The following is a 57,671-nucleotide window of genomic DNA, read 5'->3' as shown; positions in this document are numbered from 1 at the left end:
TGCACTATCATATTTTTGGGCGAGTAAATCTAGATATTTTGCATTCAAAAAATATGTATCCCCTTTCATAATTGACTGCGTTTCACTTATTAACATCATTCATTAATGATATTATAAGGTATAAATAGAATATATTTGATAAAATAATACAAATTTTTATTGTCTTTATTTGCAAAAGAAGGAAACTTGATGGCTGCAATCGCAGAACTTCGCGAAACACATCACTCTTCACCTGCCGGAAGGTCAAGTACAAATCGCCCTGGAATCGCTCTTCCGGCAGGAAACGTTTCGGTTGATTGCCTATGCTTTGGTACCGACTTTTGGTTCTCATAATACCTGTTTTTTTGTAATTTTATAGATGCCCGTTGAGTCGTATGTGGGTTCGTAAGAAGATAGGGGTAAAAATATCTATCCTCCGGGGTCATCTCTTCTGAAACAACCGGATTCTTTCAAAAATCAGTACGTACCATTCTATATTTTGCCATCTTCAATCACTGCACTTCTTCTATCAAAATTCCTTCATACTTGATATATAAATTAATGAAGAAAATGGTCATATGTTTTTAAATAAAATATGAATAATTTATGACAACTCTCATCACCTTGTCCTTTGCGTGGGCTTTTTGTAAGATCCCTCGACTCGGTACTTCTACAATATCGAGAATGGCGGGGTAAAGCGAATCTCCATTTTTCATATTTGAGGGCATTATTAGAGCGAAAACAGCAAAAAACGCCTTCAAATTTGATTTTTGAAGGCGTTTTTTGACGTTTTGAGTGATTTTTATTTTGTGTGAAGCCTTATAAAACAGATGACGATGATCGATTATATTCGATACCTTGAATGCGTTCCTGATGGGTGTAAACATTAAATCCGTTAGCTCGGATAAAGCCAACCGCCGTAATTCCGAGTTCCTCTGCTAAATCTAGGGCAAGATTGGTAGGTGCAGATTTGGATAGAATAATTCCTACTCCAATCTTGGCTGCTTTTAGTAACACCTCGGATGAAATTCTGCCACTAAAGGCAATGATTTTATCCTTAAGTGGTATTCGGTTGATCATGCAATAGCCAAAAAGTTTATCCAAGGCATTATGTCGACCAATATCCGTTCGTAATGCCACAATTCCATCCTTCGTACAAAGGGCTGCATTATGAACCCCGCCGGTTTGTTGAAAATGTATAGAGTTTTCTTGCATTTGCTTCATTAACTCACGGCATTGTTCCGGTGTAACCGTCAATTTGGTCATAACCGTTTTCGCTGTCTTTACATCGTTATGAAAGTAAAATTGCCGCCCTTTTCCACAACAAGAACCAATAAATCTCTTCGAGTGGAAATCTTTTTGGAGCGAATGTTTACTCACAAGATCAACATAAGCAAATCCCGTTTCTTCATCAATATGGATCGATTGAATATCTTGGTAGACTCGAATCACACCTTCAGATGCTAGGAAGCCAACCACCAATTCTTTCAGTTCAGAAGGGGTGCATACCATGGTGGCAAACTCTGTTCCATCTAATATAATCGTTAGGGCAGATTCGACTGCGATGTCATCCTCTTCCTCTATGAAGTTATGTCCATTATACTTGACAATATTTTGAGAAGTAGTGATTTCCTTTAACAAATGCGGAGCCCCTTTCCATAGATATTCTTGCCCTTAACCAACTTCTGTTTCAAGCTCAGCAATCGGCTTTTCTAGATATTGGGTATCTTTACGCGCATGATATCGTTCTGCTTTTTCCAAAGTAACCGTGATGTTGTAATCCGGAATGCCGGCAAATTTCTCATAACGACCGCGCGGCAGCAAGTAGTTACCCTCCGGGAAGTGGACTTCTAAATTTCCTTGCGCAATATCAACAAATTTGGCCGTACCTTGGAAGACGCCAAATCCGTTATAAACAACAATTCCTTCGCCTTCAGCAATGCTTAATTTTTGCCCATCAACAGGACTCATTAATACATCATAACGACCAGCACCGTTTAACGGATCTACTTCTTTATACACCATTGAATTAAACTGCTTACCACGGCGAGATGTAATAATAAATTGTTCTGGCTTTTTATTTAAATCCGGTATTTCCACTGGAATTAAGGTACCTCTGCTATCCGGAGTTGAACAAATTCCATCTTCACATAACCAAGCGCCGCCCCACTGGAAAACGTCTCCTTGCTTTTTCAAATACTGGATGCCATCGTAATCAGGGTTTGCTTTGGCAATTTCCCCACGAATTGACTGCCCGTTAGCAAAATCGACCAAATGAAACGTTTCTGGTTTCACACGCTTCGCAAGGTCCAGATAAATCTTCCATTCTGCACGTGCTTCTTCAATCATGTTTTTGTTACCGGTAATTTCCGGAGAGAAGTAAACCATCCGTTCTGTTGATGTACTCGTGCCGCCTCCTTCTTGCTCATAACGCGTTTTCGCCGGTAACACAATGACTGCTTCTTTCGCATCGACTAAGGTCGATGTGTTTAAAATAATATCTTGATGAACGCGAATCTCCAGTTCGGATAAGGCTTGTTCAATAAAATCAGGGTCAGGCATCGTTTCTAAGAAATTACCACCAGATAGGTAATATAATTTCACTTTCCGCTCATGATCTTCTGGAAGAACAATGTTTTCTAGTGTGACGCCAACGATATCACCCTGCCACTTTGGCAGGTCAAATCCCCAAAGTTTTTCTATTCGCTCTACATTTTTCTCATCCCAGCCTCCGCCAGGTAAAACAAACGGGTCTGCCCCCATTTCTCCACTGCCTTGAACACTAGAGTGTCCACGGAACGGCATGAGACCAGCGTGCTTTCGTCCTAAGTGTCCACGAAGGAGTGCCAGGTTTGCTACTTGTGAGATATTGTCAGTTGCAAATGAGTGCATCGTCAGACCAAGCGCCCACGCATAGACCGCATTTTTGCTGTTTGCTAAAAGTTCAGCTAATTCAATAATTCGTTCTTTTGAAACACCAGAAGACTCGATGATATCTTCCCAAGATTGTTCTTGGACTTTTTTCTTTAATTCCTCGTAACCGTTTACATGTTCCTCTACGAACTCATGGTTAATTGCTGACCCATATGCTTTATCCTCCATATCAAACCAATGCTTCATGATTCCATGCATAAAGGCAATATCCCCGCCAATGTTGACTTGATAGAAGTCATCGGCAATTTTTGTACCGAATAATGCAGACTCAGGGTTTGAAGGAATCCAATACTTATCCATCGCTGGTTCACGGTATGGGTTAACAACAATGATTTTGGTTCCTTTTTTCTTTGCTTCAAGCATATATTTCGAAGATACAGGTGATGAGTTCGAAGCGACACTTCCCCAAAACAATAAGACATCTGTTCCGATCCAATCTAAATAATTGGATGTAGAAGCTCCCACACCAATGGAACGTTTTAAAGCTGTTTTACTTGGAGCATGGCAAATACGGGAAGCGTTATCAATGTGATTGGTCCCAAGAAAACGTGCTACCTTCGCTGCAACATAATAGCTTTCGTTTGTAATCCCTCGAGCGGTTAAATAAAATGAATATTGTTTCGGATCCAACTTTTTCATTTTATCTGCAATTAAATCCATTGCGTCATCCCATGTAATCCGTGAAAATTTACGTTCCCCTTTTCGACGAATCATTGGATATGGAATCCGACCTAGCTTACGAAGTTCACTGCTATCATACTTCCTTAGTTCATCGATATCGGCATGAAGAATTTCAGGCGGAATCGCAGGCATTGTATTTAGCCGAAGCACATTCAAACGTGTGGTGCAAACGTGTGGTCCCTCCAATGTTTGGTCATACAACCCTGATACACCGAGTGCACAACCGTCACAAACCCCTTTTGTAATAATACGTGTGGCATAGCCGATATTGTCTTTATTATCCCAAGCAATTTTCATCGTATCACGGATATGCTGCGGCTTAATCTTTCCTAATCCAAAAGGAATTGGACTAACCCAGTATTTAGGAGCAGGTAACATTGCCTTTTTTTGTGGTCCTGGATGTTGCGTTTTCCCCATTTTCATTTCCTCCTCAATCATGTCAATTGCAATTTTTCCAATAAAAAACCACCTAAGATTATATTCATCCGATAAAACAGACAAATAGCTCTAGGTGGTTAGTCTTTAACAGGGTCGCTGTCAAGTGCCAACAATATGTAGTTGAATGATATTTTCATTGGGGTTAACTTTTTAAGTTAAACTTTTCCTCAATATCTTGATCAAACACGAAGATTGACATCCCCATGTCGTCTTCAATATCAATATCCACAAAGACACGAATGAATCTTGCACCAAGTAGTTCTTCCATTTCCTGTGGATAGTTTTTTTTATAAATCTCCTTGACCATTTCAGTACGAGCAGATCGTAACATTTGTCTCCCATCTTCCGCTGAAGCAATAAATTTTTCAATAGGAGATAAATTACCTTCTAATTCACAAATTGCCCAGTTCTTACAAAACGTTGTTCGAACTTGACTAGGGCCTTTACCCATATGACGTTTTCGATACGCGCGAACAATGTTACTAAATTCTGCTTCATATTTATTCACATGACTCAACTCACTTGTTTTTACTCAATGTTATCACTATGTTAATGGTGTTTATTCTATAAGTATACTATATAACGGAATAAAAATAAAAACCATTGTAATAGATTCTTTGTAGATTCCTTAAAAAAGGCGGAATCCCCATTTGAATCATTACAACGGTTCGCCTCAAACAGGTTCGCTGTTACGCACCAACTGTTATAATATTTTACCCTTGTCATATGAGTTAAAAAACCTCTTAACCGATCAACAGGTTCGCTGTTTCGTATTAAAAGAGACTCATATTTTATAATAAAATCGTAAATTTCACAAATTGTTCACATTTGACAACTTAATCATAACATGACAGTTAAATCAACACAATAGATAAAATTTTAAATACCATTTGTTCTCGTTCCGACGCCTTATCATGGAGCGTAAATATGAAATCGCGACTGTGTAGATAAAATTATTCATCACGGATTTTGTTCGATCAGGAGAATCATGAATCGTTTATCACTTCCTTCTTTGTGATCATTCGCACTGCATGCTAATTATTATCTAGCAATTAATTATTCCACGCCACTTTCTAAAATCGTGAAAGTATTCTTATCACAATTAATTTCCGCCATTGCTCCATAGGGCAATATAAATTTCGGTTCGGTATGACCAAAATTCAAGTTATATAGGATTGGCAAATCCTCCAAATTAAATTCCTTCATGACTTTTTGAATTTCCACTTTATATTCATGGTAATATTTCTCGTCTTGCGGTTTACCAAAAATGATTCCATTGGCTTTTTGTAGAATTCCTTGTATGGCATAATTTCGCAACCAATACTTAATATTATTTGGTTCCGGCTTTTCTTCAGATGTTTCAAAGAAAAGAATACTTTCTTTCCAATATTTCTTTTCGGGCCAAAGCACTGTTCCTTTGGCAAACTCCAGTACTTCAATACAGCCTCCAATCAGATGTCCTTGTGCTACACCTGAGCCTTGAAGTATCTCATAACCTACATTTTGTCGCATTGCCCGTCGCCGGTTCTTATTCTCTTCTATCCATTCTAAACGTTCACTCGTCCATTCTTTGGCTGGTTGAATTTCGCCAATCATCTCATTTGAAAAGAGCGTTCGATTCACCATGTCAATCGTATATGGATCCATTTCAACGTTTTCAGCAAAATCGGTTAGAATTGCAGGACCATAAAAAGAAGAAATTCCTGCCTTATGACAAAATAAATGTGAAACAGTCACATCCGAGTAACCCATAAAAATTTTCGGGTTTTCACGTATAACATCAAAATCAATATAAGGAAGTAAGCGAATACTATCTTCTCCGCCAATATTTGCAAAGATTCCTTTAATGCTTTCATCTTTAAATGCTGTCATCAAATCTTCAGCACGAGCTTGTGGATTTTTATAAAGATAGTCGCTCCCTTTTAAACTATTCGGCATGGGGATAACTTTTAGTCCAAAAACTTCTTCTAATCTCTTTACACCTTGTTCATACCGCCATCTAAGTTCTGGATCACCTGCTCCTCCCCAAGAAGGACTTACTGTAGCAACACGATCTCCCGGTAGCAATTTCTTTGGCTTTATTAACATATTTACTCCCACCCTTGTAGCATTTGATTAGCTAAGAATATACCATCCTCGTAGGTGAAGAACATTTCACCTAGCTTTAATTTCTACAAGATTAGAAAATTTACCTGCTGTTATTTGATAATGGGCCTATACTATAATATTTTTAGAAATCTAACATTTACGATGTTTAAAGAACAAAAAAAAAGTGTCAGGCACCATTCAATAATTGCATTTGTCACTTACGGAAAAGGGGCATACCGTTTACATAGATGATGAAATTGCTAGTGAAATATTTATTAAGTGGACGGATAAACTTCTGTCATGTTGTAGTTAACTTGATGGCTAGGGTGAGATTTCCTCCTGTGAGTAAAACGCTTTTAAAAATAGTTGGTTCAAAGAAAAAGACGTACAGGTCACTTAAGCCATACGCCTTTTCCTCTCATACTTCATTTTCAAAAACTACTTCAATGCAATACAAATATTTTTCGCTTCAGTAAAGAATTCTAGGCTGTGATGGCCGCCTTCACGACCAATTCCGCTCTTCTTAAATCCGCCAAAAGGAGCACGTAAATCACGAACAAACCAGCAGTTCACCCAAATCGTACCTGCCCGAACCGCATGAGAAATTCTATGAGCACGTTGCAGATTTTCCGTCCAGACCACACCATTCAAGCCATAATCGGTATCGTTTGCAATTCGTAGTGCTTCTTCTTCGGTATCAAATGGGATAATCGTGACGATTGGTCCGAAAATTTCTTCTTGGCAAATCCGTGCTTTTGGATTTTCCTGGACATAAACAGTCGGTTCTAAATAATACCCATTTCGTAAATATTCAGGCAGATCAGGTCTCTTTCCTCCACAGATCAAGGTCGCATTTTCTTCCTTTGCAATTTCAAGGTAGCTCGTTACCTTTTTATAATGCTCTTCACTAACGACTGGACCCATTTTTGTCTCTACATCCTGAGGATCGCCCACTTTTAGTTCCAGTGATGCTTGCTTAAATCGTTCAAGAAACTCATCAAAGATGGAGCGCTGAACTAAAATTCTTGAACCTGCAAGACATATTTGCCCGGAATTCATAAAGGCAGCTTGAATTGAAACGGGGATAGCTTTATCAAGATTTGCATCTTCAAACACGATATTGGCTGCTTTTCCACCTAGTTCAAAGGATACTTTTTTCAGGGAATCTGCGCCGCTCTTCATAATTCTTTTTCCTGTAGCAGTAGAGCCCGTGAAGGAAACTAAATCTACCTCAGGGTGAGTAGTAAGTGCATTTCCTACCACTCCCCCAAGACCATGAACGACGTTGACGACACCGTCTGGGATGCCTGCTTCTTTTGCAATTTCACCAAGTAAGGACACTGATAGCGGGGTCATTTCCGCCGGCTTAATCACTGCTGTATTCCCGGCAGCAAGACATGGGCCCAGCTTCCAAGTTGTCAGCATGAACGGAACATTCCATGGTGTAATGAGAGCAGCAACCCCAACTGGTTCGTACCGAGTATAGTTCAAATATGCTTCTTCCATCGGATACGTTTCCCCGCCCTGTTTTTCCATGAAATCTGCAAAGAACTTGATATTGTTCGCAGCACGCGGAACCTCGTGTTGGACGGCAGAGTGAAATGGTTTCCCTACATCTGTAGCGTCTAGTCGAGCGATTTCTTCTTTTCTCTCGAGGATAATTTCAGACATGCGGCGAAGTTTTGCACAACGCTCCGCTACAGTCATTGTCCGCCATGGACCATTTTCAAAAGCATCCCTTGCAGCACGACAGGCTTTATCGACATCTTCTTCTGTCGCTTCACTTACTTTCGCAATGATTTCTTGCGTAGCAGGGTTTTTCACATCAAAAGTTACCCCATTGCCTGCTTGCACATACTCACCGTTTATATATAAACCAACCGCTCTAACCCCGGTGTGTACTTTTGTCATTTTATAGCCTCATTTCTTTTTTTTATAGATTCACCCGCTATTCCCCAATGTTCAGGTTCACATTCATTGATCAGTACACGCACATTTTGAATGGGAGCTTCTAACACATCAGAAACTAAGTCGGAAACTTCTCTAATCAATCGTTCTTTCTTTTCAGGCGATCTGCCTTTAACCATCGTAATCTGAATAAATGGCATCCTAAACTCTCCCTTCTCGTTGTTGTTTATTCAGTAAATACAGCCTCTACGGAACCAATCCCATCAAAGCTTGCGGAAAAATGGTCACCCGCTTCAATCTTCATTGCTGCTGATAGGGAACCACTTAACACGACTTCACCTGGTTGAATGCTCTGTCCAACTTTATACAATCTATTTGCTAGCCAAGCAATCGCCCTCGCTGGGTGCCCCATCACAGCTGCACCAGCACCCGTAGCTACTACTTCCCCATTTTGCTTGAAGACCATTCCCATCAATTTCAAATCGAATTTTTCTGGTGAATAGAATCTTTCTCCGATAATAAAACGTGACGAAGAGGAATTATCAGCAACAGCATCTGCCAGTGTAAAACTAAAACCTTGGAACCTGCTGTCGATGATTTCAAGTGCAGGAGCTACATATGCTGTTGCAGCCAGTATATCTGCTACAGTTACATGCGGGCCTTTTACTTCCTTTTTGAATATAAAAGCAATTTCCGGTTCCACTTTTGCATGGATAAATGGTGAAAGCGAAATGCGTTCCCCTTCAAACAGTTGCATGCTTTCTAGCAATACCCCATAAGATGGTTCATGAACACCCATCATTACTTGTTTTGCCTTACTCGTTAATCCAAGCTTTCGTCCGACTCGTTTTGTGTTTTCTTCCTTGGATTTCATTTCAATTAAGCGTTCTTGTACCTGGTAAGCTAATGCTTCATCCAATTCAGGATAGGCTTCAACAAATTTATTAACCGGCTTTTGCTGTTTTTCCGCCTCGTATAGTTCAAAAGCGATTTGATCAATCACATCAGTCTTAATCATGTATATCACCTAGTTTCTATTTTTATCGTTTAAAGGAGGCAGTGACTGAACCAATATGAGCAAACTCAGCAGTAAACGTGTCATTTTCATTCACTTCGATTGCACTGGTCAAGGCCCCCGAGAGAACGATTTCCCCGGATTTTAAGGCCACATCATATTTTCCTAAAGAATTCGCAAGCCAGGCAATTGAACGCAACGGATTTCCAAGTACGGCTGCACCCGCGCCTGAATCAATCATTTCTCCGTTTCGATAAGCAACCATTCCAATATGGGTAAGATCCAGTCCTTCAAGCTTCGTTGGTTTCCCGCCAATAATCGCACTGGCGGAAGATCCATTATCAGCGACCGTGTCTTCAAATTTGATCTGCCAATCATGAATGCGGCTATCAATCACTTCAATCGCCGGAACGATATAATCCGTTGCTTCAATGACATCAAGTATGGAAACATTGGGACCTTTTAAATCCTTTTTCAATATAAAGGCAATCTCAAATTCTACTTTTGGTTGAATATATTGTTCAAGGGAAATGGTTTCCCCTTCGACATACATCATATCAGCCAATAAATGACCATAATCAGGCTGGTTGACGCCAAACATAGTTTGAATGGCTTTGCTTGTTGCCCCAATTTTTTTCCCAACAATGATTCCGCCATTATTGACTTTTCTACGGATAATCTCTAATTGCGTATGGTAGGCTTCATCCACTGTAATCCCCGGATAGGAAACCGTTAACGGTTCAATGACCTTCTTGGTTTCCTCAGCTTCCAATAAGCGACTTGCAGCTTCATGAATGATCGTCACAACTGACTCCTCCTCTTTCTACCACTAAACCTTTAACGCTTTTTTCTCTGCTAGTTCAACCGCCACATCTAAAATCCAGTCTTCCTGACCAGCAACAGCATGTCTCTTACCCAATTCCTCCATAATTTCTGAGACCTTTACATCGAACTTTTCCGCAGCATGCCTTACATGTAATAAAAAGCTGTTATACACACCTGCATATCCACTAGATAAGTTGTCACGATCGATGACAATCGGAGACTGAATTAACGGAGCAACTACTTCCTCTGCAGCATCCATTAAAATGGATAGATTAATTCCTGTATTTATGTTCATTTTATTTAGTACAGCCACTAATACTTCAGTCGGTGCATTCCCTGCTCCAGCTCCTAGTCCCCTTAGGGTGCCGTCAATTTGGTCTGCTCCGGCTTCAAGCGCTGTCATTGTATTGCCAATCGCTAATCCTAGATTATTATGAGCGTGAAAACCGACTTCGATGGACAATGCTTCTTTTAAAGCAGAAACCCTTTCCCTCACACCACTTTGAACAAGTGCCCCTGCAGAATCGACCACATAGACGCAATCAGCACCGTATGATTCCATCAGCTTAGCCTGCTCAACCAGCACATTAGCCGGTTGAGTATGAGACATCATCAAAAAGCCAACTGCCTCGAGCCCAAGTTCTTTCGCTAGTCGGAAATACTGCTCCGTAACATCTGCTTCGGTACAATGAACAGCGATCCGGATGATAGAAATGCCTATTTCTGCAGCCTGTCTTAACTCATTGCTGGTTCCAATTCCAGGAACGAATAAGGAGGCAATTTTTGCTTGTTTCACTGTTTCTACTGCCACTTTAATCAAATCAAATTCAGAATGTATCGAAAAACCCTGCTGAATCGTCGACCCATTCAAGCCAGAACCATGGCTAACTTCGATTACGGGTACACCTGCTTTATCTAAATTTCGAACAATCGTCCTGACCATTTCTGGAGTATAACTATGGCTAACAGCGTGGTCGCCATCTCTTAGTGTCGTATCTGTAAGTCTAGGAATCTTCATCGGCTTACCTCCTTCGCCGCAAGAAAATGTGCGGCATATAAATCTCCCACTTTATGTGCTGATGCTGTCATGATATCCAAATTCCCCGCATAGGTAGGAAAAAAATCTCCAGCTCCCACAACCTCATTCATGATCACTACTGTTGGTAACCGTCCCCAAGGTGTTTCACGATAATCAATAAATGGAGTGCCTTTTAATCTGTACCCTGGAACATAACTTGAAATCTCAGCTACAATCGATTGAATCGATGAAATAACTGCCTCTTCATCAAACTCTTCTTTAATTACTGCATAGACAGAATTGGTCATATTAATAGGTGGTTCTGCCGGATTAAACACAGGAATTGCCCTTGCTATTTTCGCTCCGCCAACTTGTTGAACGGCATTCGCAGTCGTTCGAACAAATTCATCTACATTTTGTCTTGTTCCTGGGCCAATTGATACACTAGCTACCGTTGCAATGACTTCAGCATAGTGAACAGATACTACGCGATTAACTGCGTGAACAAGGGGTGTAGTTGCCTGGCCTCCACATGAAATCAAGTTGACGTTCATGGAGTCAATATGTTCATTCAAATTTACGGATGGCACGACAAACGGTCCGATTGCCGCAGGAGTCATGTCAATGGCTAATTTCCCCTTCTCACGTAGTGATTGGGCATTCAACTTATGTGCTTTTGCGCTTGTCGCATCAAAGACAATCTTAATCTCTGGGTCTTCCAAGATCGCATCAATTCCGTGATGGCTTGTACGAATTCCCTTGGACTGTGCTCTTGCCAGACCTTCTGAATCTGGGTCAATACCTGTTACCAAAGTTAACTCCATATTCCCTTCATTTTTTAAAATTTTGTACATTAGGTCTGTTCCAATATTACCCGATCCTAAAATCGCCGCTTTTACTTTAGACAAGACCTCTCACCCCGCTCTCTATTAATCTATGAATTAAGGTTTTACCACTTCAGCAAGCTTGGTAGATGTAAGCGGTGTACCTTGCGTCCACCAGGACTCAGGGAATTCGGTACCGATCCAGGTATCCCAGAGGAACCGATCAGTTCCTGACTTACATCTTCTTGGTTAGAAATTTCTTTGGGTAAGCGTTTGTTCCAATAAAGTCTAATTGTTTCATTTTCTTTAAAAGGGAACCTTTGCTCATAGAGAGATAATAATTTAAGCATTCCATTGAAAACTAAAGCTGTTAGCTTCGAAGCAATCAATTTATTTGTAACTGTTACTTCGTAAATACCAGAGGCAGGAAGTAAATAATATGGATTGACTAAAATATCTGCATTATGTTTATTTAAGCCAACTCTTCCTTTTATTTGATAATAATCACCTAAATACCTTGGAATTTTCTCTAATTCTCCTGAAAAGATCAGGTTTCGAATGAGTGTGGAACTTATCTTTTCACCTTCGAATTCGATTTTATTTACCTTTATCCCATCAATTCTCCCATCAGAGTCGCTTTTGATTCTAGTCATGTTTCCTTCTCCCCGGCACCCATATGTAAAGTCAAAACCGGCCACAACCTGTTTTACTCCAAAGTCGAGAAGATAACGTTGTACAAATTGTTTTGGAGATAAGGAGGCAAATTCCGTATTAAACTGAACGATGTAAAAAACATCCGCCCCCAGCTTTTTAAATATTTTTTGTTTATCTGTCATTGGCATAAGATAGGGAACGATTTTTTTTCCATTTGAAAGTACTTCTTTTGGATGTGGAAAAAAACTCATAATCACTAAAGGTAGCTTTTTCTCCTCCGCCTGTTTTTTTGCCTCTTTTATTACCTGCTGATGACCCAAATGAACCCCATCAAAAAATCCTAGAGCCATCACACAAGGCTTTGCTTTTAAAAGAGTATTTTGGCGGTTGGTGTTCGTCACATGAATGATTTCCAAGAAAGCTCCCTCCTCAATAACAGATAACTTTTTCTCTGTAAGCCCTTTCATTTAAGCCGGTTCGACAGCAACATCTCCAATCCAAGCATCGTACTCAGTGCCTGCTATCGATTCCAACTTACTAGTATCTATTACTATTATTTTATTTAAGGCTTCACTACTTCAACAGACTCAACTTTCGTAAGTGGTGTACCTTGCGTCCACCAAGATTCAGGGAATTCTGTACCAATCCAAGTATCCCCATAGCCAGGTACATCCTTCATATCCCACACAACCGGTTTCCAGGCTGGGTCGGTAATAATGTAGCCTGCGTCTCCGAACAATTCGATTCTGTTTCCGCCTGGTTCAATCACGTACATACAGAAAGCTTGGCTGATTCCATGTTTATTGGGAGGGACTTCAACGAAAACTCCATGATCTTTAAGTAAATCGGCAATATCATAAAGATTTTGTGGGATTCCATACCAATAGCACAGATGATGCAGCTTCCCTTTTACCCCATTAGGCTCTTGCATATAGGCTATTTCATGAACAAGATTGGAAACACTAATCCAGCTTCCAAGGACATGGCCGTTATCTTGAATTTGCTCTCTTAACCGGAAGCCTAGTGTATCTAACATAAAGTCCGTATCAGCTCCAGGATTCGAAGTCATTAGATTAATATGATCGAGACGACGTACGGGTACACCACGATCTGGCCGCTTTGATGGACGATTTAATAGTTTTGATCTTTGGTCATGTTCAACATTGTAATACTCCACATCCCATAAGATTTCCATTAAATGACCATCAGGTGTTGTAAACTGATAGGCCTCTCCATGACCAATATCTCCATCTATCCACCCGCGGCCTAATCCAGTTTTTTCAATTTCTTCTACTCGACGATGAAGTGCTTGTGGTGATGAGGCACGCCACGCGACATGTCCAACTCCTGCTTCTTTTGCTTCAGTAATTTTCAAAGTATTATGATAAAAATCTTCATATGCCCTTAGATAAACGGATCCTTCGGAACGAGCAGTTACTTCCATTCCTAAAAATCTTGTAAAGAATTCTACTGATTGTTCAAGTTTTGGAGAAAGAATCTCCACGTGAGCAAGCTGCGCAACATCATAAATTGGTTCTTGGTAAGAAGTCATTTTTATTTCCTCCTAATTTTATTTTCATTTAACGAGTAGATTACTTACTTGCTAGAACCTCTTCAGATGATAAAGTGCGATATTTGCCGTTAAAGAACATAAGCGGTTCTTTTTCATTAAGCTGGATATCAATGACCTTGCCGATCAATAAGGTGTGATCCCCTTCGACATGGACATTCACCACCTCGCAGGCTACCTGGGCGATGGCCCCTGATAACACAGGGAGGCTCTCTAGTTGATCAAAACTTACTTCTCTTTTTTCCTTGATTTGACCAGCAAATATCATCGATAATTCCTGTTGTTCAGACGATAAAAAATTTACTGCAAATTTTTTGCTGTTCTTAATTTTGTCCAGCATTTGAGCTTTTTCTCCAATTGAAATCACCACTAGTTTTGGATCAAGAGACACGGACATAAAGGCATTTGCCGTCATACCGTGCACCTCTCCAGCGATTTCGGTAGTAATCACGGTTACACCAGTAGCAAATTTCCCCATCGCAGTTCGAAATTTACGATCATCCATCCTGCCAACTCCTCTCCGCTTTATAATTTAACTTTTTCTTTTTCTACTGCGTCATGCCACGTTTTGTTTGTCCAACCGTTTAGGTCATAATCGTTTAACGCTGTGTCAACAAATTCTTTGTAACGATCCGCTGCTCCGACTGCCTCTGCTTGGAATAGGGCTTCCATTCTAATATTTTCATGATTGCCTGCATAATTGACCTCATACAGTTCATGTCTACCTCCAAATTCAGATCCAATCGAATCCCAAACCATTTTTAATAACTTCACTTTCTCCACTGCATTGATGCCTGTTCCTCGGTAATATTGATCAAGAAAAGGTCTTAATTCAGGATTAAGAAAATCACTTGAACTAGACGGCAACTGAATTAAACCACCGGCAACCACTTGTTCAAAAATACCTTTCACTTTCACCCAGCTCATTGGAGCTAATGCTCGATAAGCAGCACTGGAAGCACCATTTGGAATAACAAGACCATTCGGTCCTTTATCCGGATCAGTTGCCATCGCTGTAGACAATCCCCAGAACATATTTCGTATCGCCACAACTTCACCAATTTGAGCTTGCACACCTCTAAAGTTCTTTGTTCCAGCTGCTTCCGTTGCTTTTAATAATAGTCCTGTCATGAAATCTAACTTAACAGCAAGACGAGTACAACCGTGGAATGTAAAGCGGTTAACAAAGCCACTTTCTGGGACGAAATTATTTGATATTTTGATATTTTTGTAGCAAAGTACATCTTCCCATGGAATAAATACGTTATCTAAAACAATGACGGCATCATTTTCATCAAAACGACTTGAAAGTGGGTAATCGAATGGTGTTCCAGTTGTAGCAGCTTGCAGTTCGTACGATGGTCGGCTGATCATTTTTACCCCCGGTGCATTCATCGGCACAAAGAAGATAAGTGCGTGACTATGGTCACCATCTCCTAGATCAATGGTTCCATAGTTCGCAACGAAGTTATAATGAGTTAATGCTGCCGCTGTTCCTACCATTTTGGCACCGCTTACAATTATTCCGTCATCTTTTTCAGCAACAGCACGTACAAATACATCTTTATTTTCATGAAGTGGTTTGGATCGATCAACTTGTGGGTTAATAACAGTATGGTTAATAAAAGGAAGCTCTTTTGCAGCTTTCTTGTACCATGCTTTCGCATTATCCTCAAAACCTTGGTAATAATTTGAGAGGGCATCTAAATGACCAACAAACGAAGCCTTATAATCTGGAGTGCGGCCCATAAATCCATAATTAAGCTTGGACCATTCAGCAATGGCATCTCTTGCTTCTAATAGATCTTGTGTACTTTTAGGAGTTATGAAGAATTTGTGTGTTCGATCACCGTATTCATTTTCGGCAGTTAAAATATCACGTGTAGCTGAATCGTGAAGAGCATCATACATTCTTGCATACGAACGTGCAGAATTTCGATAAGCAGGATGTGTCGTTACATCTTTAATTCTTTCACCGTTTAAATAAACAACTCTTCCATCATTCAAACTTTCCAAATATTCTTTACCTGTGTACATTCCTTCAACTCCATTCTTATCATTATTTTAAATTCTTATGTGACCGAGTGTTTCGATCCCTAAATTTATGTTAATTTATCTGAAAATTCTTTACAATGACACCGAGTGTCAGAGAAATCAGAAAAAACTGCTACTTTATGTCAGTCTTAAGGTAAAAAAAATGTCAGACAACACCAATGGACAATTTCCAACGGGCGTTATCTGACACCTTTATATGTCTTCGAAGGTTTTTTACAATCAATCGAGGCTTCTTCCATCTCTTTACCTTTTCTCATTCATTCCAGATTTAAACCTTGAAACAGTTCTAATGTCTACAAAAGACCATCACTTTATTTGGATTTTTTTAGCCTTTCATGGTCGACAATTTTCAATGCTTTTAGAGCCATAAGCAATTGAAACTGTCTTTGTGGATCACGCAGGTCGCAGCCAAGAAGATCAGTGATTTTCGTGAGTCGATAACGGAGACCGCTTTTAGATAATGCTAGATTTTCAGCCGTTTGTTCCAGGTTTCCACCATTCACAAGAAAATGATATAAGGTTTCAATTAATTCAATTTTATTACTATCTAAATTCTCACACAGATCCCCAAGAGTATCCCTAATCATTTTCCGTATAGCATTTTCATTTTGGTCATTAATTAATACACCAATAATGCCCAGTTCACTAAAAGATGTGACGGGTTTATCCCTTGAAGATAATCGTACAGCTGAACGGGCTTCTTCAACAGCCACACCTGCATCGACTATTTTGCTGTTTTGAGAACTAATCCCCGCTAAAAACAGGGCATTTTTTATTTCCTTTTTTAAATTGGATACTAGAGACAATAAGGTACTTTCAATCTTTTGCTGGTTTAATTGTTTCTCCGTAAAAAGGAGAACTATGCTATCTGGCTGCTGGCCAATTAAGACATTGATGCTTTTATCTCTAAAAAAAGTAGAAACAGCTTCAAAAGTGTTTTTATGGAGAGTAAATTCCTTTTCTTCACATTTTTTCATAAACCTGTAGTTAAGGAAGATCATATGATAGTGATCAGATAAATCCAATTGAATAAAATCAGCTTTCCTAATGATTTCCTGTTGAGAGTACTTCCCACTAATAATTTCTTCTAGGAAATGTCCTTTTACTAGTTCCAATGATTCGATTTCCGCTTTTTCCTTTAAAAACAGCAGCGCACAAATCGACGCTAATCGATCGACAATCATTGAGTCAATTTCATAGTTAGGTGTCCTTCCCCTATCATATAGAAACGAACAATATCCTACGATTTTGCCTAAAAGGTATATTGGGGTAATAAGTCGTGTCCCATTTTCAAACGAGAGAACTCTAACTTTTGTAATATTCAGACTATTATTTTCTGAAGCGTTAAATGTTTTTCTTATCGTTTCATAGCCATCCACTGTTATTCCTTTCAATGTAATGACCTGATGACGAATATCCTCAATAACAATGGGCAAGTTTATTTGTTTATTTAAAATTTTTAAAATGGAATCGATGTTATTGCCTTTTATAAGCTCATTTGTCATCTCGTTATACGTTTTAGACACCAGTGCTATATTGTTCTTTTCAAGCATAAGCATTTCGTTTGTCTGTTCAAGTTCTTTAAGAATTGGCAGTTCTTTACTATAAGAAAAAAATTCTTCTGCCTCTTCCTTCCATTCAGAGACAAGACGCCCCTCCCAAATACAACAAGGTGCCCCTTCCCCCTCACACTCCAGTTCTTTAAAAAATACTTTCTGCCCAAGTAACGAGGTAACATATCCAGTTGCATAACCGGTTAAGGTATAACAGAAGGTCCCTTTATTTATACCAAAATTTTGAATATGTTGTTCTGCTTCAAATGAATTTTCCCACGTTCCCTTAAATCGAAAGGATGTAATTTCGTTATTTTCCATTTCAAAGTCTTTTTCCGTGATTCGGGATTTTGCATGTCCTTTTAAGGCATGAATAATGGGCCCATATTCTATTTTTTCAAGCATACTTAATAATTTGTTTTTCGCAACATCTTTAGCGTCTTCTTCTCCCAAGTGATACCCATACTTGAAGAAAAAGGTTTTCATACGATTAATCCCAATATTTTTAATTAAATCACGCTGCATCGCCCCAAATGCCTTTGTAGAAACTACAACAGACCTTTCATCATTTGCAAACAGTAGTTCATTCACTTGTTTAATATGTAGTAAGTCATGTAACTTTAGCGTTTGCATTCCATTGCTCCCTTTTTAAATGTATTTGCAGCAACAGTATTCCTAACTTTCTCCTTTTACCAGAGCTCCACCTGGCAAACCCCATTCTTTTGTCCTGATTAAAAGGTTGTTAGTTTAATTCTACTTATTGTGGAAAAATACCTTCTTCTACTTCATCAGTCTATAACTCTATAAACACATTCTTAAAATCAGACTAAAATATTAAAAATGTAGAGAAATATAAGGCTCTCACGTCGTATATATGTACACACCGTAAGAGCCTTTCTTCAAATTTTATGATGAAGCTGATTTCGGAGGACTTTTGCTAGAATATCGGCTTTCCAAACATATTCGCCCAAGTCTGTCGTTTCTAATATATTTTTATCTATATCGTTTCGTCCTATTGCCTGAGAAAGTTTTTTCTTATCGTTCGTTTCACTTAATTCATTAGGTTCTCATTAATTCTTTTCTTTAAGGCACGCAACCACTGAACCCCCAATTAGTCACAAAGCCTGTCCTGCTCCAGATGTACACTCTTTTACTTTTCGCCAAACTCTCATCGGTTCTATATTGTGTTAAGTATTTATATGGAGGATTCATGATGTAACCGACCCGCGCGAACCCTTCTCTAAGCAGCGTTTCTTGAACAGATTTCCCATCAACATAAACATAGGCTAGCAGTCGTCCATACGAATCTCTTGTATTCCCCTGTTCCAATTCCATTGCTAAGCTGCCATCACTCACCAGTTCGTTATTCCTTTGGAAAGCCTCCTTGGCATATGGTTGGACACACATTCTAGGATTCTTCGACTCTGGTGTATCCAACAATAAATACCGAATGGTCTCAATTTTCCCTTTTACTTTCGCTTTAATTGTGTCTCCATCAATGGTTTCTATTAACGTGATTGGGATTTGATTAGTTGGCATTCCGGACGCCTCTTCCACTGGGGAACCACTGTTTTGATCCCCATCTTGCTGGATACCGATGTTCGTTTGATTTTCCTCATCCAATTGTTCCATCGGATGAATCGCAAATACCGTTGCAGCTGCCAGTAAACTAACTCCCACTATTCTTTTTTGCATCCATGCTCCCTCTTTTCTTTCATTCTATCACTCTTCCAAATTTACAAACTGTCCGTATTGCCAGCTCTCTCGTTTCAGGATTGTAACGGATCAACTTGTGATGATTGATGAATCGTTCCATTAACGAATGAACACTCTCAATCGAATATCCCAAATCAAATGCCATTTGTTTTTTGGTAATTTTATAGATTCCAATTTGTGTCGTATGTGGATTCGTAAGAAGATAAAGATAGAAAAATTTATCTTCTGGAGTCATCTCCTCTGAAACAATTGGATTCTTCCAAAAATCAGTACGGACCATTCTAAACTTTGCCATCTGCAACCACTGCCTTCCTTTTTATAAAACCCTACATAGAAGATATAGGGTTTAATGAAGAAAACGGACATGTGCTTTTTCATAAGCATGTGAATATTTAATGAACAAACTAATACCGTGGTCAAATAAAAATGGTATGGAATCTATCTATCAATTAAATGATCCGTTCTTAATCCCGATTGTTGCTACTTCGTAACAGTTCTACTTAACAATATCGAATAAACGTATAAGAGCTTCATAATAGAATAGAAATAAGCTTTCAATTATACTGATGATTAAGATGTAAAGGATTCTGCCAGAAAGAAGGACTATATATGCTATTTTACGTAATTGCAATCCTCGTAATTGTGATGGACCAGCTTTCTAAATATCTAATTCGGGCCTACATTGACATCAATGAAACATTTACATGGTGGGGAATACAACTCACACATATCGAAAATAGCGGGATGGCAGGAGGTTTATTTCAAGGCTATGCGCGGCTCTTCGGTGTTGTGGCTGTGTTGTTCGTGATAGGTGTTTTATATTTTCGCAAAACCGGAGATATGAAAGGTGCTCTCATCGATAGTAGTTTTGGATTCCTAGTCGGCGGAGCAATTGGAAATGGCATTGATCGACTTTTGTTTGGGCAGGTGACAGATTTTATTATTCGCTCTGGTGGAATTCTTAACTTGGCCGATCATGCTATCGAGATCGGGGGGTTACTGCTTATTATTTATGGAGTCGTTAGCTGGTTGAAAAATAAGCACTAGATTCTCTAGAATTGCATATGTGAAAATGCTCTTTAACTGTCTTTGCTAAAGTCAAAGGTGGATTATTTTTTTTGGTTAAATGACAGTAAGGCTACGATCAAGCTTGCGAATGCAAACGTAATCATGAAGGTTTCAGAGTGTTTGAGATCAAGCTTTCATTATAAATAGCACTGGCGAACAGTAACTGTTACTGTTCGCCAGAAATGTTTGTTAAGTTCGTCACCCAAAAATGACATTATGTTTTTACAGCCCAAAATGTTGTTTTGCCAGCTCTTTGAATTTTACCTTATCAATATTCTCTTTCGTGAGAATCCCGTCAGCCCATTGGGTAAATGTGGTATCCGTTAAGGTGATATTGCCGTTATTTGTAAGTCGGGTTATTAATGGATGTTTGTTAAATGAAGATTTCGGGTGTTCGGTAATAATTGTTTGGATTTCATTTAACTTCGATAGATCTTCGATAGGTTTCTTGGTATCAAATGCATAGCCAATTTTCCAATCTGAATCTTTATACTTTAATTTCATTTCTAAACAATAATCCCCATATTGTTGATTTACTTTTTTAATTCGAAACTCTCCATTATACGAAGAAATGGTCTCACCGGATATTGGAATGGGTTTTAACGGTAAATTCCCACCAAAACCCGTGTCAACTAAATAGGTTTGTCCCTCGTGGTTTATAAGAACCGTGACATGCGTCCTTCCAAGTTGATGATACTCTTCGGCAGCATGATTATAAACAACACCGTCTGTTAAGACTGCATTAAACCCATTTTCTAATAGGTAGAAATAGAAAAGTGGATTTAATTCGAAACAAAGGCGCCTTCATTTCTTTCCACTATTTTGTTCATTAAGTTTCCCTTTGTAATCTTACGAGATTTGTTTTCAATGATAGTTAAATTTTCAAACGGAATGTTTTGTGCTGTTTTTTCAAGAACCTCGGCTAAATTTTCAAAGGTAATTGTTTCGTTATTCTTAATGCCTATTCTTTTATGAAATAAAGACGTCAGTTTTTGCATTTCTACCCTCCAAGCCCTTTTATTGCTTTATTTTCTGAAATTCCATTTAAGCGAATATAATATTAACGTCGAAACCTATGATAAATTCCTAGAAATTTATGGTAGCAAATGAATAAAAGCCAGATAATAAATTTTATCATTATTACATGATTCAGGACGGAGTAAAGATTGCACAAATAAAAAAGGTAAAAAAAAAATAACTACAAATTATTTTACAATTTGAGTCATTTTTTTATTTTTTTAGGCCATTATCTTTCCTTTTTATAAAAACGCTCCCCTGTTAGGGGATTATAGTACACTCTTATTTTCTCATTGGTCACTGGGTCAATGTTTATTTCATCTGTTTTTTCAAATCCGGCGGGCACTTTTTCACCCTGCCGACCCTTGAAACGTTTGTCATAAATAAGCACACCTAATAAAATAAAAACAACAACAGCGATGATTTGCAAACCGTAATAGGTGATAATTATCCAAAGTCCGTTCATTACATTTTCTCGACTACGACTGCCGTTCCATATGCAAAGATTTCACTCATATTTTTTCCAGCTTCCCCTGAGTCGAAACGAGTCATAACTACTGCATTGGCACCCATCGCATTGGCATTCTTGATCATCCGGTCCATGGCTTCTTTTCTCGAATCCTCCAGCATCACGGTATATTGTTTAATTTCTCCGCCTACCAAACCTTTTAAGCTCGCCATAATATCCGCACCCAAGCCGCGGCTTCTAACAATTAAACCAAAAACAGGTCCTTTAACTTCGACCACCTTGTAGCCTTGGATATTTTCTGTTGTAACAACTAGCATACAAACACCCCCATCAAACATTCGTAAAATATATGAATAGCCTTTACTTCGTAAATACGCACCCATTATTCCTTATTATACCATTTAAAAAGTGTCAGGCACCATTCAATTATATTTTCCGATTACATGATCCGGATCGACTAACTTGGAAAACGTCCAACCTGTCAAGAACCGTTCCCATGAGCTTCCATGCCCTCATGGCCAACTATTTAGTAACGCTCACTTGTTCAAAAGGCCATGAAGGCAATTGTTTACGAAGAATCTTATCTTCCCTGTAACCTAAAGCGTACTCACCTTGCATAATCGTATGGATTTCCCTAGTGCCTTCATAGATCACTGGAGCTTTGGAATTCCGCAAAAAGCGCTCTACTGGATATTCATCGGAATAACCATAAGCCCCATGGATTTGAACGGCATCATTTGCAGCTTCAAAAGCAGCATTACATGAAATCCACTTAGCAAGAGACGTCTCCTTTGTATTTCGTTTTCCCTCATTCTTTAACCACCCTGCTTTAAAAACCAGCAATCTGGAAATCTCAAGATTTGCGCTCATCTTTGCAATCATTTGCTGTACAAGCTGGTGCTTTCCAATCTCTTTCCCAAATGCTTTCCGTTCATGGCAATACTTAAGGCTAGCTTCAAGACTTGCTTCTATTAAACCTACTGCTCCTGCAGCCACTGTAAATCGGCCGTTATCTAGTGCAGACATGGCAATTTTAAACCCTTCCCCTTCATCCCCTAATCTATTCACAACAGGAACTTTTACATCTGTTAAAAATACTTCTCCAGTATTTCCAGCACGAATACCCAACTTACCCTTGATCGCCTTCGTTTCTACCCCTTCAAAACTACGTTCTACAATAAATGCAGTCATTCCTTTATGCCCTAAATCATGATCTGTCTTGGCAAAAATCAAGAAATGATCGGCAACATCACAAAGAGAAATCCATGTTTTAGACCCATTCAAAATATAGTAATCTCCAAACCTAGTAGCTGTTGTATTCATCGCTGCAACGTCAGATCCCGCATTCGGTTCTGTCAATCCGAAAGCACCAATTTTACGACCTTGTGCTTGGGGGACTAAATACTTTTGTTTTTGTTCCTCTGTTCCCCATTGCATGATCGTCATGCAATTTAGTCCCGTATGAACAGAAACGGCTGTACGATAGGCAGTATCTCCTCGTTCCAATTCCTCACATACAATCGCCAGTGTATTATAATCCATGCCAGCTCCGCCATACTCTTCAGGGATACAGACACCCATTACTTGCAAATCCGCCAATTTTTTCAAAATAGATGGTTCAAAATGACCTTGGCGATCCCACTCCTGAATATTTGGAATGATTTCCTTATCAACAAATTTTCTAACCAATTCCTTTACACTTTGCTGCTCATTTGTTAATTCAAAGTTCATCATATATATTTCCTCCCTAAATAATTTTATTTTGTTTTAATCTCGATATTTCTTCTGAATTATATCCAATGCTCTCTAATAGTGATTCAGTGTGTTCTCCAAAAAGTGGAGGATGGCGCCTCATGGTTACTGGTGTTGCCGATAACTTCAACGGTGAGCCAGTTAATTGAAGATGATCAATTAATGGATGTTCCATTTCGACAATCATCTCTCTAGCCTTTATCTGTGGATCTTCAAACATTTCAGCAATGGTGTTGATTGGGCCATTCGGAACCCCAGCAGCATCTAATTGTTCTTTCCACTCTTTTTTCGGCTTTTTTGAAAGCAGTTCTTCACAAATAGCCACTAGTTTATCGTTATTCTTTAAACGCTGTTCATTATGAATAAATTCTTCCCTTTCCGCTAATTCAGGTCTACCCAGGACAGCAGCAAATCGCTTAAACTGCTCATCATTTCCCACGGCAATGACAAGTTTACCGTCCATGGTATTAAACACCTGATACGGGGAAATATTTGGGTGCCGATTGCCCAGTCGTTTTGGAATCTCTCCGCTGCATAAATAATTACTTGCCACATTAATTAATGAAGAAATCTGGCAATCCATCAGTGAAATATCAATTTCCTGCCCTTCCCCGGTCTGGTTCCGATGCTGTAAAGCCCCTAATATCCCTATACAGGTATATAGTCCTGTTAACACATCAGCGATCGCCACACCAACTTTTACCGGACTCCCTTCAGGTTCGCCAGTGATACTCATCAGCCCACTCATTGCTTGAATGATATAATCATAGCCTGGCAAATCCTTATAGGGACCCGTTGATCCAAAACCTGTGATGGAAGCCAAAATCAGTCCAGAGTTTATTGTTTTTAACTGCGAATAGCCTAATCCCATTTTTTCAAGTGTTCCATATTTAAAGTTTTGAATCACGACATCGCTAGTAAAAGCCAGTTTGGAAAAGATCTTTTTCCCTTCTTCTGATTTAAGATTAAGTGTCATACTTTGTTTATTCCGATTGGCACATAAATAGTACGCACTTTCTCCATTGACAAAAGGCGGCCCCCAGCCCCTCGTTTCGTCGCCTGATGCATAGTGTTCAATTTTGATCACTTCTGCTCCCAGGTCACCGAGAATCATAGAACAAAATGGTCCTGCCAGTACCCGAGAAACATCCAAAATTCTGATTCCATCAAGTGCCACTTTCACAAAATCACCTCTTTCCGACTACTTATAAAACAAAAAGGAGCCAGCAAAACAAACAATGAAAAATTCCATTGATTGCTTTACTGACTCCTACTCATAGCTCGTCTTCCTGCGAAGGAAGATCAAGTGAATATAGTCAATTTAATATCATCATTTTTATTACGATCCATCTGGTCATGCAGCAAGGTTTTTGCTGTCACCCAGTTGTTATTCTAACTATATACCAATAATTTGAATTTTTCAACAATTACTTTTCTGTTGATTTTATTTGCTGATAATGGAGATCTAGATCTTTTAACGCCGCCATCAATGCATTGGCAGCCTTACCTCGATAATACATTTGAAGTGCAGCTATTGCGTCATCAATTCCGTCGTTTAAACTCATCCCCCTTAACACCTGGCCAACAAATCCACGGGCATGTTCAGTAGCCAATGTACAGGAGGCCTCGAGTATGACTCCATATTTTCTATCGATTTCTGCTGTAATCGTCAATGTTTCAAATACACTTTTCGCTGCCATCCCTTGGGGTAACTTTGCATGCCCGGCAATAAACAGAGTTTTTCCATTCATCATCTGAATCCACCTCGCTTTTAAAAAAATGATTTACATTTATTACATGATCTACATTGATTCTATTAATTTGGTTTCTGAAGGAATACGCCTGACTACCAATTTTCCAAAGATGATTTATGGTGGAAAACTTTAAGTCTTGTTAATGAATTCTCCAATTAATTGAATAATCCTGTTGTGTTATTTCAAGAAAGATAAAAGAGTCAGAACGATTTGTATCTTTTTTCATGTAGAACCGTGTCAAGAAATAAATCCACCTATAAAAATAAAGTGCCAGGCACCTCTTCAAATGGTGTCTGCCACTTTATTCTATCATGTCGTATCAAAATGGACGGATGCTGCTCTATTTAATAATAATTCCGATGGCGCACTCGCATATAAATACAACCTATGCATCGGCCTGGTCATGGCTACATACAATAATTTGATGTCTAACTCTTCTTCTCTGTACGATTCTTCCATGGTAAGAATCAATACGGCATCAAATTCCAATCCTTTGGAAAGGTAGGAAGGTAGGATCACAACGCATCCCTTTTTCATATCTTCTTTTTCTTCTAATAGCTGTATTGGAAGATTGCTATTCTCCAGCATTTTATGTATTCGTAAGCACTCTTTGTCTGTTCTTCCAATAATCGCAATCGAGTTAAGTTCTTCCTCCTTGAGTAAATCAATATCATGTTCAAGTATCATTTTTACCTTTTCCAAATTGCCAGGGTCAATTTTCGTAAAACATGGTTTGTCCCCATGTCGAATGACTGGTTCAACTTTTGGTAAGTCTTTATCCATAATAGAAAGAATGTCATTGGCTAAATGCATAATTTCGACTGTCGTTCGATAACTCTTTTGTAAAGCTTGATAATTAGCATTTGGGAAAATGTCGTTTACTAATGGTTCCCAGCTGCTTAACCCTCGATAGGAATGAATCCCTTGGGCTAAATCTCCCACAATCGTAAACAATTCTGTTTCAAAACCTTCTTTTAGTGCGGCAAATTGGAAATAGCTATAGTCCTGTGCCTCATCAATGAAAACACTTTTCATTTTATATGGTTCTTCAATACCTTCTAATTTTGACTTCATGTAAAATATTGGAGCTAAATCCTCAAGCTCTAGCGCCTTTTTAGCAAAAATCCTTTGACAATAGTTACTTAACCTCTTGCATTCTAACTCGGAAAGCGTTCGAGAATATTTTTGTAACAGTTCAGGGGACGTCATCAATTCCTTATATAAGGTAAAAATATCTTTTTTAACAAAAGGTGCCATATAATTTTTTATCGCTACCTTCGATTCTTGTTCCACCCTACTTATTCTTTTTTCTTTCGAATCCATGAAGCTGACTACTTTTTCCGTTCTTTTTTCTGAATCCAGCCTGCTGCTAAAAAGGGCCTTTTCTAATGCATCGTCGTATTTAGAATTAATTTTTGAAAGAATCATCGATTTTTTTATTCTTAAATCATTTGCTAATAGATTTTTAATTTTATCCAATCTCTTATAGATAGGTAAGTATTGAAATTCATTGATAAATAGTTTTTTGAGTTTCCCCCCTCGCATAAGGCGTGATTTTTCTATCATAAAATCCTCGGAAGGTGCCAAATTAAACTCAATTTCTTTTAAATAGTGGTCGATTAACTCCTTAAAATCCAGCGATCCTTTATAACTAGACACCCATTGGATCCTTTTTGATTTTTCGTTTCCGTTAATGAGCGCCATTAATTTTGAATTAGGAGATATTAATGTTAATTTCTTCCCTAAACAATTTCTCATAAATTCGATATAGGTGGTTTGTTTAATTTTGTTTACTCCTAGATCAGGCAGAACGGCGGAAATATAATCGATAAACAATCTATTTGGTGCAAGAATCATTAGTTTTTCTGGAGGAAATCGATATCCAGAAGAGTAGAGAAAGTAGGAAATTCGATGGAGAGCTATGGTTGTTTTTCCACTTCCAGCCGCTCCTTGAACGATAATGGGGTGTTTAAGTGAAGCTCGAATGACTTCATTTTGCTCATTTTGGATGGTCGCCACAATTTCTGTTAATCGATTATCCGCTTTTCCTGATAAGGATTTCTGCAATAGTTCATCGTGTGTGGTTAAATCGATATCCCTAATCTCTTTTAATAGTCCATTTTCGATTTCATACTGCCGCTTTAACGATAAATAGCCACTTTGCGTTTCTCCATAGGCGTCATACGTAACATTTCCTAACCGGCCATCATAGTAAACATTTGCAATCGGTGATCGCCAATCGACAATAATCGGAATCTGATTCACACGGTCAAACAGTGAGGCTTTCCCAATATATAAAATCTCTTCTTTGGTGTCACCACTGCTTGTAAAATTGATTCTCGAGAAATACGGTTTCCCAATGACGCTTGCTAACCGTTCCAATTCACTTTCGGCCAATTCTAAATATTGAGCATTCGTTAAAAGGTTCATGTAGCTTAAACTACTGTCTGACGTATCCAGTTCAGCAAAGGCTTCTTTCAAATTCTCGACAAACTGTTCTTTATTTCCCTTCGATATTTCCAGAACGCTTTTAATATATTCCTTAGTAAACTCTAGGCGCTCCACTTCTGTTTGATAATCTTTATGATTAAGAACTGATACTTGTTTTTTCGAGCTCATTCTCTTATCCGTCACCTCTCAATATGAGTTTTACAACGGGAACTGGCACAAAAAGAAACATCTACAATTTTTTTGTAGATGCTTTTCTTTACAATGGAGCTATATTTTACCATTTAACAAGTGTTAAATCAACATACTTTAAGTTAATTGTTTTACCCTTTGTAATAGAGTAAAGCTATTAGGAAAATAATCAATCCTATTAAGAAAATAGGACCAAGACCTGTACTGTATACAAAGTAAATTCTAATATGAAGAATCGCATGAATAATAAGAATGACCAGTAAGCAAAAAAGCAATATAATTGTTAACTGTACATTTTTATTCCGATTTCGATTCAAAGAATTGGCTCCCTTCTAGAAGCTCTACAGGGACACTTAATGGACTAACCTACTCTTGTTTTTTTATATAAATATTTTACGGTTGCTTGAATTATTCCTTCCTCTAAAAAAACCGACCTCTGATTTATTCAAAAAGGTCGGGTTTTTAAGGAATTTATTTTATTTTGTTTGAGAAATTTGGTTAACTATTTGGGTTAATGCCTCGTTGATTGGCGTAATTAGACGACCGAGAACCTTTTCAAAATCATTACTTTCAACTGCTAATGAACCATTTCGAATACTCTCTTGAATTCCAACAACAATCGGAATGACAAAATCCGGTAAACCTAGACCTTTCATGATTTCAGCATAAGTCTCATCAGTGACTTGTTGTACAGGTATTTCTTTACCCAATACAACTCCAAGAGCAGATGCTAATTCTTCTTGAGATAATAGAGGAGCAGAAAGTTCATAAACCTTATTTTCGTGACCGTTTCCGACAAGCACGGCTGCTGCTGCATCTGCATAATCTTGTTGTAGTGCCCAGCCTACTTTGCCTGTTCCAGCTGAAGTTACCCATGGAGCACCTGCCATCGCCCCTTGAATGCTGCCAATTTCGTTTTCTAAATACCAATTGTTACGCAAGAAAGTATATGGAATTCCTGTTTTAATAATTGCTGCTTCTGTCGCAACATGAGGCGGTGCCATTAAATTTGTGCTTTCTGTTGCATTAGCCAAACTTGTATAAGCGATATATTTCACTCCAGCACGTTCAGCTGCAGCGACTGCATCTGTATGCTGACGAATTCTTGTTTCATTGTCACCATCCGCAGAAATAATTAATAAACGATCAATCCCTGCAAAAGCAGTATCTAATGTTTCCGGAAGGTCAAAATCTCCTTGGCGAACTTCTACTCCACGAGCTCGTAATCCTTCTGCTTTTTCAGGATTGCGTACACTGACAGCCAATTGATTCGCTGGTACAGTTTTTAATAAGGTATCCACTACTTTTGATCCTAATTTTCCTGTTGCACCTGTTACTAATATTTTCATTTGATATTCCTCCAATTGTTTTATTGTTAAAATTATTTTTATTATTTCCACTAACCTGTAATTAATTCGATTACCTGTAATCATTTTAATAACATGTTGGTCATTTGTCAACGTAAAAAACCATTTATATATTTTGTTCGTAATTTTGGTATAATACACTTGTAATCAAATTGATTACATTCTAAAAATATGGAGATATTAAAGTGTAGAGACAATAGAGAAGGTGAGCAAAGATGTCGGTTAGCAGCCGTTTTGCAGTTGGAATTCATATATTAACACTTCTTGAGGTTAATAAAGACGGGGTAAACTCATCAGAGTTTATTGCGGGAAGTGTCAATACAAATCCAGCCGTGATAAGAAAAATAATGGGCATGTTAAAAAAAGCAGGATTAGTAAATGTACGACCTGGTATTGCTGGGGCTGAACTAGCAAAGGACCTGTCTACTATTACCTTGTTGGATGTTTATAAAGCAGTTAATGTTGTTCAGGAGAAAGAATTGTTTAGCATACATGAAAATCCCAATCCTAATTGTCCCGTTGGAAGAAATATTCAAAATACAATTGGTCCACTGTTTTCAATTGCCGAGACGGCATTGGAGAAAGCTCTCGGAAATGTAACGATTGAGGATGTAGTCAAGGATATTACCAAAAAAGAGAAATTTAATAGAATGTAAAAATACAATAGAGAAAGCCGAGGATACCGTACTCCTCGGCTCTCAACTTGCATAAAACTGATTTTTAACTAAAGGTAATAGTTTTCTGATATAACCTAGATGAAAACCCTTAGTAGTAAGGTAGTCTGACCGGCTAGATGCTCTTACTTTTTATAGCTGAGACCAAAGCCGAAGGTGTAGTCGTCACCCGCTCCATTTGTGTAAGTATAGTCAAACTTTTCGGCGTAGCCTGGGACATCAGAGGCGTTCATTTCTACAGCCTCTTGATTGGCTGGGATGGTGATAGGCAGCTTACCTGTTGGGTTGAAGCGTCCGCGAAGGACATCAAGTAGTGCTTCGGCCTTGACGCTGTAAGTAGCCACGACTGACGCAGCCGCAGGCTCTACCTCATCGATAACCCATGGATTGGTCATGTTGATTACAAGGGTCGTTGGGACGGCTGCTTCGATTTCTTTAACTTTTTCAACGTTAATTCCCGTGTTTGTACCTAATTTAATGTCTACAGTAGAGTTGTCAGGCAACTCGAATGGACTTGGACGCAGCCAAACTACAGCGGCAGTTGCTTCATCAAGCGTGTCAACGATCGTTATTGTTGGGTCTTCCTTCGCAATCATCTTCTTCATTGCCTCTGTGCGACTGGCACTGTTGGAACCGCTAAACACTTCTACGTATACCTTTGTATGTGCAATTTTTTCATCAGTCAGCGGCAGCATTCCTTGATTGTTGCGTAGAAGCGTTACGGACTTAAGATGCGCTTCGTCTGCTCTGGCCTGGGATTTTTCTGAGCTGGCAATGGCCTGAGCTTCTGTCGGATCCGTATATGGGTCCTCGAAAAGTCCGAGGTTGAATATTTCAGTAAGCAGCTGGGACACGGAAGAATCAAGGTCGTTCTCTTTAATTAAGCCTTTATTTACAGCAGAGATAAGGCCGCTTGGGTCGTTGTTGTCAGAGAAAATGTTAGTTCCAGCATCGATTGCCTTGGCAAACTTCTGCTCGATTGTTAGGTCATGCACACCCCAGTCGCGGTTGGTCAGCACGCCGCTGTCGCTGTTGACGTATCCCTTAAAGCCCATCCGGTCACGGAGCAGGTCAGTGATGAGGGTCTTGTTGTAAGCACCGGCTACCTCTTCGAACTGCTGTGTCTCAGATTGCCAAAGCTCACGTGGAAGCTGTGCAGCGCTGCCCTCATTTTTAGGGACATTGTAGTAGGACATGACCGAGCTTACTCCAGCATCAATGGCAGCTTGGAACGGCGGCAGTTGGTATTTGTAAAGGCTGCCAGGCGTTGGATAGGTCGCAAACTGACCGGCCTCATTGTGCGGGTCGAGGCCTCGGACGACAGCTCCGTCACCAGGGAAATGCTTAACGGTCTGGGCGACAGACTTGCTGTTAAGCTCCTCACCTTGGAAACCAAGGACGAGTTCTTTGGCAATTTTTGCATTCAACGTTGGGTCTTCCCCGAACGTGCCGGAAATGCGGCGCCAGCGCGGTTCAGTCGCAGTTTCAATCTGGTAGCCGTAGTCCTTCTGGATGCCGGCTTCGCGCCATTCGTCGCGGGCAATCTCGGCAAAGTCGCGAATAAGGCTGAGGTCACGCGTTGCCGCTAGACCTAGGGTTCCAGGCCAGGTGGAGAATTGACCGGAAGCCTCGCTGATGCCGAACTCGTTCTGTTCATTTATGTTATTCCTCGGGTTGGAGGTGAAAACGATCGGGATACCCAGCGGTGAGGCCTCTGCAATCTCCTGAAATTGGTTTGCTCGCTCCGCTAGAGCTTTAGCTGAAGGATTGTCTCGGATGATAAGGTAGCGAATATGGCGATTATTGATGTAATCGTTGATGGCGGTAGTGCTAAGCGATGTGATTTGCATGATGCCTGCTTTCTCCTCCATGCTCATTCGCGGCAGGAGATCGGCTACACGCTTTTCGGTGGACAAGCGCCAGTCCTCGTAAGGATCAAGCTTGCCGTTGGCATTGAGATCTTTGAATAGTCGTTGACCAATCTTAATAGTGGGCTTAACATGAGCTTCAACCGATGGCGCCTTTTTCCCACCAGCATTTCAGTGGTCCGGTGGTGAGACAAATGCCCCGCCGGCAAGTGTGGCAGCAGCCACACTTGTGATAAGAGAAGACCTGAACGGTTTATAACGACCTTTTCCTCATCCGATAAGGAATAAAAAGGACCTGGTCAGGAACAAGAAATTATTACTATTTCGAAAACATCAAAAAAAGTACCAGGCACCATCCAATAATCTGGAAGGTGCCTGGCGCTAAATAATAATATTAAAACGGTTATATGCTAATTGTTTTTTTCACCATTCATTTGGACCGTCATGGAAGTTCAAGGTTATCCTGCTCTCCATTTTCTGTACAAAATTACTTACCCTTATCTATCAGTACTTAATCACATTTTAGGAGGCAAGGGACTTAAAATGCGCAAAATAATCATTTAGATAGTTTTTATCCATTCTAATGCAGATTCACAAACTTGCATGTCCTGTGAATAATGCCCACCACTAACCCCAATACCTCCAACGACCTGGTTATTTATTTTTATTGGGTAGCCACCACCGAATATTATTAATCTAGGTGTATGTACAATTCCATGCAGTAAAGGTGGATCGTCCTTAATTCTGTCATACCATTCATGAGTTGCTCTTCTATAAGTAGCAGCTGAGAATGCTTTATTTTGAGCTATTTCTAAACTTAATACGGGAGCTCCGTCCATTGCAGCGAAGGCTTTCAAGTAACCAGTACTATCCATAATAGAAATACTAAAAGGTAATCCCAGCTCTTCCGCTTTTTTTATTGCTTTTTCAAGCATTTTATTTGCCAATGCAAGACTAATATTACTTGATTCCACTGTTTTATTTACTTTCTCCAAGTTTATAACCACCTTCAGTTTTTTTCTTATTCATATTTAGATGCCCATATATGCTTGACGTAAGCGATCATCATTCATTAATTCATCACCCTTGCCTTGTAACACTATCCGTCCATTTTCAATGACGTACACACGATCGGCAGTTTTTAATGCTAACTGAACGTTTTGTTCAACTAGCAATATTGGCGTCCCTTGTTGTTGATTAATTTCCTGAACTGCCTGATAACAGTCCTTTATTATTAAGGGTGCTAATCCTAATGACGGCTCATCTAGCAACAACAATTTAGGAAGTCCCATTAAACCGCGTGCAATCGCACACATTTGCTGTTCTCCTCCACTAAGCGTTCCAGCTAATTGGTCCTTCCGTTCTTTTAGGCGTGGTAATATTTCAAATACCTTTTGTAATGTCTGTTGCATTTCTGATCTAGCCTTTTTAGGGTATGCTCCAAGTTCTAAATTTTCTAACACGCTCATAAAGGGAAACATCCCTCTTCCTTCTGGAACGTGAATAATTCCTTTTTCTACAACTTTATTTGCCTTTATCCCAACCAAGGTATCTTGATCAAAAAGTATTTCTCCATCATATTTTACCAAACCCGAAATTGCCTTTAAAAGAGTTGACTTTCCAGCTGCATTGGCCCCTACTAATGCGACGATTTCTCCAGGGTATACCTCGAGTGAAATATCAAATAATACTTGAATTTCATTATAGTAAGCATTTAAATTTGAGATTTTTAAAATTGGTTTATTCATCATTCCACCCCTAGCTAACCAATTCATCACCTAAGTAAGCTGCAATTACTTTAGGATCACGAGATATCTCCTCAGGAGAACCATTGGCTATGATATGACCTTGATTAAGTACTATTACTCTATCAGATAGTTCCATGAGCGCTTTCATGACATGCTCTACTAAAACGATTGTTACGCCTTCTTCTTTTATTTTTTTTATTAATAGAATCATATCTTCTACTTCTGCTGAATTTAAGCCTCCCATTGGTTCATCAAGGAGGAAGAGCTCAGGTTCAGTAGCCAAAGCTTTTGCTATTTCCAATTTTTTTCTCAATCCTATCGGTAGAGAATGTGCCAATTTATAATCGTGCTCTTGTAAATTGAGCATATCTGAAATTTCTTTTGCGCGTAATTTCGCTTTACTAACACTCTTATGTTTTAATAGACAACCAACCATTATATTCTCTAAAACGGTTAAATCATCAAGTGGTTTAACAACCTGAAAAGTCCTTGCCATCCCATTTTTACATGCTCTTTCAGGGGTAATCTTTTTATGAATTTTTTCCTTAAAATATATTTCCCCAGCAGTAGGTTGTAAAAAACCAGTTAATATATTAAATAAGCTCGTTTTCCCAGCTCCATTCGGACCAATCAGACCTAATATTTCGCCCTGTTTGACATCGAAGGAGATATCTTGAAGAACCTTTAATCCACCGAAGCTCTTCTGCAATTTTTTCACTTCTAAAATTTTCACTTCAATCCCCCTTATTAAGACTTACAGTTTCTTTAGGAGTTGTTCTGCGAAACCATTTCAAAGGACTAAAACTTATTGGCTTTTTAAATAATGAAACAAGACCTTTTGGTAGATATAGCAGGATTAATACTAAACATAGACCGTAAATAACTAAATGAAGACCTGGAGCAATTCCACCGAAAAATGCACGTAAAAGTTGTCCTAGGGGAATCATAATATAGCCTCCAATAATTGGCCCAATGGTTGTTCCCACTCCACCAACCAAACTGAGCAAGACCATTTGCAGTGAATTATCGACAATAAATAAGCTTTCCGGATCAATGTATAAAACATATTGAGCAAAAAAGCTTCCAAGCAAGGCTGTTAAAAAGGCACTTACTGCCACTGCCTTTAAACGAACCACTAGTGTGTTTATGCCAAGTGCTCTTGCCGCATCTTCATTTTCTCTGTATGCCATTAAATAATAACCAAGTTTAGAATTACTAAAATATATAGATACTAGATACATTCCAATCATCGCAAGCCAAATGATTATACTTACCGTTTGTTGATTCTCGAATATCATATTAGAGAAACTTGTTTTATATGGGATGACTATTCCGGCTGAACCTTTTGTTAAATCAGACCAGCCAATTGCAAGAATTCTTATTATTTCCGCGAAAGCGATGGTAGACAGTGAGAAAAATGGTCCCTTTAATGGAAAGGTTAAACTACCTAAGATTACCCCGATAATGGATGCAACTAATCCGCCAACTAGCATTCCAATCCACGGCGAGATGGAAAAATGAATAAAGATTAAGGTAGAGGTATATGCTCCAATTCCAAAAAATGCAGCATGACCTATTGAGAGTTGACCTGCATACCCACCTAATAGATTCCAAGCAGAGGCAGCAGCTGACCATAACATCACTAATATTAAAATGTCTCGATAAAAAGAATTGGTGATTACAAAAGACAAGATCAATGGTAATAGTAACAATACAATTCTAATGGAGCTGAATTCTTTCTTTAAGTTATTCCCAATCATTTAACACCCAACTCCTCCGTTCCACGCTGGCCAAATAGCCCAGCAGGCTTAAAGGCTAAAACCAGAATGAAAATTCCAAAATAGATTAGTTGTTTCATGGATGTTGAAATAAAATATCCACTAAACGCTTCCGTTAAACCAATCACCAATCCACCAATGAGTGTTCCTGGAATACTCCCTAAACCTCCAAGCACGACTACAACGAATCCTAATAAAGCAAAGTTAAATCCTATAGTTGGATACACATAGAAAATTGGTAGTAGTAGTCCCCCAGCCAAAACCGAGATAGAGACACCCAAAGAAAACGTGAAAACATAAACCTTATCAATGTCTATACCCATAAGCATAGAGACATTTTTATTTTGCATTGTGGCGCGGATTGATTTTCCTGTGAAGGAGTTTTTCAGATAATAATAGAGTCCTATAGTAAGAGCTATAGCTACGAGAAAAACTACTAACCTCGGAAATGAGATGCTAATACCATCTGTAATTGAAAATTGCCACTTAGAATATGGCGTTTTAACTGATCTGAAGTCTGCAGAGAATAACATCAAGGCTAGATTTTGCAGGATAATCCCAATACCAAAAGTAATAAAAGTTTGTCCTAAATGTGACGCTCTAGCAAGCTTTAAAATAAATGGTCTTGCCAGAGTCGAGAAAAACAAAAAGCTAAGTGGTGTAATTACTAATATAGAGATATACGGGTCAATCCCGTAGAAATGAAATGCCCAGAAAGAGAGATACATAGATACCATTATTAATTCACCGTTGGCAAAGTTTACAATTCTCATTACTCCAAAGATAAGGTTTAAACCAATACTAATCAATCCATACAAGCCACCAAGTAATATACCTGTAACGATTAATTCAAACATTTCTTCACCTCTTTTTTACCAAGGCTCACTGTAAAAAACATAAGTGGTACTCCAGTGAGCCCAGGACTTTTAAATTAACGATCTTTCCATTCGGGTAGTGGAAGCATTATTGGATCCTTTTTAGCAAAGTCCTTAGGCCAAACTGTAACTAGTTCGCCATTCTGCCATTGTTGAATAGTGTTAAAAATTCTTTCGTTCTGACCATCCTCGCCAAACTTAATACCAAATCCTAATGGGGTTGAACCAAGTGGTTCATCGATACTAAGTGCAGCTTTCCTAACTTTTTCTGCATCTAAAGAACCTGCCTTAGGAATTACTTTCGTAAATAATGTGTACATGGAGATAAAATTACGTACGGAATGGGAAGCAGGAATTTTTCCTGTTTTATCTTTATAGCGCTTTTCAAATTCGGTCAACATACTCTTCGCTTCATCTGTTAAACTATCTTGATTAATTGCTGTAGAAACATCCGCAACCAAGATACCTTCTGCATCCTTACCGACACCATTATAAAAATCTGGAGTGGTTTGCCCTGTACCGGAAGCGATTACAATTTTAGGGTTATAATTATTTTCTCTAGCTTGTTTCCAAAATAAAATCGCATCATTGAAATATTGTGATAAAAGCAATACATCATGTTTTTGGTCTTTTAGCTTTAATACAAGTGAAGATAGATCATTTGTGCTTGCACTATAATCCTCTTTAAACGTAATGTTGATATTCTTTTCTTTGGCACGTTTTTGAACTAATTCAGCTATAGCGGCTCCAAAGGAAGAATCTTCATATACAAGAGCAACTTTTAATTCTTCAACAGGTTTATTCAACTTACTTGCTGCTAAATCCGGGATACCATCTACCATTGCATTAGCCATGGCACTTGTATTATCGTTTGTTCTGAAAACGTACTTATAACCCTGTGAAGTTAGCGCATCTGAAACTGCTCCACCTTCCCAATATATCTTTTTATTTTGATTTGCTACACCAGCGTTTGCTAGCATAATAGAACTTCCATACGTACCAATTAGTAAATCCACGCCTTTTTGATTTACCAATCGTTTTGCTTCTGTGGTAGCTTTTTGTGGGTCAGTAACATCTGATTTAATTAACTCAAATTTTTTACCATCGAACCCACCTTTTTCATTGGCCATTTCAAGTGCAATTTGTGCCCCCGTTAAAGCTTCGTTTCCAAGAACAGCAAGATTTCCAGAAAGAGGATATAAAGCTCCGATTTTCCAAGTACCACCTTTCTTAGATCCATTTGCAGAACTAGAACACCCTGATAATATTAGTAATAGTGAACTAACAATAATTAAAAAGTTTAATAGTATTTTTTTGGACATTTAAGTCACCTTCCTTATAAGTTTACTGGTCTTCCGCTACCAAAGGCTTCGATTGCTGTTCCAGTTATGGCTGCCATTTTCGGTAAACATAAATCGGCAATGATATTTGCGATATCTTTTGGATGTAACCAATTTTCTTTATTTACATCTGGGGCAAGGTCTTCCATCATTTTTGTGTCTACTGGACCTGGGCATACAGCATTTACTCTAATGTTGTAAGGTTTAAATTCTTCCCCAAGGGCTTTAGTAAATCCCACCACCGCATACTTCGAAGTAATATATGCACTACGATTTGGACCACCTTTTGTCCCCCATATCGAGGAAATATTAACTATAATTCCACCCTTTTTCTCCTTCATATCTGAGACTACTTCACGAGTACATAAATACACGCCGCGTACATTTACATCTTGATTTAAATCCCATTCTTCAACAGTGGTTTCATCAAACGGCTTGATGGTCATAACACCTGCGTTATTGATTAAAATATCAATCATTCCAAATTTTAAATGGACTTCTTCGACAGCCTTTTTAACAGATTCCTCTGAACGAACGTCTCCATAAAGAGCAATAGCCTCACCATTATGATTATCTCGAATAAAGTCTACTGTTTTTTGGCTTTCAGCCTCGTCGTTTGAGAACACAACAACTTTTGCACCCTGTTTTGCTAAGAGAATTGAAGTTTCTCTTCCGATACCCCTTCCGCCGCCTGTAACAAATGCTACTTTACCCTTTAATTCCAATGCCATCATCCTTTCAAAATACTTAAAATCCATTCGAAAATACATTCGAGTGCCTTGTATTTCTATAAAATTAAACCTCGAGTTTCATTGAATTGTTCAAGTAAGAAACTGCATGAACACCGGCACGGCGGCCAAACACAAGACCCCTTAGCACAGATGTCCCGCCTGGATATTTTCCGTAATAAAGACCAGCCGTCTCACCGACTGCATATAAACCTAGAATCGGATCATGATCTTGAGATAGAACACGCCCATTCGTATCGGTAGCTAATCCACCATTAGTGAAAACATTGGAGCATGCAATTGGATAGGCGATAAACGGAGCCTTATCAATTGGAATCGCCCAATTGGACTTTGGTGGAGTAATTCCAATTGCCTGTTTTCCATCCTTTTTATCCCAATGAAATTCACCCGGTTGAACAGCAGCATTATAGGATTCAATAGTTGCGGTTAGTTGTTTTACTGGCACATCAATCTTTTCAGCCAGTTCTTCAATCGTATCAGCAACAATGGCCGGTTTATCGGTTTCCATTGCCCGTTCATAGTTTGGAATTTCATACATTTTTTGATCGCCGATCATATAGGCAATATGACCAGGAAGATCGTGGAATATTGTCCGTGCAACCTCTTCATATTGCTCGTCAACTGTTGTTTTCCCCTCATCAACGAAACGTTTACCATTTTGATCGACCAAAATAAAGTAAGGGTATGTCATAACAGCAGCCTCTTCCCGCTTACTTCTTGGGTCGACCGGTTCAGCATGAAATGAGTCGAACTGACCAGCCGTTTTTGCCCCTAGCTCCCTTGCCATCCGAATTCCTTCGCCCTTGTTAAACAAACCACCCTCTGCAACTGGTCGGATTTTATGTGCGTCTCTGCCGATATATTGGGACATCATCTCCTGATTTCCCTGGAATCCACCTGACGCTAACACGACTGCTCCAACTTTTAATTGAAGTGAGGTTCCACCCTTGACACGCACCATTAGTCCATTCACTACACCCTCGTCATCAAGAAGTAATTTCCAAGCAGTAGCTTCGTAAATAATCTCTACCCCAAGTCCACTTGCACGGCGGGATAGTGTATCTACGATGGCTCGTCCACCGCCTACTGGAAGCAAGCGAGGCCTAGACGCTGTTAAAAACATCGTTGGCAGGTAATCGAATTCAACACCTTTTTCCTCGACCCACCGCAATGTACTACCAGCGTCCTGGGCGAGAGTTTTTATGTACTCTCGATCTGAATAGTTGTCTGAAAAAGCCAGCATGTCTTCTACAAAGTTATCTGCCACTTCATCTAGATTCTTCATGCGCATATAGGAAGCTGTCCAACGTGAGTTTCCACCCCTATGGTCACAATCAGCTCGTTCCAGAATGGCAATTTTCAAGTTCTTATTTTTTTTTTTAGCTGTTTCAGCAGCAGACAATGCGGCTGAGGTCCCAGCAACTCCACATCCAATGACAATAATATCGTAATCAACATCTTGAACCACTTTTGGTCCTCCTTTTAACTCTTAAATTTTAGAAAGGGCTTTCAAATAGAAAGTTTACTTTTTAATAAATGATTGATTTTCAGCATACTTTTTTTCCCACGCTTTAATTTGATTGAGTTTAAAGAGTGATTGTCTCTCTTCCCATGTACAAATCAAATCGTGCACATTTTCTTGTGAACCTTCTGCTTTTAATATTCTTAAAGACTCTGAGATTCCTTTGATCGCTGAACGAAGAACAGTATTTGCACACAACATGATTTTAAAACCAATTTCTTCTGCTTCTTTCAAGGTAATTAGCGGGGTTTTACCACCTTCTACTAGATTTACTATTTGAGGTATCCCTTTTAATGAACTGGTAATTTGCTTTAATTGTTCAATTGTTGTCGGTGCTTCAACAAAAATAATATCAGCCCCAGCTTCAGCATAGGCATTTGCCCTTTCCAATGCGTCATTCATGCCATTTACGGCTAATGCATCCGTTCGGGCAATAATCGCTAGATTTTCATCGTTTCTTGTATCCACAGCGGCTTTGATTTTACCGACCATTTCTTCTTTGGAAATAACATCTTTCCCATTGAAGTGCCCGCATTTCTTAGGGGAAACCTGGTCTTCTATTTGAATCGCAGCAACACCTGCCCTTTCAAACTCACGTACTGAACGCATTACATTAATGGCGTTACCAAATCCTGTATCGGCATCCACAACTATCGGAATAGTGGTTACGTCAGTCATACGTGCAACGATTTCAACCACTTCTTTTAGGGATGTAAGCCCTACGTCTGCCCAACCTAATTGGGCATTTGAAATACCAGCACCTGTTGCATATATCGCATTAAATCCAATTTCTTCTATTAATCTAGCTGACATCGAATCATAGGCTCCAGGGAGGATAAAAGGAACTGGTTTTTGTATTAATTTTTGAAACTCTTTAGTTTTGGACATGATTTACTTCCCTCCATTAACGCTACTGAACATTTCAAATATTCCGAAAAATTAAAATAGACCAAGACCTTTATAGATAAGGTCTCGATGCATCTAGAGAAAAAGACACAATTTTAACATTTCAATCTTTTTTTATATTAATTATCTTGAATATGCGATTCTATTGCCTTTATTGCAGCCGCTTGGCTGTTCTTAATATGCTCTCTCATTAATATTTCTGCCTTTTCATGATCTTTTTTTGCTATAGCTTCAAATAATTCGTTATGTTCTTGAGCAGCTTTTTTACTTCGAGAATTGCTTTCGGTAGGGGCAATCCTACGGTATCTGGAGATATGATCATTTAATTGATACAACATTTTCAGGGCTGTTTTATTTCCACTAATCTCATACAGATAGGAATGATATTCACTTCCGAATTTTACAACGTCTTCCCTGTTATCCTTAATTGCCGCTTCCACAATATGTTGAGTAATATGCCCAAGGGTTTGAATTTCAGCTGGGGTTGCCTTTAACGTTGCTTCCCTAGTCACTAATCCTTCTAATAGACTTCTAATAGTAAAAATCTCGTTCGCTTCTTGTGTTGTTAACGGTGCCACTTTGAGTCGTCCGTTTGGTTGTCTTTTTATTAGTTCTTCAATTTCTAATCTTTGCAATGCTTCTCTAATAGGAGTCCTACTAATCTCAAGTTCAGCAGCCAAATTTTCTTCATTTATCGGTTGATCAGGTTTCAAAACGCTTTCAATTATTCTTTTTTTTATCTCAAAGTATACAAAATCTTTAGTAGATACCCTACGGTTACCAAACGGGGATAATTGCATCACTAAAACCTCCTCCCATTTAAAAATTTTTTGCCTATTCAAATTGTTTTATTATATCAAATAGCAAATTCGTATGAATGTATAATTGTGCAACTGTGTAATTGTATACAATTATTTATAAGTTTATTTTATTACCTTAAATTACCTTTGTCAATATTTTTTGAATTTTATGCAAATTTATATAAACATAGTTTTTTCTTTTAGGCTGTTTCAATATTTAAACAACCCTCTTCAGTTATTACTGAACTATCAATTTCCTCTCATCTTTTTGGATGTACTTCTAAGCTTAGCAATGGCATCTTCCATAACTTGATCGTGCCTGATAAACTATTAAGCATGGCCGTTTTGAAATTATTTAATTCTCATAGCCAAAATAATTAATTCCTGAATTTCTCACTTAATTTTCAATTCAACACAAAAAACAGGGTAACCACTATTAAACAAAAAAAAGTGTCAGGCACCATCCAATTATCTGGTTGGTGCCTGACACTCATTTATTCATTACCTGGTATTCATTTAACAATTTATTCAGGAAGTCTAGTCTCTGCTTCGCATTCTCTTTGATTATGATATCTACACCCGTATCAACGACTTTTTCAACATTTTCTCCTCTTGTTACTTTCAATGCTGTTTCAACGCTTAAATATCCCATATCATATGGATTTTGTGCTACAGTACTAGATATCGTTCCATCCTTGATTAACTTCAGCATATCGGGAATTCCGTCTGCTCCAATGACTGGTATCGTAACACCTTGTTCCTCCAATACCTTAATTACAAGTAAAGCAGAAATGTCATTTGTGGCAAAGACTCCCTTAATATCCGGATGATCGCGCAATATCTTTGTCATTTCTTTTTTTACTGTTTTGGGATCATCCGATATCCCTACTTTTTCAGCCGCCAAGATGATCCCCGCATCTTTAAAAGCCATTTCAGCGCCATTCATCCGTTCTCTAAATACTGAAATGGAAAAATCGCCACCGATAATGGCCACTTTATTTCCAGGTTGGAGCTGCGAGGCTAAAAGTGAGCCTGCTTTTTTTCCTAAATCCACGTTATCGGTACCGATATAAGAAGTTTTATTTTCCAATGGAAAATCATTATCTACTAGTAATACAGGAGTTTTTTTGATATCAGTAAACTTTTCCAGTAAAGGAAGAACCGTTGAATCCGTCGGTGCGACAATTAATACATCTGGATTTTCTTGATAGGTCTTCTCTAATAATCTACGTTGTTCTTCAGCAGATTCATTACGTGGTGCGATAACTTTCCCATCGATGCCAAAATCTCTGAACCCTTTTTCAGCGCCTGCTTTAATAATTTTCCAATATTGTATGTCTAAACTTTTTAAAACAATGACCACTTTCGGTCTTTCATCTACAAATGAATTAGAAATAAAACTTATAATGATGACAGAAATAACCGCTCCTACAAAATAAACTAGTTTTCTATTTTTTAACAATACATCCTCCCCTCTCTCTTATTTTAAGAATAGTAACGATCAGTTATTAAGAATGGGATTTAATTGAAAGCGAACCGAGAAAATGGTCCCCTCATCCCCCGTTGTTATATCAATTTCAGCGTGGTGTCGTTTTGCTACACTGTAGCAAATAGCCAAACCTAATCCTGTTCCCGTTTCCTTCGTTGTAAAGAAAGGTGTTCCTAATTTTTGTAGAACGTCCGGGCTGATGCCGTGACCCTGATCTTTTATTTCTAAAATGACGGCTTGGTTTTTTGTATATGTTTTTATCGTAAGTTTTCCATTCGACGACATGGCATCGAGTCCATTAAGGGCGATATTTAAAATTAGCTGACGGATTTCTTTTTGATCGATATAAATATCCGGACACTTATTTAAATCAAGCTTAACTTGTTTATTTGACCGAAAAGCCTCCGCTTGAATTAGTGGAGATAATGCTTCTAGTATCGTATTTAAGTTTTGCTTTTTCTTCACACTGACCTTGTTTTTGGCTAAATTAAGAAATTCAGTAATAATCGCGTTCGCCCTACGTAATTCATCTAACATCAAATCAATAATCTCTGCTGATAAATTAGCGCTGTTATTCCTTGATAATTGTAAAAACCCTTGAACAGTTGTCATCGGATTTCTAATTTCATGGGCAATTCCTGCTGCCATCTCACCGATTAAATTCAACCGATCTAATCGTGACATCTCCTTCTCCAGGTGAACGGTATCGGTAATATCTGTTAAAACAATTAGCGTACATGGTTCTGGATCGATATCAATCATTTCAGTCGATAATAATCCGTCGCGAATATCTCCGTTTTTCGTTTTATAGCTAATTTTCTTATTACGAATTTTCCGATCAAGATTAATAGGTTTCCCCGTTGATTCATCGACAAAATTCTTCAAATTTATTTTGTGTTTTTCCAACTCATCTTGGCTATAACCAGTAAATTTAATCCAACTAGTATTTACTTCAATAAAGGTTAAGTTCTTCTGCGAAAAAATCGCCATTAGGCAGGGACTAGATTCAAAGATTTTACGAAATCTTTCTTGGGAACGGTAGAGATGGTTGGCGATTTTTTCTCGTTCCTCTATCTCTTCTTGTAGTTTCTCGTTAGCCCTTATCAGTTCTAGCGTGCGTTCTTCAACTATTTGTTCCATATTATTGAATTGGAGTTTTTTAATTTCTTCTATCTGTTTTCTTTCTGTAACGTCTCGAATTGTACAAACAAAAAGCTGTTGATTTTCAACTGTGGTTTCACCAATTAGAATGTCCGCATGAAAGTGACTTTCATCTTTCCGAATAGCGACCGATTCTATCACCTTTCCGACAGATTGCTTGATTGAGGAAAAGAATGAAAACGAAGAATCCTGGATGTCGTTACCCATCCATTTTAGAAAAAGCATTACCACATGTTTACCGATTAATTCCTCAGCCTTGTAACCAAACATGCTTTTTATAGCTGGATTCACTGATAGAATAGAACATTGATCATCAAAGGTAAGGATCGTGTCGACGATGGTTTCACCAATAACTTTGGATAATGCCTCTGTCCGTCGTAAATTTATCGTTGTTCTATCTAACTTTTTATTCACTTTATTCAGTTCAACCTTACGTTCTCTATCGGATTGAATGATATTTTCATTGTGATTTTGATATATTTTAACAAATTGTTCGATTTTCTGCTTCAATGTTTTGGGATTAAAGGGTTTAAAAATATAATCAATGGCCCCTACTGCATACCCTTGATGCACATGTTCCATATCTTGACTAATGGCTGTGATAAAAATGATCGGGATGTGTCTTGTTTTTTCTCGAGCCTTTATAAGCTTCGCCGTTTCAAATCCATTTAGACCAGGCATCTGTACGTCCAGTAAAATTACAGCAAAATCTTGTTTTAACATACATTTTAATGCTTCTTTTCCTGAATTCGCACTTACTAAGTGATAATTGGGAGAAGTAAGTACAGCTTTCAATGCTAATAGATTTTCGGGATGATCATCCACCATTAAAATATTTACCTTTTTGGAATGGGGACTATTTAACTTTTCGATAGAGTTTTTCTGATGCGTCAAATTCTCCGTAACAGTGTTCATAACTAGTAAATTTTATCCCCTCTCTTTTACCCAACCCAAGAAAACCTGAAGGGCTTAGGCTATTATATAATAACGTATGGACATGATTTTGAAGAACCTTATTAAAATAGATAAAGACATTTCGGCATATAATGATATCAAACTCGTTAAATGATTGATCCGTTACTAAATTATGCTGGGCAAACACAACATTTTTTTGCAAAAAGGGATGAAAAAAAACCTTATCATCCACTGCCTTATAGTATTCTGAAAAGGCCCTCTTACCGCCTGCCTCGATATAGTTTTTGGTATAGAGCTGCATCCTATCTAATGGAAAGGTACCTTGCTTTGCCTTTTCTAGAACACCTTTGTTTATATCGGTGGCAAACATTCTCGTTTTATCGTAAATCCCTTCTTCATGTAAGAGAATAGACATAGAATAGACCTCTTCCCCTGAAGAGCAGCCAACATGCCAAATTCGAATTTCAGGATAATCTCTTACTAAAGGGATGACCTTTGTTCGGAATGACTTAAAGAATGAAGGATCCCGGAACATCTCTGTCACATTAATCGAGAATTCAGAAAGCAATTCCCCCATGACTACTGGATCTCGTAGTACCTTTTCTTGAAGAGCCGAAATACTTGTAAGATTCTCCTTAAAAACACGATGGCGAATTCTCCTTTGGATAAACGGAAAGGCGTAGTTTCGAAAATCATAACCATGATAACGAAATACGGCCTCTAGCAGTAATTCTATTTCAATTCTTTCTATCTCTTCTGACTGGAGAATATCAGGTGTCTTTATCATATTTTCTAGCCCTCCTTACTATACAGCCATACTTGCATTAAGGAAAATAACTGGTCTAAGTTAATCGGCTTACTGATATAATCCGTTGCTCCAGCATCTAAACATTCTTCTCTACTGCGTTTCATTGCCTTGGCTGTAAGAGCGATGATTGGTACTGCTTGAAATTCTGTTATTTGGCGAATTTGTCTCATCGCTTCAAACCCATCCATCTCCGGCATCATAATGTCCATTAAAATTAATTCTGTATCTGGGTTGTCCTTTAATACCTCAATCCCTTCACGACCATTTTCTGCAATAATAATATTCATTTCATATTTTTCAAGCGCAATTGTTAAGGCATAGACATTCCGTATATCATCATCTACAATGAGTATTTTCTTGTTTTTCAAAGAAGAAATGCCGTATTGATTTACTTGATCTTCTATATCTTTAAGTGGATCATCCTCATAAAGACTTATGGCTACTTCTTCCAAAGCGGTATTTCCTACTGTATTGTTGATCGTTTGAAAGTATGGCAAGTATAAAGTGAAGGTGCTTCCTTTCCCTTTCTTACTCGTTACCTCTATAAATCCACCTAGTAACTGTGCCATATCTCGACTAATGGAAAGTCCTAAGCCAGTGCCGCCATATTGACGACTTGTCGTTCCATCCGCTTGTTTAAAGGCATCAAATATCGTTTCCTGTTTGTCTTTATCAATGCCAATTCCCGTATCGATAACGGAGAATGCAAGCATCGATTGCTCTCGAATTTCTCCTGCAAACAGGTTGCCACTGAGGTCTTTTATAACCTTCCGAACATCTAATGACACACTGCCACGTTCAGTAAACTTAAACGCATTGGAAAGGAGATTTTTTAAAATTTGCTGTAAACGCTGTTCATCTGTATTGAATGTCCCTGATAAACTTTTTTCCATTTTGATAGTGAACTGTACATTTTTTCGAATCGAAATCGGAGTAAATTGTCGTTCGATAAAATCATGTACATCCTGTAGCTCTACCTCTGTAGGGTTTACATCTAATTTCCCTGACTCCACTTTGGCTAAATCTAAAACATCGTTTATTAAATGAAGTAAATCATTACCGGATGAGTAAATCGTCTGAATATACTCCTCCTGGTCAGCGGTTAGATTTCCATCCCCGTTTTCAGCAAGTATTTGTGCTAAAATTAGTAAACTATTAAGTGGTGTTCTTAACTCATGGGACATATTCGCTAGAAACTCCGTTTTATATTGAGAGCTAAGCTCCAATTGTTGAGCTTTCTCTTCAAGCGCCTCCCTAACCTTTTCGATTTCCTTGTTCTTTTGTTCAGAGGCTATATACTGCTCTTCAAGTTTTTCATTCGTCGTCCTTAACTCCTCTTGTTGTAACTGCAGTTCTTCTGATTGAGCTTGGAGTTCTTCTGTCAAGGCTTGTGAATCTTGCAATAATCTTTCTGCTTTCATATGGCTAACAATACTATTTATCTTAATACCAATATTATGAGTTACGGCTTCCAATAGTTTAACTTGAAGGGGACTAAAGGACTCAAATGATGCAATTTCAATGACAGCTTGTACATCATTTTCAAATTGAATCGGTAAAATAATAATATTTTTCGGTGATCCTACTCCTAGTCCTGATTTAATTTTTACGTAGTGATCTGGGACATTGGTTAGTAAGATGGATCGTTTTTCAAGTGCGCATTGTCCGATCAGACCTTCTCCAAAACGAAAACGCATATAATCTTTATTATCATTCAAAGAGGCATAGGCAGAAATCTTTTTTAGATACTTCTCTCGCTCTTCCACTTCCTTAACATAAAAAACACCGTAACTTGCTCCTACCATCGGTACAAGTTTTGTAATTAACAATTCTGCTAACATAGAAACATTTTCAACCTCAGGATAAATGGTAGCAATCTCGGCAATTTTCCTATTCAGCCAACTTTGCTCTTCTGCTTCTTCTTTTAATTGTTTCTCTAGCTTACTTTGTTCCTCTAGTGCATGTGCCATTTTATTAAAGGAAACAGCGATTTCACCCAACTCACCCTTAGTGGAAAGCTCAATTCGGGGCAAAGAACTAAAATCACTAGTGGAAGCACTTTTCATAACAGCTGTTATTTTGTTCAGGTTATTTGTCATACCTCTAATAATCCAAAACGTGAAACTAATGCCAATACATAAGGCAATGGCTAGATAAATGTAAATAATGGTGACAGCCATATTATATGTATCTTTAGACCTTAAAAGTTCATTTTTCATCTTTTGTTCTTGCAATCCATAGAGAAGATCGGCAATTTGAATCATTCTTTGTCTTAAAAGTTCAGAATCAGTCCAAAAGACAGCAGGAATTTCCATTTCCCCATTTAATTTTTTTTCTGTCAAAGCTTGCTGCCCCATATTTTTATATGATTCTTGCAATATTTTAAACTTTGCAATTAGTTCTTTAGATTTCTCTTGCTTGTCCATTTTTTCTAGTGATTCAATCGCCGCTTGCAAATTGGTATGGGAATCTTCCCAAGAATTCGTCGCATTTAAATGGATATCATTTCCACGGTCAGTTAACATCGAAGTTAGCTCTAGACCTATTCTAGAGGTCTCATATTTAATATCGGAAGCCATTTCGATTCTCTCATTTAAATCATTAACAACAACGTTCATATTCACTGTCGATTGTTCGAGCATGTTCATTAAAATGATGGCGATAATAAAAAACAATAGCAGTAATGAACCGATGCTCGTATAGAGCTTTGTTTTAAATTTCATAAGACCTCCATATTTCCTATCGTTTATTAACAGGTTAATCTATTAAACTTAAATTATAGTTGTCACAAAAAATAGAATATTCAAAATAATAAAACTTCCCATTTATCAATTATCTTTCATATTTTTTTATTTTACTTTAAGTCAATATTATCGTCTACATAATATTTTATATAAATGAAGGAAAGTGGCTAATAAAAAGGATGCACATACTTCCACCCATAATTAATAGATATTAAATGAATAGCCTGTTAAAAATGTCCAATTTTAGAGGATTTTGAAGAATTATAGTAAATGTGAAGGTTTCACTCTTTATCGTTTTATTATTTCAATATAACAAACTTACGAGTTCACTACCATTTGACGATTAACCCCTGCTTCCATACAATCACCTTCACTATAATACTACTACAGTTACCGTTTTTTTTCTTCTCTGGGAATGGAGACAATCAAAAATTATAGGAAATATGATTTATTTCACATACAAATGAATCCAAATATTTTAGAATATTCTTTAAAAATAGAAATCAGGTGAGGGTATGACATTGTTAAAAGAATTTTCAGATGTAGAAATGTTTTTAAATTCATTAAGTTCTCTAGGTGTGGACTGCTTCTTTGGCTGTGACGAACAAGAGTTAATGCTTTTGAAAGATAAAAATGTTCGTTATGTACGGATGCAGCATGAGCAAGCTGCGGTTCATGCTGCAGATGGTTTCGCTCGTGCTACAGGCAAACCTGGTGTAGTCCTGCTTACCACTGCTTCAGGAATAACCAATAGCATTACTGGGATCGCAACGGCTTATAGTGACTCGGTGCCGTTAGTTATTATAGCAGGACAAATACAGGATGATCCTCTCCATACCAATCATGAAGCGTTTCATGAATTTTTGGTTCTATGGAAGCAGGAACCCTTGTACCTGGGGATCCTCGGGATGCATGGGACGTTTGCCGCTAATAAAGCCGTCCATCATTGTGACCTTTTAATTAGTATTGGGGTTCGTTTCAGTGACCGAGTGACAGGAAGAATCAGTGGTTTTTCGCCTTCATCGAAAAAGATTTATGTGGAAGAAGAAAACGTCTATCCGATGGTACCCCCTAACCATAACAACCATCAAACCATACTATCTCGTTAGTAAAAAACGCCAAACCATTGTGGAATTCAAAGGTTTGGCGTTTTTTGATTTAATAAATATTCATTAGTTAGGAATGAAAAGTACGACTATACAGCGTGTACTTGTCAATACGCTCTCGGTTCGGTTCATACCCGATACCGGGTTGTTTTGGAATTGTAATCATCCCGTCCTCCACTGTTACCTCGGGATCAATAATATCTTCCTTCCAATACCGGGCAGAAGCAGCTGTATCACCTGGGAGAGTAAAATTAGACAGGCTTGTTATTGCAATATTATGCGCCCTGCCAACTCCAGCCTCAAGCATGCCGCCACACCAGACGGGAATCCCATTCGCCTCACATAAATCATGGATTTTTTTAGATTCTGTTAAGCCTCCGACACGCCCAATTTTAATATTAATAATTTTACAACTGCCAAGTTGAATGGCTTTTCGCACATCATCCACACTATGGATACTTTCATCCAGACAAATCGGTGTCTCGATTTGCGCTTGAAGTTGCGCATGATCAATGATATCATCAAAGCCCAATGGCTGCTCGATCATCATTAAATTGAATTGATCCATCGCCTTAAGCGTATCGATATCCTCTAAAGTATAAGCGGTATTTGCATCCGCCATTAATGGAATATCTGGGTAGTGTTTTCGAATCTCTGCTAAAATGTTTAAATCCCATCCTGGTTGAATTTTCACCTTGATCCGTTTGTATCCTTCTTGTAGATGACCCTCAATCAAAGCTAATAATTCTTCGACCGTATCCTGAATCCCAATACTGACGCCGACCTCAATCTTTTCTAATGTTCCTCCAAGGGCACTCGCTAAACTTACTCCTTGCTGTTTAGCATAGGCATCCCAAATCGCTCCTTCAAGGGCAGCCTTTGCCATGTAATTCCCTCGGATATGATGAAAGCGTTCGGAGACCTCATCTGGATGAGAAATTGGCTCTTTCAGAAGAAGTGGAATCAGAAAATCCTCCATCATATGCCAATTCGTTTTGACAGTTTCTTCTTTATATGTGGCATCAATCGCAGCAACGGATTCAGCCCATCCCGTAATGCCATCCTTCGTTTTGACTTCGACCAAAATAAAATCTTTATCATATTCGGTCCCTACAGCGGTCGTGAAGGGGTGTAATAGATCCATTTTCATATGTCTTAACACAATTCGTTGTATTTCCATACTATTTATACCTCACTCCGTTAAGTATGTTTCTTGGTTAATACATAATGATGAAGGTAAGGCTGATCACTTTTCCTTAATTCCGTAACCGTCCACCCTTTGCTCATATAATGGGTAAAAACCTTGCGCGTTTTCATTCTCCATTCTAATGCAGCATTTAAATTATTCAATTTAATCGTTTGGAATTGATTTGGAACCGGAACATAGAGGAGATTGGCCCAGGCATCCCTCTCCCTATCTAGAAAAATATCCTTCGGTACCGGAAACCCCTCGACATCCTCTTCCACTTGAATTAAGAGGGGCACTTCATGGTTATCAACGAAATCTTTCATCCGCTTAGACGTTTCCTCAGCTATGTTCCATTCCACTAAAAAGCGGTCAGATGGCAACCCTGCATTAAGAATATCAGGCATTTCACCATAACAATTCTCAATATACTGCGTACACACTCCGCCAAGTTTGCTTAAATTAAGATATCCATTGACCGTTTCCAGTGGGTCATACGTCCACGTGATGAGTTGATACCCCATCTTTCGTGCTTCTTCACGCTGCTTTAATTTTAATTTTTCCCCGATTCCCATTTTCCGAAAATCTGGATGAATCCCCATACTATGCGAACATAGATAGACTTTTGTCCCATCAAATCCTGGAAAGCTATACTGAAAGCCAATTAATCGAGTTCCAGAAAAAGCGCCAATCACCATCCCGCCATTTTTAACAACGGCAATGCTATGGTTAACGGGTACTGGATCCTCATCAGCCCAAACAAGACTTTCTAAATCTCTCACAGCAGTCAATTCTTCTGCCGTATGTAACATGCGTATCGTAATCAGTTTTTGTAAGTCCATATTAAGTAACTATCCTCCTGCCACTTGATTAGATGACATTTGTAAGAAAGCTTTTTAAACGATCACTAGTAGGATTTGTGAACAGTTGTGCTGGAGCTCCTTGTTCTTCGATGACCCCGTCACACATATAAATGACGCGATCGGCCACTTCTCTAGCAAACTTCATTTCGTGAGTCACGATCAGCATCGTCATTCCTTCTTCGGCCAATCCCTTCATAACATTAAGAACTTCACTAACAAGTTCTGGGTCTAAGGCGGAGGTCGGTTCATCAAACAGCATAATTTTTGGATTCATCGCCATCGCCCGTGCAATCGCGACCCGCTGCTGCTGACCTCCAGAAAGTTTCCTTGGGTATACATCTTTTTTATCTTCAAGGCCGACCCTTTCTAGTAAAACTAATGCCTTTTCGACAGCTTCTGCTTTCGACTTCTTTAACGCCTGAATCGGCGCTTCAATAATGTTTTGTACAACGGTCAGGTGCGAAAATAAGTTGAATTGTTGAAACACCATCCCTACTTCCCGTCTAATTTGTTGAATACTCTTCGGCGAATAGTTTAATTTCGTGCCATCAATCGAAATTCGGCCAGATGAAAGAGTCTCGAGCCCGTTCAGACAGCGAAGGAGTGTACTTTTCCCCGATCCGCTGGAACCAATCAAGGCAACGACCTCGCCTGTGTACACCTGTAAATTAATCCCTTTTAAGACTTCCAGCTGATTAAAACTTTTATGGACATTTTCAATTTCAATAATAGGATGACGATGATCTTTCACTTTATTTGACAAGGTAGGTCCTCCCTTTACTAACGTTCACTAACCGACAACTTAAATTCTACCTTTCTTAAGAAAAACGAGAAGATCGTTGTCATCACTAAATATAGAACGGCTGCAGTAATATAGAACTCGATAAACGCATAGTTGGTTGATGCAAATCTTTGTGAAGTCATCATTAATTCTGAAACGGTAACAAGAGAAGCGAGCGATGAATCTTTTAGTAGTGTAATAGACTCATTGCCAATCGCAGGTATGCTTACTCTTAACGCCTGCGGGAGAATAATTCTCCGCATGATCGTTGGATAACTCAGACCTAGTGATTGTGCTGCTTCCATCTGTCCTTTAGGGATTGACAAGATCCCCCCTCTTAAAATTTCGGCAATATAGGCTCCAGCATTTATTCCTAAAGCAAGAACAGAGGCGGTAAAGGGATTCAACTCAATCCCTATTTGCGGAAGACCAAAGTAGACAAGAAATAGTTGAACCAAAAGGGGGGTACCTCTAAGGACCCAAATATAAAAGTCTGCGAACAAAGACAAAATCTTAAACTTTGAAATCTTCATGATCACGATAATGATTCCCATAATTAACCCTAGTACTAAGGAAACAATGGAGATTTCAAGTGTCATTAGAGATGCCTCGAGTAGAAATGGAATGTACTGAGTAACAAGAGAAAAATCTAACATGTCTTTAGCTCCTTATCGGATGTCTTTTCCAAACCATTTTTTACTAATTTCTTCATATTTCCCGTCTTTTTGCATTTCGGCAATAATCTTATTGATCTCTTTACCGAGATCATTATCTTCTTTTCGAATGGTCATTCCTGCTAGCTCTGTGTTCAATAGACCATCAATTGCTACTAAACTATAATTTTGATCGAGAATAATTTTTGCACCGACACCTTGGTCAGTTGATACACCTTCTAGTCGGCCATTTACTAAGTCCTCAAAAGCAAGAAAATCATTCTTATACAGTTTCACATCGGCCCCAAGCTTTGTTACCTCTTCTGCAGCAGTGGTTGAGATCGTTACACCAATTTTTTTCCCCTTCATGTCTTTTGGTGCTTTGATAGAAGAATCTTTTGGAACAAATAACTGATTGCCTGTTGTAAAATAAGGGTCACTAAAAGATACTTTCTTCTTTCTTTCGTCTGTAATCGCCATATCGGAAATAATCATATCAAACTTTTTGCCTGTTAATGCAGGGATCATACTATCCCATGGGTTAGACAATAGAACCGCTTTTACACCAAGTCTTTTCGCCACTTCTTGGGCAATGTCCACGTCAAATCCTTCTAATTTATTACTTTTATTAATGAAGTTATAGGGAGGATACGCCCCTTCCATGGCAATCTCAATTTCTCCCTTATCTTTAATTGATTGAAGCGTATCACTTTTTGCTGAACCGCTAGATTCTTTGCTTCCACCGCAGGCTGCCATGATCAGGACTAGACAAGCTATACACAAACCAACCATATACTTTTTCATAATGATCCCCCATTAATGTTTATTTTCATTATTTTTTGAAGCGGCATTATAAAGTAGACTTGTTAATATTTTCGTTCCATACAGTAGTGCCTTCTGATTAAATTGCATGTCCGGGTGGTGAAGTCCAGGACGCAAGTCACAGCCTAATCCAATCATGGTAGCCTTTACTTCCGGTTTTTGCAGGGTATAGAAGTGAAAATCTTCTCCTCCTTGTGAAATACAATTGTCTACTACATTTTCTTCTCCCAAGACAGAGGCAGCGGCCATTTTTGCTAGTTTTATAGCTTCTGTATTTAATCTTGCAGCAGGAACAAATTCTTTCACGGTTCCGTTTATACTTGTCCCAGTCAAAGTACCGACCTTCTCTAGCAAATCCACTGCTATGGACTGCAGTTCATCCATTGCTTCATTTGTACTTGCACGTAAGTCCAAAATAAAATTAGCGGTTTCCGGAATGACATTGGAGGAATCTCCTCCAGCATGTAAACCTGTCATTTTAATAGAAAAAGAATTCGGGCTTTTTAAGCGAATGTTTTGTAAGGCCTGAATTAAGTAGGAAGCGGCTTCGATCGGATTGATGCCGTCCTGAGGCCGCGATGCATGTGCTTGCTTTCCCTTAATTACTCCGTAAAGGGTCGCACAGGAACTATGAACAATGGCAGGAGCCACTTTCCCCATTGGAACTTCCATCAATGGACGAAGATGAACACCAAATAAGTATTGAACACCTTCCAAAGCACCCTCTTGCATCATTCGCAGCGCCCCCTCCCCCTTCTCCTCTGCTGGTTGAAAAATAAACCGGATCGGCTTAGTGTGAAAAGATTTATTAGCAGCTATGGCTAAGGCAGTATGTAATACCATGGTGCTGTGGGCATCGTGCCCGCAGGAATGATTGGGTTGAACCTTCCCTTTCACTTCTTGTAATAGGGCATCCATATCGGCACGTAAGGCAACAATCTCGTTGCCTTCTCCTGGAATATCGGCAACAATACCAAAATGCCCTTCGTATGTTTTAAATGAGATCCCTGCTTTCGCTAATTCTTCCTGAATATATTGTGAAGTTTTCTGTTCCTGCCAGCTTGGCTCCGCCAATTGGTTCAGATCAGCATAAGTCTTTAGAATCGCTTGTTCATGCTCGTTCATAAAATTGATAAGCTGGCTCATTGTGGAACTCCTTTCCTAATTTGTCATTCAACAAACACACCATAGTTCGAGTAAAGTTCTTCTAATTTCTGCTGTCGAACTTGGATTTGCTCCGAATTTTTTACCTTCATCCCAGCAATGATAAAATCCAACAAAATGATCGCCGGTGTGATGGAATGGGCGGCCGATTCGGAATCTTCTTCTGTTGTCAGCGTATAATCGGCGATTCGACCAATCGGAGACAATAAACGATCGGTAACGCAAATGATTGGAACCCCTTGTTTTTTGGCACATTCTGCAATATGCAGGGTTTCCTTCGAATAACGAGGAAACGAGATAATAAATAGAACAGAGCGATCACTTAAATCGGTTAACCGCTCATAGATTTCTCCTGTTGACGGACAAAGTGTGACTTGATCCCGCAGTGTATGAAGCTGAAAAGAAAACCAGTGAGCCGGTGCATAGGATGCACCCATTCCCAAAATGAAGATCCGATCTGCTTTGATTAAAACATCAACGACCTTCCAAAGTTCGGTTTCATTGAGCTGGTGATTGGTTTGTCGCTGGGAAAGAATTTCCTTTTCCAAGATTTCCGTAAAAAGAGAAGTGTGCTCTTCCTCTTTATTTTCGATTTTGGAATTTGTACTGAATGGATGCATACTTTTGTTTACAATCTGCTGTTGAATGTAATGGAGCATTTCGCTAAATCCATTGAATCCCAACGCATAGGAGAGTCGGATGACGGTAGTTTCACTAACATCTACCTTTCGTCCAATCATAGTTGCCGTGTCAAAAGCTGATTCATCTAGTTTTTCGATCAGATGTTTGGCTACTTTTTTTTGTCCAGGAGACAACGTTTCATATTTTTCCTTAATAATCGTTTCAAAGCTTTTCATGTGTCCTCCAATCCGTGCAGGAAATGCTTCATAATTAATAAATGTTGCAGTAACTTCTTTATTGTTTTTTATTATACCCTATTCGTTGAATATTTAGAAATCTTTTTTTAAAAATAAGATTTTCAATTCTGGCATCTTCCAAGGCACCTTTGCCATTGTCTTTCTTAAAATTTAATATAAAAGTTATTTTTGAAAATAATTCTTAATCAAATTTAATATTATCGTAAACCTGAAAGGTTTTATGTGTGATACATTGAATGTAACTATTAAAAAAATGTTAAAAATACTAGTAATCAAGAATGAGTGGATCATATGTTAAATGTAAAAGAGGTTACTGAACAATTAAGGGATGAAGGGATAACAGCCAGTGAACAAACCGTCATACGTTGGATCCTCGAAGGGAAAATAAAAGCGAAAAGGACCAAACATCTTAATATTGACTTCTTGATCCAACCAAAAGATCTAGTAGCATTCATACTAGAAAAGAAAATTGAGGACAAGATTAAACAATTTGGTATTGATTATCTGCAATGGGAAAAGACGTTTCAAGAGAACCAGAAATTAAAAGAGGAAATCGAAGAGGTAAAAACTACTATTCGGATCGAACAAGCAAAAGTTAATGGCTTAAAAAAAATGTTAAAAGCAGAATATGCACTTTCCGAACATCCCCCACTTACCTTTAACTCACTATTTGGTTTAGATGCGGGGGCTGACAAAGCAATGTTAAAGAAAGAGTTTAAGAAACTAATTAAAGCCCTTCATCCCGATCGAGGTGGTGACGAAAGACTTTTCAAAGTGTTTTATGAACATTACAAAAAGACCATTTAAATTTAATATTTTTCTACAAACAGTAGAAGTACCATATGATTTACCGTCTTAATTTGTCCGATTAAGAAGTAATTTAACTATTCATTATAAAATATGGAGATTAATGTAGATAAGTTTTAAAACGTGATAGCAGGAAAAAATCATCTCGTTACAAAAATAGTAAAGAAGACGTAACAGATGTCTAACGAATAAGTTGAAAGGTGGTCATTTTCCTTGAGTATGGATTTATCCCTACAACAAATCGTCGAAGGTCTACCGAAGTCGTTATTAAATGCATCTGATAGAGATTTGGAAGGATTCCAAAAAATTATCGAAGAAACAATAAAATTAAGAGAAGGCCATAGAAACTTACAAAAGATGGTTAAAAACTTCTCAACCACTACGATTCAGCGAGCCTAAAATTTAAATTAGCAAAAAGAAAAGAAGATGAAATTCATCTTCTCAGGCTGTCGAGAAACTTTCGACAGCCTCTTATTTTCTACAATAACTTTAACAATTCAACGCGTTAATTCGTTATAATATTATTAATATATAGGCTTTGCAACATGTCTGTTGATTTCCGCTCTAGGCACTTCGCTTTCCGCGGGCGTGCCGGGGAGCCTCCTCGTCGCTATGCTCCTGCGGGGTCTCCCCTGCCCCGTACTCCCGCAGGAGTCTGCGTGCCTTCCGCGGAAATCAACAGGGAGGTAATCAACCTAAAGAATTGCAA

53 protein-coding genes and 4 pseudogenes (1 of these 57 running past the window's edge) are annotated in these 57,671 nt (G+C 38.5%); 6 read left to right on the top strand and 51 right to left on the bottom strand.

Annotation, left to right across the window (positions count from 1 at the left end; translation table 11 throughout):
• Nucleotides 1-48, bottom strand: the 5' end (the start) of a protein-coding gene (locus J7E63_RS25235; RefSeq protein WP_215017585.1) for a fructose-1,6-bisphosphatase. The gene continues 1,884 nt to the left of window position 1, outside the view; the window shows 48 of its 1,932 coding nt (coding positions 1-48); the start codon lies at nucleotides 46-48; its stop codon lies off the left edge, out of view.
• A gap of 141 nt (nucleotides 49-189) precedes the next feature.
• Here J7E63_RS25235 and J7E63_RS25230 point away from each other — a divergent pair, with 141 nt between their 5' ends.
• Complete coding sequence (locus tag J7E63_RS25230; protein ID WP_215017583.1) at nucleotides 190-333, top strand: hypothetical protein; 144 nt, start codon at nucleotides 190-192, stop codon at nucleotides 331-333.
• Here the strand turns inward: J7E63_RS25230 and J7E63_RS29855 are convergent.
• The 19 genes and pseudogenes from J7E63_RS29855 to J7E63_RS25145 all read right to left on the bottom strand — a co-directional run.
• A pseudogene (locus J7E63_RS29855) lies at nucleotides 334-485 on the bottom strand (DNA replication protein DnaD); the annotation flags it as partial.
• A gap of 313 nt (nucleotides 486-798) precedes the next feature.
• Nucleotides 799-1,620: a formate dehydrogenase accessory sulfurtransferase FdhD gene (fdhD, locus tag J7E63_RS25225; RefSeq protein WP_215017581.1), complete on the bottom strand. Its 822-nt coding sequence runs from the start codon at nucleotides 1,618-1,620 to the stop codon at nucleotides 799-801.
• A 33-nt stretch (nucleotides 1,621-1,653) separates the two neighbouring features.
• The gene (locus J7E63_RS25220; RefSeq protein ID WP_215017579.1) at nucleotides 1,654-4,011 is read right to left on the bottom strand and encodes an FdhF/YdeP family oxidoreductase; all 2,358 of its coding nucleotides are present in this window, start codon (nucleotides 4,009-4,011) and stop codon (nucleotides 1,654-1,656) included.
• 163 nt (nucleotides 4,012-4,174) lie between these two features.
• Nucleotides 4,175-4,540: a Na-translocating system protein MpsC family protein gene (locus tag J7E63_RS25215; protein ID WP_168244478.1), complete on the bottom strand. Its 366-nt coding sequence runs from the start codon at nucleotides 4,538-4,540 to the stop codon at nucleotides 4,175-4,177.
• Between the two features lie 376 nt (nucleotides 4,541-4,916).
• Nucleotides 4,917-5,029: pseudogene (locus J7E63_RS29850) on the bottom strand (DNA alkylation repair protein); the annotation flags it as partial.
• 59 nt (nucleotides 5,030-5,088) lie between these two features.
• Entirely contained in the window at nucleotides 5,089-6,120 is a 1,032-nt protein-coding gene (locus tag J7E63_RS25210) for a S66 family peptidase (protein WP_215017577.1), read from the bottom strand.
• Between the two features lie 438 nt (nucleotides 6,121-6,558).
• Entirely contained in the window at nucleotides 6,559-8,031 is a 1,473-nt protein-coding gene (locus J7E63_RS25205) for an aldehyde dehydrogenase (RefSeq protein WP_215017575.1), read from the bottom strand.
• On the bottom strand, nucleotides 8,028-8,228 hold the full coding sequence (locus J7E63_RS25200; RefSeq protein ID WP_215017573.1) for a tautomerase family protein: 201 nt from the start codon (nucleotides 8,226-8,228) through the stop codon (nucleotides 8,028-8,030). Before J7E63_RS25200 ends, J7E63_RS25205 begins: the two co-directional genes overlap by 4 nt.
• Nucleotides 8,229-8,254: 26 nt before the next feature.
• Complete coding sequence (locus J7E63_RS25195; protein ID WP_215017571.1) at nucleotides 8,255-9,046, bottom strand: 2-keto-4-pentenoate hydratase; 792 nt, start codon at nucleotides 9,044-9,046, stop codon at nucleotides 8,255-8,257.
• Nucleotides 9,047-9,068: 22 nt separating this feature from the next.
• Entirely contained in the window at nucleotides 9,069-9,848 is a 780-nt protein-coding gene (locus tag J7E63_RS25190) for a 2-keto-4-pentenoate hydratase (protein WP_215017569.1), read from the bottom strand.
• Between the two features lie 24 nt (nucleotides 9,849-9,872).
• Nucleotides 9,873-10,886 (bottom strand): 4-hydroxy-2-oxovalerate aldolase, encoded by a 1,014-nt coding sequence (gene dmpG / locus J7E63_RS25185; RefSeq protein WP_215017567.1) that lies wholly within the window; start codon nucleotides 10,884-10,886, stop codon nucleotides 9,873-9,875.
• Nucleotides 10,883-11,794: an acetaldehyde dehydrogenase (acetylating) gene (locus J7E63_RS25180; RefSeq protein ID WP_215017565.1), complete on the bottom strand. Its 912-nt coding sequence runs from the start codon at nucleotides 11,792-11,794 to the stop codon at nucleotides 10,883-10,885. The genes dmpG and J7E63_RS25180 overlap by 4 nt, the downstream gene beginning before the upstream one ends.
• Nucleotides 11,795-11,835: 41 nt before the next feature.
• Nucleotides 11,836-12,780 (bottom strand): FAD synthetase family protein, encoded by a 945-nt coding sequence (locus J7E63_RS25175; protein ID WP_215017564.1) that lies wholly within the window; start codon nucleotides 12,778-12,780, stop codon nucleotides 11,836-11,838.
• 146 nt (nucleotides 12,781-12,926) lie between these two features.
• Nucleotides 12,927-13,916 (bottom strand): catechol 2,3-dioxygenase, encoded by a 990-nt coding sequence (locus J7E63_RS25170; protein ID WP_215017561.1) that lies wholly within the window; start codon nucleotides 13,914-13,916, stop codon nucleotides 12,927-12,929.
• Between the two features lie 40 nt (nucleotides 13,917-13,956).
• Nucleotides 13,957-14,439, bottom strand: a complete 483-nt coding sequence (locus tag J7E63_RS25165) for a flavin reductase family protein (protein WP_215017559.1) — start codon at nucleotides 14,437-14,439, stop codon at nucleotides 13,957-13,959.
• A 20-nt stretch (nucleotides 14,440-14,459) separates the two neighbouring features.
• Nucleotides 14,460-15,971: a 4-hydroxyphenylacetate 3-hydroxylase family protein gene (locus J7E63_RS25160; RefSeq protein WP_215017557.1), complete on the bottom strand. Its 1,512-nt coding sequence runs from the start codon at nucleotides 15,969-15,971 to the stop codon at nucleotides 14,460-14,462.
• Between the two features lie 329 nt (nucleotides 15,972-16,300).
• Nucleotides 16,301-18,175, bottom strand: a complete 1,875-nt coding sequence (locus J7E63_RS25155) for a helix-turn-helix domain-containing protein (RefSeq protein WP_215017555.1) — start codon at nucleotides 18,173-18,175, stop codon at nucleotides 16,301-16,303.
• A gap of 450 nt (nucleotides 18,176-18,625) precedes the next feature.
• Nucleotides 18,626-19,237 carry a thermonuclease family protein gene (locus J7E63_RS25150; protein WP_215017553.1) on the bottom strand — a complete coding sequence of 204 codons (612 nt, stop codon included), beginning with the start codon at nucleotides 19,235-19,237 and terminating at the stop codon, nucleotides 18,626-18,628.
• A gap of 52 nt (nucleotides 19,238-19,289) precedes the next feature.
• A pseudogene (locus J7E63_RS25145) lies at nucleotides 19,290-19,553 on the bottom strand (DNA replication protein DnaD); the annotation flags it as partial.
• Between the two features lie 314 nt (nucleotides 19,554-19,867).
• Here J7E63_RS25145 and lspA point away from each other — a divergent pair.
• Nucleotides 19,868-20,305, top strand: a complete 438-nt coding sequence (gene lspA, locus J7E63_RS25140; RefSeq protein WP_215017550.1) for a signal peptidase II — start codon at nucleotides 19,868-19,870, stop codon at nucleotides 20,303-20,305.
• 243 nt (nucleotides 20,306-20,548) lie between these two features.
• Here the strand turns inward: lspA and J7E63_RS25135 are convergent.
• The 9 genes and pseudogenes from J7E63_RS25135 to J7E63_RS25100 all read right to left on the bottom strand — a co-directional run.
• Nucleotides 20,549-21,061, bottom strand: a pseudogene (locus J7E63_RS25135) (arylamine N-acetyltransferase family protein); the annotation flags it as partial.
• A gap of 47 nt (nucleotides 21,062-21,108) precedes the next feature.
• Nucleotides 21,109-21,324 carry an arylamine N-acetyltransferase gene (locus J7E63_RS30370; protein WP_308162014.1) on the bottom strand — a complete coding sequence of 72 codons (216 nt, stop codon included), beginning with the start codon at nucleotides 21,322-21,324 and terminating at the stop codon, nucleotides 21,109-21,111.
• Nucleotides 21,325-21,572: 248 nt separating this feature from the next.
• A complete protein-coding gene (locus tag J7E63_RS25130; RefSeq protein ID WP_215017548.1) occupies nucleotides 21,573-21,809 on the bottom strand; it encodes a hypothetical protein in 237 nt (78 codons plus the stop codon).
• Nucleotides 21,809-22,129, bottom strand: coding sequence for a YbjQ family protein (locus J7E63_RS25125; protein ID WP_168244485.1), 321 nt, complete (start codon nucleotides 22,127-22,129; stop codon nucleotides 21,809-21,811). The genes J7E63_RS25130 and J7E63_RS25125 overlap by 1 nt, the downstream gene beginning before the upstream one ends.
• Nucleotides 22,130-22,334: 205 nt before the next feature.
• The gene (locus J7E63_RS25120; protein WP_215017597.1) at nucleotides 22,335-23,543 is read right to left on the bottom strand and encodes an acyl-CoA dehydrogenase family protein; all 1,209 of its coding nucleotides are present in this window, start codon (nucleotides 23,541-23,543) and stop codon (nucleotides 22,335-22,337) included.
• A 16-nt stretch (nucleotides 23,544-23,559) separates the two neighbouring features.
• Complete coding sequence (locus J7E63_RS25115) at nucleotides 23,560-24,747, bottom strand: CaiB/BaiF CoA transferase family protein (RefSeq protein ID WP_215017546.1); 1,188 nt, start codon at nucleotides 24,745-24,747, stop codon at nucleotides 23,560-23,562.
• Nucleotides 24,748-24,991: 244 nt separating this feature from the next.
• Complete coding sequence (locus tag J7E63_RS25110) at nucleotides 24,992-25,318, bottom strand: DUF3870 domain-containing protein (RefSeq protein WP_215017544.1); 327 nt, start codon at nucleotides 25,316-25,318, stop codon at nucleotides 24,992-24,994.
• Between the two features lie 309 nt (nucleotides 25,319-25,627).
• On the bottom strand, nucleotides 25,628-27,937 hold the full coding sequence (gene helD / locus J7E63_RS25105; RefSeq protein WP_215017542.1) for an RNA polymerase recycling motor HelD: 2,310 nt from the start codon (nucleotides 27,935-27,937) through the stop codon (nucleotides 25,628-25,630).
• 497 nt (nucleotides 27,938-28,434) lie between these two features.
• Nucleotides 28,435-29,307, bottom strand: a complete 873-nt coding sequence (locus J7E63_RS25100) for an SDR family oxidoreductase (RefSeq protein WP_215017540.1) — start codon at nucleotides 29,305-29,307, stop codon at nucleotides 28,435-28,437.
• 233 nt (nucleotides 29,308-29,540) lie between these two features.
• On the opposite strand from J7E63_RS25100, the gene J7E63_RS25095 reads away from it, so the two are divergent.
• Nucleotides 29,541-29,981, top strand: a complete 441-nt coding sequence (locus tag J7E63_RS25095; RefSeq protein ID WP_215017539.1) for an Rrf2 family transcriptional regulator — start codon at nucleotides 29,541-29,543, stop codon at nucleotides 29,979-29,981.
• A 143-nt stretch (nucleotides 29,982-30,124) separates the two neighbouring features.
• Here the strand turns inward: J7E63_RS25095 and J7E63_RS25090 are convergent, their stop codons facing one another.
• The 15 genes from J7E63_RS25090 to J7E63_RS25020 form a co-directional block, all read right to left on the bottom strand.
• Nucleotides 30,125-31,915: a glycoside hydrolase family 3 protein gene (locus J7E63_RS25090; protein WP_215017537.1), complete on the bottom strand. Its 1,791-nt coding sequence runs from the start codon at nucleotides 31,913-31,915 to the stop codon at nucleotides 30,125-30,127.
• A gap of 512 nt (nucleotides 31,916-32,427) precedes the next feature.
• A complete protein-coding gene (locus J7E63_RS25085) occupies nucleotides 32,428-32,862 on the bottom strand; it encodes a GlcG/HbpS family heme-binding protein (protein WP_215017535.1) in 435 nt (144 codons plus the stop codon).
• Nucleotides 32,863-32,898: 36 nt separating this feature from the next.
• Complete coding sequence (locus J7E63_RS25080) at nucleotides 32,899-33,603, bottom strand: ABC transporter ATP-binding protein (protein ID WP_215017595.1); 705 nt, start codon at nucleotides 33,601-33,603, stop codon at nucleotides 32,899-32,901.
• 22 nt (nucleotides 33,604-33,625) lie between these two features.
• Nucleotides 33,626-34,348, bottom strand: coding sequence for an ABC transporter ATP-binding protein (locus tag J7E63_RS25075; protein ID WP_215017533.1), 723 nt, complete (start codon nucleotides 34,346-34,348; stop codon nucleotides 33,626-33,628).
• A gap of 1 nt (nucleotide 34,349) precedes the next feature.
• Nucleotides 34,350-35,375, bottom strand: coding sequence for a branched-chain amino acid ABC transporter permease (locus tag J7E63_RS25070; protein ID WP_215017531.1), 1,026 nt, complete (start codon nucleotides 35,373-35,375; stop codon nucleotides 34,350-34,352).
• Nucleotides 35,372-36,250 (bottom strand): branched-chain amino acid ABC transporter permease, encoded by an 879-nt coding sequence (locus J7E63_RS25065; protein WP_215017529.1) that lies wholly within the window; start codon nucleotides 36,248-36,250, stop codon nucleotides 35,372-35,374. Before J7E63_RS25065 ends, J7E63_RS25070 begins: the two co-directional genes overlap by 4 nt.
• A 74-nt stretch (nucleotides 36,251-36,324) precedes the next feature.
• Nucleotides 36,325-37,590 carry an ABC transporter substrate-binding protein gene (locus tag J7E63_RS25060; protein WP_215017527.1) on the bottom strand — a complete coding sequence of 422 codons (1,266 nt, stop codon included), beginning with the start codon at nucleotides 37,588-37,590 and terminating at the stop codon, nucleotides 36,325-36,327.
• A 14-nt stretch (nucleotides 37,591-37,604) separates the two neighbouring features.
• Nucleotides 37,605-38,378 (bottom strand): SDR family NAD(P)-dependent oxidoreductase, encoded by a 774-nt coding sequence (locus tag J7E63_RS25055; RefSeq protein WP_251033751.1) that lies wholly within the window; start codon nucleotides 38,376-38,378, stop codon nucleotides 37,605-37,607.
• 25 nt (nucleotides 38,379-38,403) lie between these two features.
• A complete protein-coding gene (locus J7E63_RS25050; protein WP_215017525.1) occupies nucleotides 38,404-39,825 on the bottom strand; it encodes an FAD-binding protein in 1,422 nt (473 codons plus the stop codon).
• Between the two features lie 54 nt (nucleotides 39,826-39,879).
• Nucleotides 39,880-40,767 carry an isocitrate lyase/PEP mutase family protein gene (locus J7E63_RS25045; RefSeq protein ID WP_215017523.1) on the bottom strand — a complete coding sequence of 296 codons (888 nt, stop codon included), beginning with the start codon at nucleotides 40,765-40,767 and terminating at the stop codon, nucleotides 39,880-39,882.
• A 137-nt stretch (nucleotides 40,768-40,904) separates the two neighbouring features.
• Nucleotides 40,905-41,585, bottom strand: coding sequence for a GntR family transcriptional regulator (locus tag J7E63_RS25040; RefSeq protein WP_251033754.1), 681 nt, complete (start codon nucleotides 41,583-41,585; stop codon nucleotides 40,905-40,907).
• A gap of 490 nt (nucleotides 41,586-42,075) precedes the next feature.
• A complete protein-coding gene (locus J7E63_RS25035; protein WP_215017519.1) occupies nucleotides 42,076-43,047 on the bottom strand; it encodes a sugar ABC transporter substrate-binding protein in 972 nt (323 codons plus the stop codon).
• Nucleotides 43,048-43,086: 39 nt separating this feature from the next.
• Entirely contained in the window at nucleotides 43,087-45,150 is a 2,064-nt protein-coding gene (locus J7E63_RS25030; protein ID WP_215017517.1) for a PAS domain S-box protein, read from the bottom strand.
• Nucleotides 45,092-45,937 carry a CheR family methyltransferase gene (locus J7E63_RS25025; RefSeq protein ID WP_215017515.1) on the bottom strand — a complete coding sequence of 282 codons (846 nt, stop codon included), beginning with the start codon at nucleotides 45,935-45,937 and terminating at the stop codon, nucleotides 45,092-45,094. Before J7E63_RS25025 ends, J7E63_RS25030 begins: the two co-directional genes overlap by 59 nt.
• Before the next feature lie 5 nt (nucleotides 45,938-45,942).
• On the bottom strand, nucleotides 45,943-48,681 hold the full coding sequence (locus tag J7E63_RS25020; RefSeq protein WP_215017513.1) for a hybrid sensor histidine kinase/response regulator: 2,739 nt from the start codon (nucleotides 48,679-48,681) through the stop codon (nucleotides 45,943-45,945).
• Between the two features lie 536 nt (nucleotides 48,682-49,217).
• Here J7E63_RS25020 and J7E63_RS25015 point away from each other — a divergent pair.
• Nucleotides 49,218-49,811, top strand: coding sequence for a thiamine pyrophosphate-binding protein (locus J7E63_RS25015; RefSeq protein ID WP_215017511.1), 594 nt, complete (start codon nucleotides 49,218-49,220; stop codon nucleotides 49,809-49,811).
• A gap of 67 nt (nucleotides 49,812-49,878) precedes the next feature.
• Here J7E63_RS25015 and menC read toward each other — a convergent pair whose 3' ends face one another.
• Genes menC through J7E63_RS24980 form a run of 7 tightly spaced genes read right to left on the bottom strand, consistent with a single transcriptional unit; the run spans nucleotide 49,879 to nucleotide 56,134 of the window.
• On the bottom strand, nucleotides 49,879-50,988 hold the full coding sequence (gene menC / locus J7E63_RS25010; protein WP_215017509.1) for an o-succinylbenzoate synthase: 1,110 nt from the start codon (nucleotides 50,986-50,988) through the stop codon (nucleotides 49,879-49,881).
• Between the two features lie 20 nt (nucleotides 50,989-51,008).
• Nucleotides 51,009-51,836, bottom strand: coding sequence for a GNAT family N-acetyltransferase (locus tag J7E63_RS25005; protein ID WP_215017507.1), 828 nt, complete (start codon nucleotides 51,834-51,836; stop codon nucleotides 51,009-51,011).
• A gap of 28 nt (nucleotides 51,837-51,864) precedes the next feature.
• The gene (locus J7E63_RS25000; protein WP_215017591.1) at nucleotides 51,865-52,587 is read right to left on the bottom strand and encodes an amino acid ABC transporter ATP-binding protein; all 723 of its coding nucleotides are present in this window, start codon (nucleotides 52,585-52,587) and stop codon (nucleotides 51,865-51,867) included.
• Nucleotides 52,588-52,637: 50 nt separating this feature from the next.
• Entirely contained in the window at nucleotides 52,638-53,294 is a 657-nt protein-coding gene (locus tag J7E63_RS24995) for an amino acid ABC transporter permease (RefSeq protein ID WP_214713834.1), read from the bottom strand.
• A gap of 12 nt (nucleotides 53,295-53,306) precedes the next feature.
• The gene (locus J7E63_RS24990; RefSeq protein ID WP_215017504.1) at nucleotides 53,307-54,095 is read right to left on the bottom strand and encodes a transporter substrate-binding domain-containing protein; all 789 of its coding nucleotides are present in this window, start codon (nucleotides 54,093-54,095) and stop codon (nucleotides 53,307-53,309) included.
• Between the two features lie 12 nt (nucleotides 54,096-54,107).
• Nucleotides 54,108-55,259, bottom strand: coding sequence for an amidohydrolase (locus tag J7E63_RS24985; RefSeq protein ID WP_215017502.1), 1,152 nt, complete (start codon nucleotides 55,257-55,259; stop codon nucleotides 54,108-54,110).
• A gap of 23 nt (nucleotides 55,260-55,282) precedes the next feature.
• Nucleotides 55,283-56,134: a MurR/RpiR family transcriptional regulator gene (locus J7E63_RS24980; RefSeq protein WP_215017500.1), complete on the bottom strand. Its 852-nt coding sequence runs from the start codon at nucleotides 56,132-56,134 to the stop codon at nucleotides 55,283-55,285.
• Between the two features lie 312 nt (nucleotides 56,135-56,446).
• On the opposite strand from J7E63_RS24980, the gene J7E63_RS24975 reads away from it, so the two are divergent.
• Complete coding sequence (locus J7E63_RS24975) at nucleotides 56,447-56,962, top strand: J domain-containing protein (protein ID WP_215017498.1); 516 nt, start codon at nucleotides 56,447-56,449, stop codon at nucleotides 56,960-56,962.
• A 213-nt stretch (nucleotides 56,963-57,175) separates the two neighbouring features.
• Nucleotides 57,176-57,361: a hypothetical protein gene (locus tag J7E63_RS24970; RefSeq protein ID WP_088088290.1), complete on the top strand. Its 186-nt coding sequence runs from the start codon at nucleotides 57,176-57,178 to the stop codon at nucleotides 57,359-57,361.
• Nucleotides 57,362-57,671 lie beyond the last annotated feature (310 nt).

It is taken from the genome of Bacillus sp. ISL-75 (genome assembly GCF_018613095.1).
Note: the sequence above shows the minus strand (reverse complement) of the source record. Positions and strands in the feature narration are given on the sequence as shown.

What these genes read in the sequence shown, in the direction of transcription:
- J7E63_RS25220 (WP_215017579.1), bottom strand. Translation starts at nt 4,011, where the DNA reads ATGGGGAAAACGCAACATCCAGGACCACAAAAAAAGGCAATGTTACCT.
- J7E63_RS25100 (WP_215017540.1), bottom strand. Translation starts at nt 29,307, where the DNA reads ATGAAAATATTAGTAACAGGTGCAACAGGAAAATTAGGATCAAAAGTA.
- J7E63_RS25030 (WP_215017517.1), bottom strand. Translation starts at nt 45,150, where the DNA reads ATGAACACTGTTACGGAGAATTTGACGCATCAGAAAAACTCTATCGAA.
- J7E63_RS25125 (WP_168244485.1), bottom strand. Translation starts at nt 22,129, where the DNA reads ATGCTAGTTGTTACAACAGAAAATATCCAAGGCTACAAGGTGGTCGAA.
- J7E63_RS25110 (WP_215017544.1), bottom strand. Translation starts at nt 25,318, where the DNA reads ATGATGAATGGAAAAACTCTGTTTATTGCCGGGCATGCAAAGTTACCC.
- lspA (WP_215017550.1), top strand. Translation starts at nt 19,868, where the DNA reads ATGCTATTTTACGTAATTGCAATCCTCGTAATTGTGATGGACCAGCTT.
- J7E63_RS25155 (WP_215017555.1), bottom strand. Translation starts at nt 18,175, where the DNA reads ATGCAAACGCTAAAGTTACATGACTTACTACATATTAAACAAGTGAAT.
- J7E63_RS25095 (WP_215017539.1), top strand. Translation starts at nt 29,541, where the DNA reads ATGTCGGTTAGCAGCCGTTTTGCAGTTGGAATTCATATATTAACACTT.
- J7E63_RS25070 (WP_215017531.1), bottom strand. Translation starts at nt 35,375, where the DNA reads ATGATTGGGAATAACTTAAAGAAAGAATTCAGCTCCATTAGAATTGTA.
- J7E63_RS25020 (WP_215017513.1), bottom strand. Translation starts at nt 48,681, where the DNA reads ATGAAATTTAAAACAAAGCTCTATACGAGCATCGGTTCATTACTGCTA.
- J7E63_RS25065 (WP_215017529.1), bottom strand. Translation starts at nt 36,250, where the DNA reads ATGTTTGAATTAATCGTTACAGGTATATTACTTGGTGGCTTGTATGGA.
- J7E63_RS25160 (WP_215017557.1), bottom strand. Translation starts at nt 15,971, where the DNA reads ATGTACACAGGTAAAGAATATTTGGAAAGTTTGAATGATGGAAGAGTT.
- J7E63_RS25060 (WP_215017527.1), bottom strand. Translation starts at nt 37,590, where the DNA reads ATGTCCAAAAAAATACTATTAAACTTTTTAATTATTGTTAGTTCACTA.
- J7E63_RS25055 (WP_251033751.1), bottom strand. Translation starts at nt 38,378, where the DNA reads ATGTATTTTCGAATGGATTTTAAGTATTTTGAAAGGATGATGGCATTG.
- J7E63_RS25170 (WP_215017561.1), bottom strand. Translation starts at nt 13,916, where the DNA reads ATGACTTCTTACCAAGAACCAATTTATGATGTTGCGCAGCTTGCTCAC.
- J7E63_RS24995 (WP_214713834.1), bottom strand. Translation starts at nt 53,294, where the DNA reads ATGTTAGATTTTTCTCTTGTTACTCAGTACATTCCATTTCTACTCGAG.
- J7E63_RS25195 (WP_215017571.1), bottom strand. Translation starts at nt 9,046, where the DNA reads ATGATTAAGACTGATGTGATTGATCAAATCGCTTTTGAACTATACGAG.
- J7E63_RS30370 (WP_308162014.1), bottom strand. Translation starts at nt 21,324, where the DNA reads ATGCAAAAACTGACGTCTTTATTTCATAAAAGAATAGGCATTAAGAAT.
- J7E63_RS24975 (WP_215017498.1), top strand. Translation starts at nt 56,447, where the DNA reads ATGTTAAATGTAAAAGAGGTTACTGAACAATTAAGGGATGAAGGGATA.
- J7E63_RS25205 (WP_215017575.1), bottom strand. Translation starts at nt 8,031, where the DNA reads ATGACAAAAGTACACACCGGGGTTAGAGCGGTTGGTTTATATATAAAC.
- J7E63_RS24985 (WP_215017502.1), bottom strand. Translation starts at nt 55,259, where the DNA reads ATGAGCCAGCTTATCAATTTTATGAACGAGCATGAACAAGCGATTCTA.
- J7E63_RS25210 (WP_215017577.1), bottom strand. Translation starts at nt 6,120, where the DNA reads ATGTTAATAAAGCCAAAGAAATTGCTACCGGGAGATCGTGTTGCTACA.
- J7E63_RS25230 (WP_215017583.1), top strand. Translation starts at nt 190, where the DNA reads ATGGCTGCAATCGCAGAACTTCGCGAAACACATCACTCTTCACCTGCC.
- J7E63_RS25165 (WP_215017559.1), bottom strand. Translation starts at nt 14,439, where the DNA reads ATGGATGATCGTAAATTTCGAACTGCGATGGGGAAATTTGCTACTGGT.
- dmpG (WP_215017567.1), bottom strand. Translation starts at nt 10,886, where the DNA reads ATGAAGATTCCTAGACTTACAGATACGACACTAAGAGATGGCGACCAC.
- J7E63_RS24990 (WP_215017504.1), bottom strand. Translation starts at nt 54,095, where the DNA reads ATGAAAAAGTATATGGTTGGTTTGTGTATAGCTTGTCTAGTCCTGATC.
- J7E63_RS25025 (WP_215017515.1), bottom strand. Translation starts at nt 45,937, where the DNA reads ATGATAAAGACACCTGATATTCTCCAGTCAGAAGAGATAGAAAGAATT.
- J7E63_RS24980 (WP_215017500.1), bottom strand. Translation starts at nt 56,134, where the DNA reads ATGAAAAGCTTTGAAACGATTATTAAGGAAAAATATGAAACGTTGTCT.
- J7E63_RS25040 (WP_251033754.1), bottom strand. Translation starts at nt 41,585, where the DNA reads ATGCAATTATCCCCGTTTGGTAACCGTAGGGTATCTACTAAAGATTTT.
- J7E63_RS25130 (WP_215017548.1), bottom strand. Translation starts at nt 21,809, where the DNA reads ATGAACGGACTTTGGATAATTATCACCTATTACGGTTTGCAAATCATC.
- helD (WP_215017542.1), bottom strand. Translation starts at nt 27,937, where the DNA reads ATGAGCTCGAAAAAACAAGTATCAGTTCTTAATCATAAAGATTATCAA.
- J7E63_RS25120 (WP_215017597.1), bottom strand. Translation starts at nt 23,543, where the DNA reads ATGAACTTTGAATTAACAAATGAGCAGCAAAGTGTAAAGGAATTGGTT.
- J7E63_RS25015 (WP_215017511.1), top strand. Translation starts at nt 49,218, where the DNA reads ATGACATTGTTAAAAGAATTTTCAGATGTAGAAATGTTTTTAAATTCA.
- J7E63_RS25045 (WP_215017523.1), bottom strand. Translation starts at nt 40,767, where the DNA reads ATGTCCAAAACTAAAGAGTTTCAAAAATTAATACAAAAACCAGTTCCT.
- J7E63_RS25150 (WP_215017553.1), bottom strand. Translation starts at nt 19,237, where the DNA reads ATGCAAAAAAGAATAGTGGGAGTTAGTTTACTGGCAGCTGCAACGGTA.
- J7E63_RS25005 (WP_215017507.1), bottom strand. Translation starts at nt 51,836, where the DNA reads ATGGACTTACAAAAACTGATTACGATACGCATGTTACATACGGCAGAA.
- J7E63_RS25200 (WP_215017573.1), bottom strand. Translation starts at nt 8,228, where the DNA reads ATGCCATTTATTCAGATTACGATGGTTAAAGGCAGATCGCCTGAAAAG.
- menC (WP_215017509.1), bottom strand. Translation starts at nt 50,988, where the DNA reads ATGGAAATACAACGAATTGTGTTAAGACATATGAAAATGGATCTATTA.